This window comes from Exiguobacterium sp. SH0S7 (assembly GCF_004337195.1).
GTDB lineage: Bacteria > Bacillota > Bacilli > Exiguobacteriales > Exiguobacteriaceae > Exiguobacterium > Exiguobacterium aurantiacum_A.
Genome location: NZ_SJVA01000013.1, coordinates 1 through 50,297, shown reverse-complemented (window position 1 = coordinate 50,297; position 50,297 = coordinate 1). Strand labels below are relative to the sequence as shown.

53 protein-coding genes and 3 pseudogenes are annotated in these 50,297 nt (G+C 44.8%); 25 read left to right on the top strand and 31 right to left on the bottom strand.

Annotated elements, in window-relative coordinates; translation table 11 throughout:
* The 3 genes and pseudogenes from EVJ22_RS13545 to EVJ22_RS13535 form a co-directional block, all read left to right on the top strand.
* A pseudogene (locus tag EVJ22_RS13545) lies at nt 1-494 on the top strand (IS3 family transposase); the annotation flags it as partial.
* A gap of 91 nt (nt 495-585) precedes the next feature.
* Entirely contained in the window at nt 586-2,085 is a 1,500-nt protein-coding gene (locus EVJ22_RS13540) for an ISL3 family transposase (RefSeq protein ID WP_131444122.1), read from the top strand.
* A gap of 102 nt (nt 2,086-2,187) precedes the next feature.
* Nucleotides 2,188-2,571 (top strand): annotated as a pseudogene (locus EVJ22_RS13535) (transposase); the annotation flags it as partial.
* 180 nt (nt 2,572-2,751) lie between these two features.
* Here EVJ22_RS13535 and EVJ22_RS13530 read toward each other — a convergent pair.
* A complete protein-coding gene (locus EVJ22_RS13530) occupies nt 2,752-3,327 on the bottom strand; it encodes a hypothetical protein (RefSeq protein WP_131444121.1) in 576 nt (191 codons plus the stop codon).
* 263 nt (nt 3,328-3,590) lie between these two features.
* Here EVJ22_RS13530 and EVJ22_RS15740 point away from each other — a divergent pair, with 263 nt between their 5' ends.
* On the top strand, nt 3,591-3,782 hold the full coding sequence (locus EVJ22_RS15740) for a helix-turn-helix domain-containing protein (RefSeq protein WP_158625536.1): 192 nt from the start codon (nt 3,591-3,593) through the stop codon (nt 3,780-3,782).
* A gap of 72 nt (nt 3,783-3,854) precedes the next feature.
* On the opposite strand, the gene EVJ22_RS13520 is transcribed toward EVJ22_RS15740, so the two are convergent.
* On the bottom strand, nt 3,855-4,745 hold the full coding sequence (locus tag EVJ22_RS13520; RefSeq protein ID WP_131444119.1) for a hypothetical protein: 891 nt from the start codon (nt 4,743-4,745) through the stop codon (nt 3,855-3,857).
* 142 nt (nt 4,746-4,887) lie between these two features.
* Between EVJ22_RS13520 and EVJ22_RS13515 the strand changes: the two genes are divergently transcribed.
* The 5 genes from EVJ22_RS13515 (at nt 4,888) to EVJ22_RS13495 (ending at nt 11,044) form a co-directional block, all read left to right on the top strand.
* On the top strand, nt 4,888-5,736 hold the full coding sequence (locus EVJ22_RS13515; RefSeq protein ID WP_131444118.1) for a ParA family protein: 849 nt from the start codon (nt 4,888-4,890) through the stop codon (nt 5,734-5,736).
* Nucleotides 5,737-5,741: 5 nt separating this feature from the next.
* A complete protein-coding gene (locus EVJ22_RS13510; RefSeq protein ID WP_131444117.1) occupies nt 5,742-6,107 on the top strand; it encodes a DUF5388 domain-containing protein in 366 nt (121 codons plus the stop codon).
* Nucleotides 6,108-6,977: 870 nt separating this feature from the next.
* Nucleotides 6,978-8,324 (top strand): primase C-terminal domain-containing protein, encoded by a 1,347-nt coding sequence (locus EVJ22_RS13505; RefSeq protein ID WP_131444116.1) that lies wholly within the window; start codon nt 6,978-6,980, stop codon nt 8,322-8,324.
* On the top strand, nt 8,308-9,933 hold the full coding sequence (locus EVJ22_RS13500) for an AAA family ATPase (RefSeq protein ID WP_131444115.1): 1,626 nt from the start codon (nt 8,308-8,310) through the stop codon (nt 9,931-9,933). Before EVJ22_RS13505 ends, EVJ22_RS13500 begins: the two co-directional genes overlap by 17 nt.
* Nucleotides 9,917-11,044 carry a hypothetical protein gene (locus tag EVJ22_RS13495; RefSeq protein ID WP_158625535.1) on the top strand — a complete coding sequence of 376 codons (1,128 nt, stop codon included), beginning with the start codon at nt 9,917-9,919 and terminating at the stop codon, nt 11,042-11,044. Before EVJ22_RS13500 ends, EVJ22_RS13495 begins: the two co-directional genes overlap by 17 nt.
* A 25-nt stretch (nt 11,045-11,069) precedes the next feature.
* Here EVJ22_RS13495 and EVJ22_RS13490 read toward each other — a convergent pair whose 3' ends face one another.
* The gene (locus EVJ22_RS13490) at nt 11,070-11,624 is read right to left on the bottom strand and encodes a recombinase family protein (RefSeq protein ID WP_131444113.1); all 555 of its coding nucleotides are present in this window, start codon (nt 11,622-11,624) and stop codon (nt 11,070-11,072) included.
* A gap of 277 nt (nt 11,625-11,901) precedes the next feature.
* Here EVJ22_RS13490 and EVJ22_RS13485 point away from each other — a divergent pair, with 277 nt between their 5' ends.
* Nucleotides 11,902-13,914 (top strand): Z1 domain-containing protein, encoded by a 2,013-nt coding sequence (locus tag EVJ22_RS13485; RefSeq protein ID WP_131444112.1) that lies wholly within the window; start codon nt 11,902-11,904, stop codon nt 13,912-13,914.
* Nucleotides 13,915-13,983: 69 nt separating this feature from the next.
* Here the strand turns inward: EVJ22_RS13485 and EVJ22_RS13480 are convergent, their stop codons facing one another.
* Nucleotides 13,984-15,129 carry a DNA cytosine methyltransferase gene (locus EVJ22_RS13480; RefSeq protein WP_131444124.1) on the bottom strand — a complete coding sequence of 382 codons (1,146 nt, stop codon included), beginning with the start codon at nt 15,127-15,129 and terminating at the stop codon, nt 13,984-13,986.
* A gap of 230 nt (nt 15,130-15,359) precedes the next feature.
* Between EVJ22_RS13480 and EVJ22_RS13475 the strand changes: the two genes are divergently transcribed.
* Nucleotides 15,360-15,923: a hypothetical protein gene (locus EVJ22_RS13475; protein ID WP_131444111.1), complete on the top strand. Its 564-nt coding sequence runs from the start codon at nt 15,360-15,362 to the stop codon at nt 15,921-15,923.
* Entirely contained in the window at nt 15,916-17,514 is a 1,599-nt protein-coding gene (locus EVJ22_RS13470) for an AlwI family type II restriction endonuclease (RefSeq protein WP_131444110.1), read from the top strand. The genes EVJ22_RS13475 and EVJ22_RS13470 overlap by 8 nt, the downstream gene beginning before the upstream one ends.
* 137 nt (nt 17,515-17,651) lie before the next feature.
* On the opposite strand, the gene EVJ22_RS13465 is transcribed toward EVJ22_RS13470, so the two are convergent.
* Nucleotides 17,652-17,993, bottom strand: a complete 342-nt coding sequence (locus EVJ22_RS13465; RefSeq protein WP_233589721.1) for a YolD-like family protein — start codon at nt 17,991-17,993, stop codon at nt 17,652-17,654.
* Nucleotides 17,994-18,364: 371 nt separating this feature from the next.
* Between EVJ22_RS13465 and EVJ22_RS13460 the strand changes: the two genes are divergently transcribed.
* Entirely contained in the window at nt 18,365-18,820 is a 456-nt protein-coding gene (locus EVJ22_RS13460; RefSeq protein WP_131444108.1) for a JAB domain-containing protein, read from the top strand.
* Between the two features lie 247 nt (nt 18,821-19,067).
* Here EVJ22_RS13460 and EVJ22_RS13455 read toward each other — a convergent pair whose 3' ends face one another.
* From EVJ22_RS13455 to EVJ22_RS13445, 3 genes are all read right to left on the bottom strand, one after another.
* Complete coding sequence (locus tag EVJ22_RS13455) at nt 19,068-19,535, bottom strand: DUF5067 domain-containing protein (protein WP_233589720.1); 468 nt, start codon at nt 19,533-19,535, stop codon at nt 19,068-19,070.
* Nucleotides 19,536-20,032: 497 nt separating this feature from the next.
* Nucleotides 20,033-20,734, bottom strand: a complete 702-nt coding sequence (locus EVJ22_RS13450) for a hypothetical protein (protein WP_131444106.1) — start codon at nt 20,732-20,734, stop codon at nt 20,033-20,035.
* Between the two features lie 16 nt (nt 20,735-20,750).
* Nucleotides 20,751-21,578 (bottom strand): hypothetical protein, encoded by an 828-nt coding sequence (locus tag EVJ22_RS13445; RefSeq protein ID WP_131444105.1) that lies wholly within the window; start codon nt 21,576-21,578, stop codon nt 20,751-20,753.
* 597 nt (nt 21,579-22,175) lie between these two features.
* Here EVJ22_RS13445 and EVJ22_RS13440 point away from each other — a divergent pair.
* From EVJ22_RS13440 to EVJ22_RS13425, 4 genes are all read left to right on the top strand, one after another.
* Nucleotides 22,176-22,382 carry a hypothetical protein gene (locus EVJ22_RS13440; RefSeq protein WP_131444104.1) on the top strand — a complete coding sequence of 69 codons (207 nt, stop codon included), beginning with the start codon at nt 22,176-22,178 and terminating at the stop codon, nt 22,380-22,382.
* Nucleotides 22,383-22,548: 166 nt separating this feature from the next.
* The gene (locus EVJ22_RS13435; RefSeq protein ID WP_131444103.1) at nt 22,549-22,932 is read left to right on the top strand and encodes a hypothetical protein; all 384 of its coding nucleotides are present in this window, start codon (nt 22,549-22,551) and stop codon (nt 22,930-22,932) included.
* A 324-nt stretch (nt 22,933-23,256) separates the two neighbouring features.
* Entirely contained in the window at nt 23,257-23,598 is a 342-nt protein-coding gene (locus tag EVJ22_RS13430) for a PadR family transcriptional regulator (protein ID WP_370246373.1), read from the top strand.
* Complete coding sequence (locus tag EVJ22_RS13425; RefSeq protein ID WP_131444101.1) at nt 23,595-24,122, top strand: DUF2812 domain-containing protein; 528 nt, start codon at nt 23,595-23,597, stop codon at nt 24,120-24,122. Before EVJ22_RS13430 ends, EVJ22_RS13425 begins: the two co-directional genes overlap by 4 nt.
* A 262-nt stretch (nt 24,123-24,384) precedes the next feature.
* Here EVJ22_RS13425 and EVJ22_RS13420 read toward each other — a convergent pair whose 3' ends face one another.
* The 3 genes from EVJ22_RS13420 to EVJ22_RS13410 all read right to left on the bottom strand — a co-directional run bounded on the left by EVJ22_RS13420 (nt 24,385) and on the right by EVJ22_RS13410 (nt 26,947).
* Nucleotides 24,385-24,849 carry a GNAT family N-acetyltransferase gene (locus tag EVJ22_RS13420; protein ID WP_131444100.1) on the bottom strand — a complete coding sequence of 155 codons (465 nt, stop codon included), beginning with the start codon at nt 24,847-24,849 and terminating at the stop codon, nt 24,385-24,387.
* Between the two features lie 261 nt (nt 24,850-25,110).
* Nucleotides 25,111-25,491: a hypothetical protein gene (locus tag EVJ22_RS13415; protein WP_131444099.1), complete on the bottom strand. Its 381-nt coding sequence runs from the start codon at nt 25,489-25,491 to the stop codon at nt 25,111-25,113.
* A gap of 571 nt (nt 25,492-26,062) precedes the next feature.
* Nucleotides 26,063-26,947: a hypothetical protein gene (locus tag EVJ22_RS13410; RefSeq protein ID WP_131444098.1), complete on the bottom strand. Its 885-nt coding sequence runs from the start codon at nt 26,945-26,947 to the stop codon at nt 26,063-26,065.
* A gap of 315 nt (nt 26,948-27,262) precedes the next feature.
* On the opposite strand from EVJ22_RS13410, the gene EVJ22_RS15735 reads away from it, so the two are divergent.
* Complete coding sequence (locus tag EVJ22_RS15735) at nt 27,263-27,532, top strand: DUF1643 domain-containing protein (RefSeq protein ID WP_131444097.1); 270 nt, start codon at nt 27,263-27,265, stop codon at nt 27,530-27,532.
* 252 nt (nt 27,533-27,784) lie between these two features.
* Here EVJ22_RS15735 and EVJ22_RS13400 read toward each other — a convergent pair whose 3' ends face one another.
* Complete coding sequence (locus EVJ22_RS13400) at nt 27,785-28,939, bottom strand: HNH endonuclease (protein WP_233589719.1); 1,155 nt, start codon at nt 28,937-28,939, stop codon at nt 27,785-27,787.
* A gap of 149 nt (nt 28,940-29,088) precedes the next feature.
* Between EVJ22_RS13400 and EVJ22_RS13395 the strand changes: the two genes are divergently transcribed.
* From EVJ22_RS13395 to EVJ22_RS13375, 5 genes are all read left to right on the top strand, one after another.
* Entirely contained in the window at nt 29,089-29,934 is an 846-nt protein-coding gene (locus EVJ22_RS13395) for a ComEC/Rec2 family competence protein (RefSeq protein WP_233589718.1), read from the top strand.
* Nucleotides 29,931-30,155, top strand: coding sequence for a DUF3006 domain-containing protein (locus EVJ22_RS13390; RefSeq protein ID WP_131444094.1), 225 nt, complete (start codon nt 29,931-29,933; stop codon nt 30,153-30,155). Before EVJ22_RS13395 ends, EVJ22_RS13390 begins: the two co-directional genes overlap by 4 nt.
* A 65-nt stretch (nt 30,156-30,220) precedes the next feature.
* Complete coding sequence (locus tag EVJ22_RS13385; RefSeq protein ID WP_131444093.1) at nt 30,221-30,730, top strand: GNAT family N-acetyltransferase; 510 nt, start codon at nt 30,221-30,223, stop codon at nt 30,728-30,730.
* 191 nt (nt 30,731-30,921) lie between these two features.
* Complete coding sequence (locus EVJ22_RS13380; RefSeq protein WP_131444092.1) at nt 30,922-31,683, top strand: Nif3-like dinuclear metal center hexameric protein; 762 nt, start codon at nt 30,922-30,924, stop codon at nt 31,681-31,683.
* Nucleotides 31,684-31,888: 205 nt separating this feature from the next.
* Nucleotides 31,889-32,347 (top strand): GNAT family N-acetyltransferase, encoded by a 459-nt coding sequence (locus EVJ22_RS13375; RefSeq protein ID WP_131444091.1) that lies wholly within the window; start codon nt 31,889-31,891, stop codon nt 32,345-32,347.
* A 31-nt stretch (nt 32,348-32,378) separates the two neighbouring features.
* Here EVJ22_RS13375 and EVJ22_RS13370 read toward each other — a convergent pair whose 3' ends face one another.
* The 19 genes from EVJ22_RS13370 to EVJ22_RS13280 all read right to left on the bottom strand — a co-directional run bounded on the left by EVJ22_RS13370 (nt 32,379) and on the right by EVJ22_RS13280 (nt 49,042).
* Nucleotides 32,379-33,821: an ImmA/IrrE family metallo-endopeptidase gene (locus tag EVJ22_RS13370; RefSeq protein ID WP_131444090.1), complete on the bottom strand. Its 1,443-nt coding sequence runs from the start codon at nt 33,819-33,821 to the stop codon at nt 32,379-32,381.
* Nucleotides 33,822-33,825: 4 nt separating this feature from the next.
* Nucleotides 33,826-34,113, bottom strand: a complete 288-nt coding sequence (locus EVJ22_RS13365) for a hypothetical protein (RefSeq protein WP_131444089.1) — start codon at nt 34,111-34,113, stop codon at nt 33,826-33,828.
* A gap of 5 nt (nt 34,114-34,118) precedes the next feature.
* The gene (locus EVJ22_RS13360; protein ID WP_131444088.1) at nt 34,119-34,568 is read right to left on the bottom strand and encodes a hypothetical protein; all 450 of its coding nucleotides are present in this window, start codon (nt 34,566-34,568) and stop codon (nt 34,119-34,121) included.
* A 9-nt stretch (nt 34,569-34,577) separates the two neighbouring features.
* Nucleotides 34,578-35,732, bottom strand: coding sequence for a MobP2 family relaxase (gene mobP2 / locus EVJ22_RS13355; RefSeq protein ID WP_131444087.1), 1,155 nt, complete (start codon nt 35,730-35,732; stop codon nt 34,578-34,580).
* The gene (locus EVJ22_RS13350; RefSeq protein WP_131444086.1) at nt 35,725-35,976 is read right to left on the bottom strand and encodes a hypothetical protein; all 252 of its coding nucleotides are present in this window, start codon (nt 35,974-35,976) and stop codon (nt 35,725-35,727) included. Before EVJ22_RS13350 ends, mobP2 begins: the two co-directional genes overlap by 8 nt.
* Before the next feature lie 192 nt (nt 35,977-36,168).
* Nucleotides 36,169-37,008, bottom strand: a complete 840-nt coding sequence (locus tag EVJ22_RS13345; RefSeq protein ID WP_131444085.1) for a coiled-coil domain-containing protein — start codon at nt 37,006-37,008, stop codon at nt 36,169-36,171.
* Nucleotides 37,009-37,587 (bottom strand): hypothetical protein, encoded by a 579-nt coding sequence (locus tag EVJ22_RS13340; RefSeq protein WP_131444084.1) that lies wholly within the window; start codon nt 37,585-37,587, stop codon nt 37,009-37,011. It abuts the gene before it with no gap.
* Between the two features lie 30 nt (nt 37,588-37,617).
* Nucleotides 37,618-38,724: a lysozyme family protein gene (locus tag EVJ22_RS13335; protein WP_131444083.1), complete on the bottom strand. Its 1,107-nt coding sequence runs from the start codon at nt 38,722-38,724 to the stop codon at nt 37,618-37,620.
* Complete coding sequence (locus EVJ22_RS13330) at nt 38,724-40,676, bottom strand: VirB4 family type IV secretion system protein (protein ID WP_199749341.1); 1,953 nt, start codon at nt 40,674-40,676, stop codon at nt 38,724-38,726. Before EVJ22_RS13330 ends, EVJ22_RS13335 begins: the two co-directional genes overlap by 1 nt.
* Nucleotides 40,677-40,693: 17 nt before the next feature.
* On the bottom strand, nt 40,694-41,314 hold the full coding sequence (locus EVJ22_RS13325) for a hypothetical protein (protein ID WP_131444082.1): 621 nt from the start codon (nt 41,312-41,314) through the stop codon (nt 40,694-40,696).
* A 1-nt stretch (nt 41,315) separates the two neighbouring features.
* Complete coding sequence (locus EVJ22_RS13320; protein WP_131444081.1) at nt 41,316-41,615, bottom strand: DUF5592 family protein; 300 nt, start codon at nt 41,613-41,615, stop codon at nt 41,316-41,318.
* A 6-nt stretch (nt 41,616-41,621) separates the two neighbouring features.
* The gene (locus tag EVJ22_RS13315; RefSeq protein WP_370246372.1) at nt 41,622-43,583 is read right to left on the bottom strand and encodes a pLS20_p028 family conjugation system transmembrane protein; all 1,962 of its coding nucleotides are present in this window, start codon (nt 43,581-43,583) and stop codon (nt 41,622-41,624) included.
* A gap of 15 nt (nt 43,584-43,598) precedes the next feature.
* Entirely contained in the window at nt 43,599-44,015 is a 417-nt protein-coding gene (locus EVJ22_RS13310) for a hypothetical protein (protein ID WP_131444079.1), read from the bottom strand.
* Between the two features lie 16 nt (nt 44,016-44,031).
* Nucleotides 44,032-44,274 carry a hypothetical protein gene (locus EVJ22_RS13305; protein WP_012390470.1) on the bottom strand — a complete coding sequence of 81 codons (243 nt, stop codon included), beginning with the start codon at nt 44,272-44,274 and terminating at the stop codon, nt 44,032-44,034.
* 16 nt (nt 44,275-44,290) lie between these two features.
* The gene (locus EVJ22_RS13300; protein ID WP_158625534.1) at nt 44,291-46,525 is read right to left on the bottom strand and encodes a VirD4-like conjugal transfer protein, CD1115 family; all 2,235 of its coding nucleotides are present in this window, start codon (nt 46,523-46,525) and stop codon (nt 44,291-44,293) included.
* A gap of 143 nt (nt 46,526-46,668) precedes the next feature.
* Complete coding sequence (locus EVJ22_RS13295; RefSeq protein ID WP_131444077.1) at nt 46,669-47,769, bottom strand: hypothetical protein; 1,101 nt, start codon at nt 47,767-47,769, stop codon at nt 46,669-46,671.
* A 66-nt stretch (nt 47,770-47,835) separates the two neighbouring features.
* Nucleotides 47,836-48,060: a hypothetical protein gene (locus tag EVJ22_RS13290; protein ID WP_131444076.1), complete on the bottom strand. Its 225-nt coding sequence runs from the start codon at nt 48,058-48,060 to the stop codon at nt 47,836-47,838.
* Nucleotides 48,061-48,072: 12 nt separating this feature from the next.
* Nucleotides 48,073-48,255 (bottom strand): hypothetical protein, encoded by a 183-nt coding sequence (locus tag EVJ22_RS13285; protein WP_131444075.1) that lies wholly within the window; start codon nt 48,253-48,255, stop codon nt 48,073-48,075.
* Nucleotides 48,256-48,553: 298 nt separating this feature from the next.
* The gene (locus tag EVJ22_RS13280; protein ID WP_131444074.1) at nt 48,554-49,042 is read right to left on the bottom strand and encodes a helix-turn-helix domain-containing protein; all 489 of its coding nucleotides are present in this window, start codon (nt 49,040-49,042) and stop codon (nt 48,554-48,556) included.
* Nucleotides 49,043-49,412: 370 nt separating this feature from the next.
* Here EVJ22_RS13280 and EVJ22_RS13275 point away from each other — a divergent pair, with 370 nt between their 5' ends.
* Entirely contained in the window at nt 49,413-49,625 is a 213-nt protein-coding gene (locus EVJ22_RS13275; protein WP_131444073.1) for a hypothetical protein, read from the top strand.
* Nucleotides 49,626-49,719: 94 nt separating this feature from the next.
* Nucleotides 49,720-50,297, top strand: a pseudogene (locus EVJ22_RS13270) (transposase); the annotation flags it as partial.

The following is a 50,297-nucleotide window of genomic DNA, read 5'->3' as shown; positions in this document are numbered from 1 at the left end:
GTTACACGGCCATCAAGGAAATGTCGATAAGCGACACGTTCCCGGTCGTGCTCTTATGCGAGATCGCGCAGGTCTCACGGGCCGCCTATTATAAATGGTTAAAACGTACCGTCTCGGTACGCGAGGAAGAGAACTTGAGTCTACTGGAGGACATCCGTCTCCTCTACGACCAGGTGAACGGGACCTACGGGTATCGACGGATCACCATGACGGTCAATCGGAGACGACGCCAGCATGGCCTACCGGCATACAACGAGAAGCGGGTCTATCGTCTCATGCGCATCCACGAGATCCGTTCGGTCATCCGCCAGAAGCGAAAACGGTACAAAAAGTCTTCACCGCAGCATGTGGCCGAGAACCTGATGAACCGAGAATTCAGCGCGTCCCGACCGGACGAGAAATGGTGCACCGACGTCACCGAGTTCAAATATGGCGCCGGGAGGAGGGCGTATCTGAGCGCGATCATCGACCTCTATGACGGCTCGATCGTCGCCTGTAATCAACGCTGTTAAAATGGTTCTTCCTCACTTTTGATGAATCTCATCTTAGGGAATTAGTTTACTAAAAGGATTGAAGGGATTCCTCATGTTGAATGAGTTTTTTCCGGAACTGGAAATAGTCGATGTGAACCGCCGTGATGAAACGTATCAGTTCATTTGTCATGGAAAAAAGTCATGTGCACCCTGTCCTCAATGCAATACTGTCTCACATCGTATCCACAGCCGATACATCAGGACGTTGAAGGATGAGCGCGTGTTCGGGATGGATGTGCAACTACGGATTCAGGCAAGACGTTTTTTCTGCGACGAACCAGATTGTCCCTCAAGCATCTTCACGGAGAGGTTTCCTGCCCTGTGTCGACCACACTCCCGCAGAACGTTTCGTTTGGAACGTGGGCTGTTGAGGCTTTTGCGTGGGATGAGTGCAATCGGACTCGAACGTATTTTGAACAACATTAGCGATAGTACGTTGCTCCGAATGTTGAAACGCTCAGAACGACATCGAATCATGCCTGACCCTCGCGTGATCGGTATCGATGACTGGGCTTGGAGAAAACGAAAAAAGTACGGGACGATCATCTGCGACCTTGAGACCAGACGGCCGATTGCCTTGCTTCCCTCTCGGGATGTTAACACCGTCTGTGCCTGGATTCGCTCACATCCTACCATCCAGGTCGTAGCACGGGACGGATCCGTCGAGTTCCGGGAGGCCATCCGTTTGGCCGATGAAACGATTCAACAGGTGAGTGACCGATGGCACTTGTTTCACAACTTAGGAAAGAAAATTGAGGACATATTGAAACAGCGTCTTCCATCTGGCGAAAAGATCCTTCTCGAACCGGATGGTCTAAACATCGAACGCGAACTGACAGACGCCGAGAGAAGGAAGTGGACACTTATTCTGGCCGTACAACAGGATGCAAAACAGGGTGTCCCGATCTCCGAGTTGGTCAGACGGCATCAAATCGACCCGAAGACATGTCGGAGATATCTGAAGATGACAGAGCCACCAAGAATCGGTCGGTCACACCGACGACACAGCGCAGACGTCTACAAACAAGACATCGTCAGATGGATTCGCCAAGGCAGGACGACAGTATGGATGCACCGGACATTGAAACGAAAAGGATATGCCCGTGGAATCAGTACGTTTCGACCGTATGTCGCAAGGTTGAAAAAAGCAGTCCCACACGAAATCAATATCAACCGACGAATCATCCAGAAAGTTCTCTGGGAGGACGAGCCTTCCAACAAACCACTTCTCCTAAAAATACTGGACATCCATCCCTTCTTGAAGGAATTGAACGAGCTGATCCGCTCATTCAAAGAACTTTTCGAGGCGGCGACATCTCAACAAGATATCTTAAGGTGGTGTGGACAGGCAGAGCGGATGAACGAAACGAAGCTATCTTCTTTCGCAACCTATATACGAGGGGATCTCGACGCCATCCGACTCGGCATGACCCTGCACTGGTCAAACGGTATGGTCGAGGGACAGGTCAATCGACTGAAAACGATTAAACGTCAAATGTATGGTCGTGCAGGTTTGGAGCTGTTGCGAATCAAAATATTGAATTTAACTTGAAGCTCTTTGTTCTACTGGAATATGAATCGATGTCTACATAACCATAGGGATGGAGCGTTTCATCAAAAGTGAGGAAGAACCAATTTTAAACCGCTGTTGACAGTCGCCTATCGCATCGGGAAATCCAACAACAATGGGCTCGTCTTCCAGACGATGATCCCAGCGATCGCGGGGCTCCGTACAGGAGCGGGTCCGATGATCCATAGCGACCGAGGGTTTCAATATACATCGAGAGGGTTCAAACGCATGGTGGAAGACGCAAAACTGACCCACAGCATGTCTCGCGTCGGACGTTGTCTCGACAACGCCCCGATCGAGGGTTTTTGGGGTACCCTGAAAGTCGAGATGTACTACCTGCGTGAGTTCCAGGCCTATAGCGAACTCACGTCGGCCATCGAGGCCTACATATCGTTCTACAACCATGATCGTCTCCAGAAACGACTAAACGGCTTGAGCCCTGTCGAATACAGGGCTCAAGCCGCCTAGGCTGGTTTTCATTATTTACCCTGTCTACTTGACGGGGAGCAGTTCACTTTTTGGGTGGTCTCTTTACTTATTTTTTAGTTCTTAAATACCGAACCTGTTTCGTAATTACGATAAACATGGTGTTAACTCCTACAATTGATAGTGTAAGCTGTACCGGATAAATATTTAATCTTTAAGTTTTTATAAGCCGTTCTTTGCAATGTTAATTCTTTTTAGTTTGTATGTTTTTCCAGAAGACAGATCTTTTACATAATGATCAACATAGCCCGCGAGAGTTGACGTAGGTTTTTTTAAATAATAACGATATTCTGTAACTTGAAAACGCAAAGGCATGGCTATAGTTCGATTAGGTGGTAAGGAGGCAGCTGAGAGGAAGGCACTTATCCATCCGGATACTGCTGCAACTGACTCTCCTACTTTTGCTGTTATAAAAGATAAACCTAATACTGAAACTGCCAACGCAGCAATGTATTGGTTCTGCTCTTTCTGAATCTGTTGAGGACTTACAGTAGTAGCAGGATGAGTGAATACCTTAGTAGTATATGCTGAACTACCTCCTGGTGGAGGCTGAACTGCCATTGTACCGAAGTCATTGTTTGTTTGATCTAAAGCATTGAAAATAATTGCTACCTCTTCAATAGATGCTGTATTAGTAACACTTTCGTTTTCCCCAGTGTTACTATCATTTGCAGAAACAATTGATGATGAAAATATTAATGTACTAGCTAATCCTAAAGTAAGCAGTTTGGTTTTCATTATAGGAGTTCCTCCACTCAGTTAAATTGACAGTTATAGATTACCAAAATAATACTTTATTGTAAACATGTAACATTAAAATTAAAAAATATTTTAGTAGTATTTATCTTTGCTATTTATTTTGAAGACAATAGTTACATTTATATTTTTTATAAAAGATGGAGATTAGATAAAGAGAAAAAAATTTTATTTAAGAATGAGAGAAAATATATATTGAAACGTGAGGTGATCAAGTGGAATTAAACGAGGCAATCATCGAACGGATGAAGGAGCTCGCGGCAGAACATAATATGACAATCCATCAAGTCATTCAAAAGGGTGGATTGAATCAGACAACGATTTCCGAATTGATGAGCGGACGCACGAAACATCCGAAGGTGAGTACAATACAAAAATTTTGCCACGGTTTAGACATCGGTTTAAATGATTTTTTTAATAGTGAAAAGTTCATATAGTTTGTTAGATCTATATGTATGAAAACATCGGTATTAATCACAGTTAAAAAGAGTGGAGCGAAGATAACTTGTTTAGGCCGATTTTTTTTCGTTCGAATCCTTAGAAATTTCTGAGTCACTTCTAGCAACAACCCTTTCATGGTTTGCTGTTATTTTTGTAATGATCACTGAAACGAATAACATAATAAATAAGTATTGATTACTTATACTAATTGCTGATGAAAATAAGCTCGAAGTCAATAATAATCCAATTGCAGTAAGAATTAGAACGATAGTATCTAGTAAAACCACAACTTTTTCGAGTTCTTCTTTACTGTTTGGAGAATGTTGAGCAGAATCAAAATAGTCAAAAGTTAGTGGATTGCTAGATCCATCATTTTTGGTGCTAATTTCTTTTTCAGATAAATGATTTTTGGCATTAATCTCGAATGAAGATAAATTCAATAACTTTAAACGTAACAAAACAACTTTAATCGATATTAGTAAAAATTCATGCATGAGCAATAGAGTAATTTTGAAAAATAGGAATATAATTCTTAAAGATTGTAACAAGAATTTCGAACTATATTGAGCAAGTTCTGTTCCTATCAAATAATCTAAAAATTTTGTTAGGTTTTTCCCAAAGGGCGTTCTTTCATAAAGTATATTTATACCCCAAAGTCCTAAAACATTAAATACTATAAAAATAATAATAATGGCTGTTCTATTCTCTTCTAACATAAGAACAGTAAATTTGTTTGAAACAGTAAGTAAAAAAAATACGAGAACTAAATTGACGATTGAATTTAAAAGAAAAGCAATCAAGATTCTACGAAAAACAATTTCGTAAATTCGTAACTTAGAAGAAATTTTTTTCAAATAAGATAATTCATTAACAAAATTTTTAATATTTACAAAAAAAGTCTCTATTGCAAATATCAGAACAAGAATAGTTGCGCCATAAAAATATGTAATATTAACCAAAAAAAATCACTCCTTGTTAATCATATACCATATTTTATATCATATTTGAAATTATTTTTTCGTGTCCTTCATTTGTATACATGTATACAAATTAAGAAAAGATTGATAAATTAAAATTACAAATAAAAAAGGAGGCACTAAAATGACCAATCAGCTTGATCTTTCACAGAAAGACGCGATTGTTGTGACGTTCGGAAACTTCAAAGGCGGCACGGGAAAGACAACAAATAGCACGATGCTCGCTTATGCATTGGCCAAAAAAGGCTATCGCGTGTTGCTCTGTGACCAAGATCCGCAGGCGAACGCTACTACGTTGTTTCTGAAGACGAAGGCTGCCCGAGAAGATGATTACATAACCTTCGAGAAAACGTTGATGGCAGCAATGCAAGAAGGCGATTTAAGTAGCATTGTCACAGAAGTCACAGACAATCTGTTCCTACTACCCTCTTTCAGTGATTTCGCACAGTACCCGAAGTTTCTTGAGAAAAAGTTTGAAAAAGAAGTTGACCGCGTGACGTATCTGTCTACTTTGCTTGAACCTCTGAAGAGCGAGTTCGATTTCATTTTTGTGGACGTTCCTCCCACTATCTCCATCTATACTGACTCCGCCCTCTATGCCTCTGATTTCGTTGTCGTCGTACTTCAGACACAGGAACGAAGCTTGCAGGGCGCCGAGGTATTTACACAGTACCTGCAGACATTGCTGGATGACTATGATGCTGATTTTGACATTCTTGGAATCCTACCGGTTCTTCTCAAAAATGGTGCAGCAGTAGATATGGCAACGCTTGAAAATGCCAAAAATGTATTCGGTTCTCATAACCTTTTTGAAGGTGTGATCAAGAACATGGAACGTTTAAAGCGATATGACATCACTGGGATTGTCGAGGAAGATATGCATGACAAACGTGTCATGGAGACATATGCAAAAGTCGCAGAGGAGTTCTTACAGCGTCTCGAAACAGAAATGAATTACGTGGAACAGGGGTGAACAACATGTCAGATTTGATTCAAAAACCAGCAAAAAAACGGTTGCTGGACCGTAAAGGTGCAGCGGCTCCTCAACAAACATATAAAGCTGAAGTATCTGAAGACAAAACAGTCGAATCGAAAACTACTTCTCAGAAAGAAACTTCAAACAAACGAGCAGCTAAGAACTCGGTCAATATGGGGTCAAGCACTGTTCGTGTATCAAATCTCACAAAAAATAAATTGTCAGCGTTAGTGACAATGGGCAAAGCGGATTCAGCAGATGCTATAATTTCCACGATGATTGACGAGTATCTTGAGCTATTCTCTTCCAATGAAAGAAAAGAATATGAGCTGATTCGAGATGTTTTGATGATGAAGCATAATAAATAAAAAAGGCAGTCCATAATGAACTGAACCTTAGATATTAATGAACGAGCGTTCTCTACTGGAGCACGCTCGTTTTTTATGTGACTACAATTAGTCTAGATGTCATTAAGGTATATTATTTTGCTGGATGTTCAGCCATATTGATCTAACATAAATAAATTTTTAAAAACTGTATACAGATATACATGTATACAAATCTACATGTATACAAATCTACATGTATACAAATCTACATGTATACAAATCTACATGTATACAAATCTACATATATACATGTATACATTGGGAATGGAATCATCTAAAATATGGCTTTAAATCAACGCTTTTAGCGAATTATTAAGTCTGGTTTTTGTATACATGTATACAAATCTACGCGTATACAAATATACATGTATACAAATTTACATGTATACAAATCTACATGTATACACGTATACAAATCTACATGTATACATTGCTTTTTATGAGCATAAACTCGAAAAAAAGCTGTTGTTAAGCGGTTTCTTTTATGAAAACATAGGATTATGAAGTTCTTTCCAGTAGGAAAAAACGGTATAAAAAAATCTGATAACTTGGCCGTTATCAGATCCAAATCATCTGACTTAGTAGTCAGACTTAGTATTTAACAACGCTTCACCCTAAACCAGCCATCATGAATAGATTTGTAGAAACCAAGATTTCTAAAAACATAATACGATGAACCGATCCTTTTTCATGCGTTGTTCAAAAGAAAAACGTGACGAACAAAGGCGTCTTTCTTATGCAATCATTTTAGCATTGTTCTTTCTTCTCGACAATGTTCATCGTATTTCAGAGAAATGGATACTCAACAATTTACGATGAGCCATAGAAAAGAAGAGAGGAGGATATAGCATGGAAGTATTGAGAAATCTTTATCGAGACCAATTAACGGAAGCTCCGAAACGGGCCTCTCAGATCGAGAGAACCGGATACAGCAAAGAGCTAGGATGGATCTTTGTCTGTCAGGAGTTCACACAACCACGTGCCATCCGTACATACCGCTCACTCTTTGGGGCAAAAGAAAAGTATACATATTTCACACCGAACACTTTTTACCGCAATGACCAACGTCATGCGGGCTCTTTGCGTTGGTTAAACGCCATGGTGATCGATATCGATGTCAAGACGCCGCAGAATGCAGGGATGATTTTCCCGGACGTCATGGACCGGGTTACGAGTGCAGGCCTGCCGACACCGTCTCTCGTCGTCAAGACGCCATCAGGTGGTTTTCATGTGTATTGGTACTTGAAGGAACCAAGACGCGCATTCCCAAAAGTGGTGGATCATTATAAACGCGTCCAACGAATGATTGCTGAAGAGATGAACGCGGATGTTCAAGCGATAGGCGCTGAACGTTGGTTCCGGTTGCCGACAGAAGAGAACACCGTCCTACGCTCGGTAGAACGTGTCTCCTTTGACGACCTTTGCGACTGGTTGACCGAACAACAAGAGAATCAGTCGAAGAAAGGTAATGTGGCTTTAGGATCGACGGATTTATTATCCCACCCAGCAATCTTAAAGCTATTAGAAGGCGTGGAAGAAGGCCAACGTGACAATACATGCTATACCCTTGCTCTCGCATACAAGGCTGCAGGATATGAAGAAGATCAAGCCTTATCGTCACTTTATTGCTGGAATGAAAAGAATAGCCCCTCACTTCGCCAAATCGAAGTCAAACGGAAAGTGAAGAGCGCCTTCAAGCCTGGTTCTCCGCTTGGACCTTCATCGTATTGGATCGAGACATTGTCTGGTATCGAATTCAAGTATCAAGTCTGGGAAGGCGCAAAACCGCGCGAAGAACGTACATATAGTCATTTAGACGAATGGAAAGAAGACATCCTTGCAGTTTTACGCAAAAACGGAGGGTGTATTTGTGATCCTCAAAGAGAAATAATCAAGTTGGTGCAATCTTCGGTAAATTCAAAAATTACTTTATCCTATACTACATTCAAGCGTGCCATTGAAGAATTGATCGAAGAAAAACGTATTGTAAAAGATGTAGAAGGGAGAGGTAGAGCAGCTAAAACAACTCTACAAATCATAAAAGAGAACGTCTTACCATTTTTTCACAAAAAGACATTTTTTAATGGGTCCAACTCGTATACATTTATAGATAGGGTGGTTGGTTGGTCCCTTCCTCTTATCATGGTACGTGAAATACTTAATCCTGGGAGGCAGTATTATGCAGATAGCAGTTGATAATTTTCGTAGCTTTGCTTATACGGAGTATCTTTGTTCTTCGGATCTTAATGTTTTTATAGGTCGTAATAGCTCTGGTAAAAGTTCGTTATTACGTTTATTTCCTTTGCTAAAACAAACTTTTGCAAATGACACTAGTGAACCTTTTTTGTGGTATAGCCCTGATTATGTAGATTTCGGAGAATATGCTAATGTAGTGGGTTCAGATTCTTCTAAACCAATTTCTTTTTTGTTTAATTTTAATTTAGCTCCCTCTTATTTTTATAATAGTAATAGAATGTACAACTTAATTTCGCTTTTTTCTACAGATGAATTATCAACTAAGAATTACTTTGATATTGTTCATGATCTTGATGAATGGGATATTTCTCTTCAGGTTGATGCATTAGAAGATTATATATCTAAAGTCACTTTAAATTTTTTAGACATGCGTATTGTACTCAATTTTAATAAACATGTATTAGAATCATTTAAAGTGAACACTCAAACAATTTATAATAATCGTATTCATAAAAACTCTAAAATAGTGCCTCATAAGAGAAATTTCTTTTCTTTAATAAGACCTTCTTATTCTAAAATGCACCAGGCAAGTTTTGTTAGTGATAATAATGATGATACGAGTGTAAAGAACAATGAATCTCTCTCGAGAGCTAGTTTTTCAGAACTTTTTATCAACCCACGTATAATGGAGTTATTTGAAAAAATCTTTCCGAGTTCTGAGATAACGTATGAAGAGATTGAGTATTTTTTTATGGATGATTTTTTGTTTTTAGACAGAGAGTACATAGAAGAATTATTTGAAGAACATGTAAACATAGACTTATATAGAAATGAGATTGATGAATTAATCGATCTTTATGTAGCTTCTTATACTAATGATTTTTTATTAGCTATTGATAAATATTTTGAAGATTATTTCTCTAAAGTGAAATATATTGCACCTCTAAGAGCACCAGTTCAAAGGTATTATAGACTTCAAGGTATATCTTTGTCAGAAGTTGATCCTTCCGGATTGAATATTCCTATGATTATTGCAAACATGAATGATAAGGAAGTCAGAAAATTTACAAAATGGACCAAAGAGAATTTTGGTTTTTTTATCACTCGGGAGATGACACCTGGACATGTTTCGATTTTAATAGGCGTGGGTCAAGAAAAGCCACGTAATATAATTGATTTAGGCTTTGGATACTCTCAAATACTGCCTATAATCGTAGAACTGTGGCATACATCAATTCGAGCAAACTCAAATCGGAAAAATCAGATTAATGTTCCATATACTATTGTAATTGAGCAGCCTGAGCTACATTTACATCCAGCAATGCAGGCTGATTTTATAGATGCTTGTATAAATTTGATTCAAAACATCGAAGATAATGGTGTAAAAATCATTATTGAAACTCATAGTGAAACTATAATAAATAGAATTAGTGAGTCAATAAAAAAAGAAAGATTAAATCATGATTCTGTCACGATTAATATTGTTAATCGTGATGAAGAAAATAATTCATCGGTTAATTTAGTTGAGTTTGACTTAGATGGCGATTTTACTGAATGGCCAATCGGATTTTTTGCAGCGGAGTCACTTAAATATGATTATAAAAATTGATAAATCTCTCATTCGCTATGTAACTGAAAATTCTCTTCAAAATAATCAAGACATAATAGATGGCATTAACTCTTTTTTGAAATTAAGCTATGATGAGCAACATCTGGTAATCATTGATTTATTGGTGATTGATTTTTTAAAAGAGAATTTTGAAAATGAAATTGATAAGAGCTGTTTGCAAGCATTATCGAATATAAGAAATAGGGAAGTGGGTGTTAATAAAGAATATTTAAGATCATTTCCTATTCATATAAACGTAACTGTTGATGAAGAAATAAAAGTTAATGAAGTTAGAGTAGTTGAAAATCCGTATTACCCAGAAGGGAAAATATTTGAAATTAACATCTATTCTTTATGTGACTATCAGTTTTTAGGTGAAAAAGTCTCTATACTTTCAGAATATGATACTGACGTTTCTTTTTATTCATTAATAGGCAAAAAATTTCTACACGAAAATTATACAAACTTAAAATTTAAAGATAATAAAATCAATCCTGGATATGGGGGAAATATAAAAAAAGCAATTGAAGTAGCGGTTAGAAACCAAGAAAAAACTCTCATTATATGTGATACAGACAAAAAAGCTGAAAATGAACCTTTGGGTAATGGATGTACTCTTGAAAATGTTGAAATTGAATATAAAAAATTTAAAGATAGTAGCATTCTTCATTTGTTGTCATTAGATGCTCATGAAAAAGAAAACCTTATACCTGCCTCTTGGTTACAAGAATTAAATATGAATAGAACATATTGTGTTAATGTGCTTAATCTAGAAAATACTGAATTCAGTGATAGGTTGTTATTTTTAGACTTTAAAGAAGGATTGACTAAAGAAAAATACCACAGTAGTCCAATCATAAAAAAATATTATGATCCAGCCATCCAAGTATTAGGTATCGATTTAAATAGCTTACAAGACAAAGAATATATTTTTTCCAAAATTCATTCAAAGCGTTGGGATGATTATGCAAATGAAATCCTCAATAAAAAAGAACTAACTGAATTTCCAGATTATCTGAAAGATAATATTAATAAATTAGGATTGTTTATTAGTTGTTGGATTGTAAGCGGGAGAAAGGATACCAATAAAGCAAAGCAATATATTTTATAAAGAATAATTAATTGTCCAACGATTTTTATTTAATATCGTTGGACTTTATATATTTATAAAAAGTTGAACGTGAGATTTGTAGTGTTGCGGTTATGTCCTTAACCGTCATCTTGGCTTGATACATCATCAATGCCCGATTAATAATGTCCTTATCAATCGGTTTTCTTCCTCCTAATTTACCTCTTGCACGTGCTGCTTGAAGTCCAGCGTTCGTACGTTCGCGGATCAATTCACGCTCCATCTCTGCCAACCCAGCCATCATAGTGAAGAATAGTCGTCCGGCAGCAGTAGAGGTATCGACACCGAGTGTAATGATTTGAAGATTGATTCCGCGATCCTTCAAATCATCAATCAAGTCAAGAAGCTTCTTTGTGGTTCTCCCTAACCGATCTAGCTTCCAGACGACCAGAGTATCACCTTCTCGTAAATAATCTAAGCACTTCTCAAATTCCGGTCTTTTTTTAACACTGGATGCCTTCTCTTGAAAAATTTTAGTACACCCAGCTTTCTTAAGTTCATCTAGTTGCGAGTCCAAGTTCTGATCAAGGGTTGATACTCGTGCATATCCAATTTTAGTCATAAAGCACCTCCGTTTGTAGGTTTACTCATTAATCATAGCAGAAAACGAACATTGATAAAAAGATGAGTTAATGGACAATTGGTGCCAAATAAAAAGAGCTAAGTTAAGCCCTTTTTATTATTACGTGAACTAATAAACAAATATGTCTTTTTAACGTTCGTTTAAAAGACATGTTTGTTTGTCTAATGATAAATATTCTAAAAGTTTTTTTGATAATAGACTCGCATTGCATTTTAATTAGTTATAATTTAGATACAAAATATGAGGGGTGATTCATTTGGGTGAAAATGTTCAATATTTCAAAGAAAAGTTAACGTTAGAAATTGGAGAAGTAGCAAGTAATCAAGTCCTTCAGACGGCTTCAGAGGTTTTTGAGTTTTCTCCTAAAGAAGGTGAACATAAACGAGTTTTAGGGTTACTTTACGGATTAGTGCAAAGTGGTAAAACGAATATAATTAATATGACAACAGCTATAGCAATAGACAATTCTTTTAAGCTGTCTATCGTTTTGACTGACAGAAATAATACGTTGCAAACTCAAACATTTGGAAGATCAGAAGATGCATTAATTACACCTTATATTCAAAAGATTTCAGAAATAGATGATGCTGATAAAGAGCTTCTAGAGACCTATATTGATACAGATGGCTTAGTTATAATATCAAAAAAAGATCCGAGTGATTTAGCTAAATTGGATAAAATTTTATCATTGCTTACTGATGCTTCGAATATTCCTACATTAATTATTGACGACGAAGCGGATGCAATTGGGTTAAATACAAAACAACGAAATGAAGATGTGGAGCACAGTATAAGTGTTGTTAACGAAGCGTTGGTGAAGCTACGAGAGTTTTTCACAAGCCACCTCATGTTACAAGTGACAGCTACACCTCAAGCTATTATCCTTCAAAATGATATTGAAGGTGGTTTTCATCCGGAATTTGTAGTGCTTTCTAAAGCTGGAGAAGGTTACGTAGGTATCGATGAGTTCTTTTCAGAGGTAAATTCCAAAAAATATATTCGGAATGTGGAGTTTGAAGAAGTTCAAGGGTTGAAAGAGGTAGTAGATGAGAACGAGTCAATGCTACCAGATGGATTATTGTCTTCATTGAATACGTTTATCCTAGCTGGAGCAATTAAAATACTTGAAGAACCTGATGCCCCAAACAATCAGTTTACTTATTTAAGTCATATAAGTCATTCTCAAGATGTTCATCAAACATTAAAGAATATGATAAAGATTTATATAAAAAATTTAATCTTAGCATTGAAATCACCTAAGGATCATCATATTAGAGCTAGTATTTTACAAGGGTTGAGCAATGCTTACGAAGATTTAGTTAAAACTTGCCCAGACATTCCAGAGTTTCCAAAAGTTTTAGAGGCTGCAAATAAAAATATTACTTCACACAGTGTTCTGGTGGTAAATTCGAGTCAAAATGGCGCTCGAGATTTGACATTCAATAAAAAATTTAACTTTGTTATCGGTGGAAATCGTTTAAACAGAGGTATCACATTGCCCCGATTATTAGTAACTTATTATGGTAGATTCACTAGAAGACCACAAGTGGATACACTATTTCAACACGCTCGTATGTGTGGGTATAGATCTAAAGATTTAAATGTCACCAGAATTTTTATCCCTGAAGAGTTGGCAGCTATTTTTGAAACAATCAGCGACCATGATAGAAGACAACGGGAACTTATCGAATCGGGTGAGTTTAGAAGTATATTGTATTTAGATCATGACGTAATCAAACCAACTAGACCAAACGTAATTCCTAAAACTGTTGGTATTTATAAGCCTGGGAAATCAACTTTTCCTAAAATACCAGAATTCCATAAGAGTGAAATCGAACATACAACAATTTATATCGATAGCAAATTGCATGTCCTTCCTTGGAGACAAGTAATATCAGTAGATGTGTCTTTAATATCTGACATTTTGTCTAAAATCCAAGTGATTTCTTCGGGAAGTTGGAATGCAAAGGTTATTTGTTCGTATTTGAATACGTATTACAGTGAACATAATCCTAATAAACAAGTAAATTTAATTATTACCGAAGGGAATTTTGGGTTAGCGACAAGTAGAGGAAGTCAGTCTCTAGGTTCGGTACTAAGTCCAATCACTCAGGCTTTAGTTGATTCATCTGATAAATCAATTCCATTGGTTGTTTTAACTAAAAACCCCGGTACTAAATCAGAGTGGGATGATACGCCTTTTTGGATTCCCTGGTTCCGTTTTCCAGAGAACGAATCTCATGTTCTATTTAATTTCGAAAACTTTTGATTGTAATTTTTTAAAAAAAGTAAAAGGAGCCATCGTCATCTGAGACCATGGCTCCTTTTACTTCTATTCTTATTTTATTAATAAAGCGTCTGGAATAGTAACAGCTTTTTTACCTTTTAAATTATTTAGTTGTAGTTTAGGTGTTGCCTCAATTGAATCGTATTCTATGCCAGCAAAAGTCTTCAAAATCGCCTCGAAAACAATTTGAGCTCCTGCAGGAGGAACGGCCATACCGATTTGTTTTCTTACCTGCTCCTTGCTACCAATAAATACGAAATCATCCGGGAATGTTTGGAGGCGGGCCCGCTCACGGTTTGTCAAAGCACGTTCTTCTTCCCAGTGATACATATGCGTACCGCCGCCACCGCTACCTGTCACAGTATATGCTGGACGCTTCGGATCTAATCGTTTATAAATCGAGCTTAGGCGTGCACCTTTAACGTTTAACCGTAAATGTTCTGGAATTCCTAAGTACCAAGCGTTTTCGCCTGGTGGAATATGTCCAAGCATCTCTACCACTTTACTAGAATGTTTAGTGAATTCGTTATTCATCGCATCTTCTGGAATCGGAGGATGCAAGATCGCTTCACTTGCTGTCTTCACGTTGTCGAGCGTATTAAGCGGTGCTGGAACTTTAAATTCGAGTCCTTGGTTTGCTAAATCCTGACGAATCCCGACGATGATGATGCGGTGACGAGCCTGAGGGACGCCATAAAGTTCAAATTTGTAGAGGTGAGGTGTCAATACATAGCCGCACTCTTCAAGCTCAGTCAAGATCTGAATGAACGCTTTGCCTTCGTTGGCACTTTGAAGACCACCGACGTTCTCAGCGACGAAAAATTTTGGTTGATACTCTTTCAAGACTTTAACGCCATAAGAATAGAGAGGTCCGAACGTACCATTCAGTCCATGCTTTTCACCTACTTGGCTGTAGTCATTACATGGGAATCCGAATGCGAAGCAATCGATGTCACCCAGGACCGACTTGTCTCCGATTGGAAGTTGCTCGACGGGCCCGTGGTGGACGGAATTATCCTCAATGTCATCACAAATGTTGAAACGAAATGTTTTACAAGCTTGCTCATCGTAGTCATTTGACCACTCATGTACGATTCGGTACTCCTCATTTGTCTCTGGATGAATCACGCGTGCATTTTTCGCACCAAGAGAAAGGCCACCTGGACCATTAAATAGTTCACCTTTTTTAAATATCATAATAAAACTCCTCACTTTCAACGCTTTCAAAAAAACGAAAGTATGTTCTTGCTTACTCATAAGCCTATTCTACATCTCTTTTTAACAAATAGCAGCCCTAAAGCTCAAATTGTAAAAAACTAAAATACAGACAGCCATCAAAGTAAAATCATTCAATGTCGAATGATTTTACTTTGATGGCCTGTTGTAATCTGAATTTGGCAACGGATACCTAAGAGGGGGAGGAACAATTGAAAGATAAGCGCCTTAGAAACTTAAGAGAGTTATGTGAAATGTACCTTTGTTCGAGTTTCATCACAGAAGAAATCATAAGTGCTTTCAAAGAACATCTGGCACAAAAAGACATCAGAAGGATCTTATCAGAGAAGACAGGACGAGAACTCAATTCGATTTATCGAGACGAACGTGCCGGGAACGTCTTCAATGCGATCATGTTGATTCGATACTGGAAGGCCGCACTAGAAATGAAAAAAGAGTTGATCAATGGAACGATGTCTTCTTTTACAAAAAACAGTAATCCATCAAATATCTCGATTCTCGAAATCGAGGAAATCATTAGAAAGTATGCAGAGACTATCGAATCGGTATCTGAACTGGATGGTGAAATTGAATTTGATGAGGCAGTCGAAAATCATTTTGATGTCATCTATCGAGTCGTCGAATATTATGAAAAAAATCCATTGCCGGGAAACCGAATGGTCAAAAAACAACTATTGATTGAATTGAATGAACGACCAGACATACGAGAACGGAAAAATAAAATGAGAACCGAAAGGATGAAACGATATGGCTGAACGTAAAGTATGGTTTATCACACGACCGGAGAGAGATCCTCAATTCCACGCGGAGGCCGTCACTGCATTGAAAGAGGCGACAGACAATTTTACGAAGAAATGGGAAGGGAACCGAGAACTGCACAAGCACTATGAATCGGTCCTCGCTGCACATGGCTTAAAGCGTAACAACGTAAGTAACGACGGGTCAGGTGGACGTACGTGGTGCGCGATGTTAAAGACGTTCTCGTATTGTTACATCGACAAAGAAGGATTCGTAAAACCGACTAAGGTAGGGAAAGCTTTAGTAGATGGAGTCCAACCGTATGAAAATGTGAAGAAACAAATTCTTACGCTTCAAATCCCGAATGCCTATTTCATGGAAAAAGGATTCCGCCCGAAATTCGAAGAGGGATTTCGTATTCGCCCGGCGCGCTTTCTAATCAAACTCGTACAACGTGCAGATCTTGAGTATCGTCTTTCTAAAGAAGAAATCACGTATTTTGTTTTGACCGCTCAAAAAGATTCACAGGAACAAGAGGTTGCCTCAAAAATTCTATCGTTCCGAAGTGCGTCTCCAGAACAAAAAGAATCAATGAAGCAAGAGGTCGCAGTTCACTACGATCATCGTGCCCGGAACGACAAGGCCGCTCGCGATTACTATCAGGCTCATTCAGACGTTGCCCACACATTCATGTTGCTGTGTGAGTATACAGATCTAGTGGAGTATCAAAGAGGAACGTCGATTCTGACAACAGAAGCGTCTTTGGTCAAGACAGCGATGGAGAGTATCGCTTATTACGATTCGCGTTACCCGTTCAATACGCGTTACCTCATCTCAGTGGAACGGATGGCCCAGAACAGTGGTCTAGACGTCGATAGCTACAAATCAAATGAGTTTGGAGACATCAAGCCCGCCAATAACTCGGCTAAAATGGCCAAAAAAATTGAAGTCGCTTTAAGTAAAATCCCTAATCCCACAGAATTGACAGATGAAGAGTTGCTCTCTCATTTCGAACCTATCTTCGGGAAACGCGATGCACTGAAAGCCGTGAGTACGGTTCGAGCCGGAAAAGGATCAATGAACCATCTTTCTGAAGAATTTGTAGAGAGATATCTAGGGGACATGACGCATAATGAATTTGAACGAACGACCACTGAAATTTTGAAGGCAATCGGCTTCGAGACAATCTATCAACCTAAAATTCAGGGTAAACAGACAGAAATCGAAATCCTAATTCGTTCAGGTTCCATTCATGGCATCATAGACACCAAACACTATCCGAATGGGTTTGGATTAACGCAACAACTCGCAAATTACATGGCATCTGAGTACATCCAAAACTATATGATTTATGACGAAAGTACGCTTGATTTCTATGGGTATGTCACCTCTGGAGGTTTCACGGGTGAGAAAAAATTAGAGTCGATCACGTCGCTGGCGGAAAAATTAACAGGTAAAACGATTGAAGGATTAATGATCACGCGTGAAGTGTTGATTGGTTTCCTTGACTATTGTTTGGAGAACCAAATCCCTCGAGAAGAACGGGTCCGTCTATTTATTGAGAATGCTAAAAACAAAGGATTCAATGATTTGAAGCAATTTGTATAAATCAAGATACACATCTGGTTATACAAGTGAAGCTAGTCAAGAAGGGAAGAGCACAATCGCTCTTTCCTTTTATTTTTTGGAAAGTCGAGGAGCGACACTTCGTTTCGCGACGCAGACTTCGAACAACCGCTAGGGCGTTAGTCCATCGATTGTTCCACGTGAATGATTGTCTCGAACGGCATATGGATGATACCGTCCCGCTGATTCGCCAGCTCGACGGTCCGCTCCATGTAGTTCGTCCGGTGCACGAACCCCTTGAATCGTCTCATTTCCCTCTCCCCCACATATCTTACCTCCACCATGTACCCACTGAAAATCGCGTCATTCAGCACGTTCTCATAGACCGATAGGACCTGTTCATCGATGTCGGGCATCTCGATCTTCTGAATCTTCTTGTAGTATTTCGTCAGCAGCGCCTTGTGCTCGGGCATGAGGAAGGGAATCCATTTCAACTCACCTCGGTCACGATACATCGTCATCACAATTCCTCCTTTCCATAAAACGAACGTTTGTTCTTATTTTATACCCGATTTATCTCGTTTGAACAGTCTTTTTCGTGATCGGTGATCCGTGCGTCCTGTTTCCGTACTCTAGCTCGCTGGTCGTCGATGCAAGGGACGTCAAAAAAATGACGCGCCCTGCGGCCCGTCTTCCTTCGCTTTTGGCTCAAAGCAAAGCTTTTCGCTCGTTGGCTAAGGAAGCCAGGACCTCCGTGCGCTCTACGCATTTTTTTGAGGCTCTCCCTGCGGTCGCCCTTGCACCGTCTCCCGACGCTCGCTTCGTTTCCGTCAACAGGACGCACAACGGTGTTCGTTCTGAGGTCGGCTTATCCGAAAGGGGACAAACTATCATGGAACTCACATCCATCATCGAGGTCATTCGTATCAAACAAGAGATTCGCGAGGAGATGGTCGCTCTCGAGCACGCGACGCTCCGCTCACCGGCGTGTGCCCGGTCCATCGCGGCACCGTTCATCGCCGACGACGACCGTGAGGTCTTCCTCGTCATCATGCTCAACACGAAAAACAACGTTATCGGCGTCCACCGGGCGCATGTCGGGAGCGTCAACTCGAGCATCGTCCATCCACGGGAAGTGTTCAAATGTGCCATCTTGAACAACGCTTCTTGCCTCGTCGTCTGTCATCAACACCCGAGCGGGGACCCGACCCCGAGCCGGGAAGACATCGAAGTGACGGAACGCTTGTACGAGGCCGGACAGCTCGTCGGTATCCCCGTGCTCGACCATGTGATTCTCGGGTCGGACGAGTCGTATGTCAGTCTGAAACAACGGGGCTACATGGGTTAAAGAGAAAAGGGATGGAATGGGGCCGGGGAACGGTCCCGGTCCGTCTGAGAAGGGCAAGGACGAAAAACGTACGTTTTTCTTTGACGAGACGGGCGACTCGCGTTGCTCTCGCCTGGATCCGTAGAGCGGGATCCGGGAGAAGGTTCGTTTTCGCATGACGAAAACGGTGATACGGGATGCAAGCATCAAAAAAGAACCTGTCGTCTTCTATACGCAGGTCCTCTGTGTCGTTCTGAGTTGTATCGTCTTATTTGATTTCAATCGTCTGTTCGCCCAATTCGTCACCGCCGATGCCTTGCGTGGCTACCAAGGTGACCGGTGTCTCCAAGTCGTCGAGCTCATAGGCGACGGCGTTCGAGACCGTGCCGTCCTGTTTGATGGTCTCGAGCTGACTGTCGAGGAACTGCTCGTCCGGCAGCATGCCGACCTCGAGGGTGTTGACCGCGTTCGGGTCATTGTCCTGAATCGCTTCGAAAACGACTATCCAGGCGCTCATCGGGGTGATGTCTTTCCCGGTCAGGTTCGTCGTGTCATACCAGATGGCGAGGACCGCTTTGTCGCTATACTCGTTACCAGGCTCTCCGGGTGGGATCACTTTCGTCTCGGTGATCTGAATCTTAAGGTCGTTCAGTATGGCCTCCCCGTCCTTGAAATAGACGTCGCGTTCCGCCGGTGCGTCCTCTGTTGCATCCTCCGTCGTCTCAGAGCTATCCAAGGGTGTATTCGAATATGAAGTGATGCATGTCCATTGGCTCATCAAGTACCGGTTCGAGGATTGGGGCGTGTCTGAGGACGGGGCATGGGAGAAGGAATGGTGATCCGGGCTCATGCGTGAGCGTCTACCGCCGACTGGCAAAGTCGCTCATCGCACCGATACCCCCCTGACGGCCCGATAACAAGAACTGCTTTAAAACGCATCTCTACGTTCCTGGACCTTTCTGACGGGAGGCACGGAGCGTAAGGACAACGTCAAAAGCAAGGGTGTGGGCGTGACTAACGCCACACGAGGAGCGCCAGGAGAGCTGGCATTTTTATGACTATTTTGACGCCTTTTAGATCAAGGCAACGTCTTCGCTTGGTCATCGTGTAACAGGAACTTATAAGTTAACAGAATTCAATTAGAAAGAGGGTGTTTGCTCCTCGTTTGATGGGAGCAAACACCCTCTTGGCTTTTGTAGTTTGAATTTTTATAATCTTATACCCTTTACGACGTTATCTTTTTGTTATTTTAATTTGTTCAAACTTATGCACATAATCATCCGGTAAAGGTAATCGCCCGTTCTCATCCATTCGGTATTCTTTCCCTTGAATGGTAAAAAGCGTATTTTCGTCGTGGCCATATTTTCGCCAGTCTTTCTCCTTCATTGCCTTGCTTTCGGGATCAACATCGTGGACGACCCCATAAGGACTAAGACGATAGCGAGTTGGCTGATTATTGACGGTAAATGGTTCTTCTGTGTTAATACCGAAACTGATCAATTCCGTGTAAACATCTTCTGCCTCTCGAGCCGTATAGAGGTGTGAAGGATTACCTGTACGGACAAACTTTTGAAAGTCACCTAAGAACTGTCTCTTTTTCTCAAGAAAGACACGTTTTTCATCTGACATCTGGTTATCAAAAATCAGTGCTTGAACGTGGTTAGAGCTTTTCTCTTCATTGAAACGAAAATTGATGACCCCATACTTAGTTGGTACGCTATACACCGAACTTGGGTGGATAGTGAGGTTCGAGTTTTTATCTACTGCTAAGAATTGTTCATCACCCTCATGTTCGAGATTGACTTGAGAAGGCTTATAAGAGGTGATAGATTGTTGGGTTGACAGACTTGCTTTAGCGTTACTCTCATCATTTAGACGAGAAGCTATATTCTGAAAGATGGATTGATTATAATTCGAGATTTTAAAGTTAGTCATTGTTCAACCCCTCATATTATTTTAGTTCTTTTTTATAGTACATCCAAATCGTTGGGCTCAACGTATACGTTCCTGAAGAATTAAGTCGAGCAGAGTGTTGGAATGAATAGAACTGCTTCATTCGAATTTGTGAGCTCTTAGCGACGTAATCAAGATTACTGGCATCATATAGTGGGAATCCGGTATGAATCCACGAAACTGTAGAGCTCGGACGAATGCTTCTCTTGATTGAGTAAAGATCAAGAAGGTAACGGTTTGATTCGCTTCCACCGATCGTCACACTAGTCAAAATCGCGTCATCTGGAATAGATGCTTCATTAGAAAGGTCGAAGTATTGAATACGACTTGCGTTTGATGTTGAAGTGATCGAAGAGCTGCCGAGATTAACTGTATATGGATTAATATTGTTGACGTAAAGTGGTTCTCCAACAATTACTCTCAAACTGTAAGGATAATCGGTCTTAAAATCTGTGTCAGAAGGATTGATTTCAACATAGTACCAGCCTGTTGAAGCAGTCTCAAAAGTGAGTTGTCTGTTTCCTTCTTCACCAACTTTTTCTCTCTTAGCTAGTGTAATTCCTTGAGCGTCGTAAATTTCAACTGCATACGTCTTTTGAGAAATCAATGTTAATTTTTCTGTTTGATTCATTCCAAGAAAGACTTTGTAGGTCCTTACGTCATCGTTGTTATTAATTGTAGTCAGATCGTTTTTTTCAGGAATAACAAAACTTGTACTGTCATTTCGCGGTAACTCTACCGCCTCTTCGAAAGTTGAAGCGTTCGCTGATAGAACAGGATTGAGCATAAACAAAAATAAAGTTGCAACAAATAAAATCTTTTTCATACATAATTCCCCTTATATCTTTTTTTATCTTCCATTTTTTATATCGGTTTCGAATTGGAATGTTTTAGGTTTTTGTAATGGTATTTCTTGAAAATCGGGTTATTTATGAATTTTTGTTTCTAGATTTACTGAAGAGCAGAAGAGGTTCATGATTTACGCGACAGGTGAGGAGTTCGTAATCTTATATCAGAACCAAATTAAATCCAATAACTAGACCGTTCAAAAATTGGGTTTGAAAAGGAATAATTCGGGCGGAACCGAAGGACGAAAAACACATGTTTTTCTTTTAAATGATGGGTGACTTGCGTTGCTCTCGCCTGGATCCATAGAGCGGGATCCGGGAAAAGGGGCGTTTTCGCAAGACGAAAACGGCATGGTTCGTGTGTGGATATAGCATGGTGTTTTATTCTGTCTCGTCATTTTTTTGATGAAATGGCAAAAGTGAAAAGAACGCTTGTTTATTGAAAATGACCATGTTTTCGAAACAAGCCCTAGGGCTTGTTTGAAACAACACCAGGGCTTACGTGAAATAAGCCAAGATGTTGCTTGAGTGGGTGCGAGGTATCATTGAGCTATCAAATGGAGAGGATGATTCAGATGGATAATTTTCAACTAGACCAACAGACGATGGACGAGATGACGGAGGTGTTGCTTCGACGCCTTCCTGACCGACTTCAAGAAGATTTTGACGACTTAAAACTCGTGAGCATGGATCTTCTTTGTGATGTGAAGGAAGGGGAACGCTTGACCCACCTCACCGTCTTTTTCAACACGAATATGATCCGACGGAATCGTCGTACATAAAAAAATGAAGGTTGTATACATGTATATATGTATACATGTAGATTTGTATACGTGTATACATGTATATAATTTCCTGGAGGCTTCATTTCTGTAAGTTCATGAACAAGGACTGAACTGGCTCTGGACGGGGAATCGGTCTTTAGAGAACCGGAAGGGAGGAGACGTGATGGAAGAGGGGCTGCTTGATGACTATGCATTCGAAGAATTGGATCCGTTCGTCCGGACAGTGTTCTCAGAACTGATGGAACACCCCGAGTGGATGCGTGTCGTCGACAAGGAACATTGCGTCGAGAAGGTCGTCCGGTTCGATGACGGACGGAACTCTCCTTACTTCCGGGTGCTGATCTATCTGGATGCAGAAGAGCGTCCGATCAAGAAAGTGTATCTCTACGGGACATGGGTGGTGGCGAATGGAGACGTCAGCTTCGTCGTCTCGGAATTATCTAAGGGTGTATTCGAATATGAGGTGATGCATGTCCATTGGCTCATCAAGTATCGGTTCGAGGATTGGGGAGTTTCTGAGGACGGGGCATGGGAGAAGGAATGGTGATCCGGGCTCATGCGTGAGCGTCTAACGCCTTAGGGCGAAGTCGCTCATCGCACCGCTGCCCCCCTGACGGCCCGATAACAAGAGCTGCTGGCTCACCGCCGCATCTCTATGTTCCTGGCCCTTTCTGACGGGAGGCACGGAGCGTAAGAGCAACGTCAAAAGCAATAGCATGGGCGCGTCTAACGCCACGCAAGGAACACCATTCGATCGAATGGTGTTTTTGTTTGGAAGCTATTCAATATTTATTTTATATCATTCATTGATATATATCATTAAACGATATAATATGAATTTAAGAGGTATATTAATTAATGATACAAAGGGGTGGTCATATTGCCGAGAAATGACACTATTGAACTTGGAGAATTAACTGATAGCGCATTCTACATTTTACTTGCGCTTACAGAAGCGAGACATGGGTACTTGGTTATGCAGTTTGTGGAAGAACTGACGAACGGTCGGATGCACATCGGTCCTGCTTCGATGTATACCGTGATTAAAAAGTTAGGTAACGCATCTTTGATCGAGCCGTTGGCAGGTGACGGAAAGAAAAAAAGTTATTTGATTACAGACGCAGGACGCAAGTTGTTAAAAGAGGATGTATTGCGCAGGCAGGCGATGGTTGAGGACGCACGCTTTATACTAGAAGGGGAGAAAAACTTATGAAACGAAAATACATAGCAAGCTGGGGGCTCGCATTGGCTGAAGACAAGGAAATGGATAAGCTGTCACGCATGGCTGCCAAAGGTTGGCATTTAGAAAAGTTTGATACTCTTGGTTATACGCTTTTCAAAGGCGAACCGAAAGAAGTGAAGTATAGTCTAGACTATCGAAAACAGCCCGATGAAGATTATTTCGAACTCTTTTCAGCTAGCGGATGGGAGCATGTAGCATCTAATGGGGGAGAAATTCATATTTTCAAAGGAGATTTAAAGGCGCGGCCCATATACTCGGACATAGAAACTTCCTATGAAAAGTACTCCTTCAAAGAAAATGAAATGAAGCGGGTAGTACAGCCCACATTCGTTATTTGGTTAGGGGTCACAATATTATTATTTTTGAGTTGGTCAAACACTATTACGGATTTAATTTCAGTCTTACAATTCATAGTTGCGATATGTTTAATTAGCACCGGTCTTCCATATCTCGGATTTCTTTTTAAACGAAAACAATTTGAGCGAAAATTATAATGTATCCTGCTTGATTACTTTATGTTTGAAGGGGCACGGATGCCCTTCAACAAAGATTTCGGTGGAAGAGATGAACAAATCATTCACGCTTTGATCGAGAAAATCAGGCTCGATAAAGTGAATCGAAAGCGTAGATGAACATAAAAAGACATCCTCTTAAAAAATGGAGGATGTCTTTTTATACAAGGCTTATTGTTTTAATTTCCGATTGTAATCATTGCTCGACCATCTTTTGTCGAATGACTATATATAAATTTAAAAATTAGATACAAGTGATTTTGAATACATCAATTTCTTCCCCTGAATCAATTCTTAGGGTTTCGACATGAATCCAATTTCTTTTTTTGTAATAGACAGATGCATGTTCCGTTCTTAAATAAAGTTCAGGGAATCCCAACTCTTTGACCACATCTATAGTTCGCGCAATTAATTTCTGACCTATCCCCCGGTTACGACACTCTGGCTTAGTGTATAGGGACGCAAGCCAAGGTCCATACATTTCTCTACTCTTTAGATCGTTTTCAAATATTGAAACCGTTCCTAAGCAATGCTCATTATCCAAGGCGATAAGTGTGATAGGGAATGTGTGGGTACCCGTATTTGAAAAGTGATCGAGTACATCATCATATCGCATAGTGCTTCCGGTATTTATTACGAATTCTTCATAGATTATCTCAGAAACTTCTTTTATTTTGTCAGGATGGCTTGATAGGAAATCAATTTTCATTAAAACGCTCCTTATTTATACGTTCTCTAGACTTAAATCATCTCTCTTTGATTCGTCAATGCTCGCTTCAGTCGTCTCGACGATCGTTTCGGTTTGTGGAGCAGTTTCTTCCACTTTTCTCATTCGTGGAAGACTGGTACATCCGGCTATCAGTAGTACGGCCAGAGGTAGGACTAAATAAGTGAATTTCATTTTCTACTCTTTCGTACATGGTATGTATAGGCGTATATACGTAGACAGATCTACATACACATTGACCAATTATATTCTCTGCATCCTCACGATGCGCCAATCCTTCAAGTTTTGGGCTTCCATGTGATTGGTGACCCGTTCAATCATTCTCATTTTTTCGGTCCGAGAAAAATTGAACGCATCTTCCGGGAGTTCCAACTCGACCTCGAGCGTGACTTTGACTTTCTTTTCCCGTTTGTTGAATCGACGAAGCAGGTAATGCTCAAGTTCATCGATGACTTCCGCGTCATCGATTCCATCAGAGGACTTCAAAGCGATGTTCAACCAAGGGTTGAGTCGATCGATGTACGCTTCAAGTTCTTGAGGTGTCGTATTTAAGTATGTCCAAAGGTGATCAAATCGCAGTGTTTCCGTCTTGTAAAACAGTCTGATCCACTCTTGAAGATTCATGAGATCACTCCTTTTTGATTTAAGTGTATCTCGTGTTATGTATGGCAAACAGTGACGAGTTTATGTACAAATCGAACATGGTTCTTGAGAACCTTAGGATGTGATGCATGTGCGCATTGACTCATCAAGGGTCGGTTCGAAGGTTAGGGTGTGTCCGAGGACGACCCGATTACAAGAGCTACTGGCCATTTCGAACAGCAGACACGGAGCGTCGGAACAAATACCGTGCAATTGTAAATTATTTTTTGGGATAATAGCCTTGCGAATAATATATGCTGGGAAAGGAGAATATGATATCCAATATTTTAATCTAGTAATCAAAAATCACCCTGTTAAAATTGGATTATAAGTCCATTACAGAGTGATTTCTTTTAATTAGTTATGTCACAAATTTAAACATCGCAATATTTAGAGACTGGCATGTAGCTATTAGCGTTATAGCAATCAACAATTGTTAGGGTTACTTTAAAACTTTTTTTAGTAGCATCGTAATTAGATAGATGATTGCTAATAGCGCAGTCAACATTACTCCTGCAGTGAGAAGAAATGACATTTTAAGCGCCCTCCTTTATTACCTTAAAATCGAGCTTTTAGAAATGTTACCTTTCGCATCCGATTCCACGTTAACTCTCAAGTATTTCTCTTGTAGTTTAAGACCATTACCCTTAATCGTGATTCCAAGAACCGCGCTACCTTCTTGATAAGCTATGCGTCTTGAACTACTTGGTTTTTGAATTTCACTTTTCTTTTCAACAATGTTAATCAGGATTCCGGCGATATGCTCTGTTTTCATGTAGTTACCAGTCCGTCTAGCAGTTACGGTTTTTCCATCATAAGTGAACTCTGCGCCAATATAAGCAGTCACGAGCTTTAAGTTTTCTGCGGTAACGTCGTAAATTGTTCTTGAATGTGAAGCATTTTTAATTTTTTGGGAAGTAGCTGCGTGTGCTGTTTTAAAGAATAGATTATCGACAAACGCGAAAAAACTTAAATCTGTATTCTCTTGCACGTCGATCTCTTCAGAAACAGAAAATTCATCGACTACAACATAATTATCTTCAAATGTAATACGAACTTGGTCATTAATATCGACAATTTTGTTTTCTATGTTTGTAGTCAATGATACAGGTTTTTCTTCTTTGACTAGTGTGGCGTCCACTTTTTCTTCAATGCCATTAATCAGAGTTTCTTGTGAATTGTCTATCAATGCATCCAGAATTAAATCTTCAACTGGCTGAGTAGTAGAGTAAATTTTTGTTTCGATTTCGGAAATGATTTGGTTTCTTTCATTCTGAATTTCTTTTATTTCTTGATTGTTAAACTCTACAATTACATTGTTGGTTGGCAAACTTGTAGTCGAGTATGTTTCTTCCGAATTTGCGCTAGTTGAATCAGGTAAAATTATACCAGAAAATAATACAAGCGCTACGATAGACATCTGTAGTTTTTTAAACATTAAGCACACCTCTTTCTAGTTATAAAAACCATAGTACCTTATATATCCTTATTTTTCTATACCGAAATAAAAAATGGATATATATTCATTATCGTGATTTTTTTGGTTGGTGTAATTTAACCTTCACCTCATTTACTCTAAAACTTATGATAGAAATAATTAATTTAAAATAATGATTATAGTGTTATTTAATGAAATAATCATTGTGTTAAAAGAAGGTTCATAATTTCTACGATTGACGAAATATGTGAAATCTTATTCAAGAACAAGCTCACGACTCACAAGGAGACAGTCCGAACCTGGATACATAAAGGCGTGAGCCGAACAGCCCCGCTCGAACGGTTCGTCATGTTGAATCCAAGTCAAGGGAACCAGGGCCAAGACGACCGAACATTACAGCGCTGCATCTCTTTCGCTAAAACTTGGGGCTACGACGGCATTAAGGTCGTCAATCTGTTCGCTTTTATCTTGACAGATCCGTGCAAACTCAAGGAACAGGCCGATATATCCGTGACGCAATTCAAAGCTCTGACCGCGTTGTCGTCGCATGGAGTAAGACCTTTCAAACCCCATTTGTTCCACTGAACCATCAGAACGATATTAAAGTACCCAAACGGACCGTGCCTTAGGCGACAGGTTTGAAGGAAGGTATGTTCACGAACAAGTCGGATGTCGGCTTGTTTGACGCTCCGGACTGGAAAATGTGAGCATATAGAATTGTCTGGCATAAAGTGAGCACGCGCGAAACAGGGTTGCCCCGCTGTGCATGACAGTGAGGGTAGCCCTGTTTTGATACACCCCTTATAATTTCCGTTGATGTATCCTCTAGATGTCGGTTTACGAGTGGAGACTCTTCTGTGCCTGTTTTGCGATCAGCTCTTTTAACTCTTGAACCGAATAGGCCGGTTTCCGACGATGGAGCATGGCGTGACAGTTCGGGCAGACCGGCACCAGGTCATCGATTGGATGGACCTCGTATTCTTCTTTGATCGTATGTAGCTCTTTCAAATGTTGGACATGAATATACTCTTTCCCGATTGATCCATAAACGTCGACAAAACTGAACTCACATACGACGCATCGATAGCCCTTTTCGTTCAGACATTCTTGGCGTGCTTCAATATTTCGTTCATAGGCGTTCACCGTGACCTGTTTCACAGCCCCTTCTCGGTAAGAAGAGAATTCCAGTTTCTTAGCGTCCTTAAAATCTTCTGGTTGGCCCGGAATTTGCTCGATCGGTGATTGGCGGATCGTCTGTTTGACCGCATTGAAGGTAGCGGGATTCAATGGCATGGACGATGCCTGGAACCCTTCAAACAGATATGCGTCATATTCGTTTTCCTCGACCTCCCACTCCTCTAAAAGAATGGGATCAGCATAGAGGGAATGGACGTATCGAATCGGCACATGGTATCGCTCTGTCCGGTCATCCGTATAATAGAACTCGTCGTGAAGCATGTCTTTGAAAGGTGCACCCGTGATTTGGACGATGGCATATATGCCGCGCCCCATTCTAGGGCGGCCTTGTAGTTGTGACTTCGTCCGTTGGTCGTGTCCGACACGAATCACGCCGATCTGCCCCTCCTCGAACCAGTCCTTCTGCCAGCTCGTGATCGAAAAGCTATCGATCGTTTGACCTGAATGCAAGAATTCGTCAATCGCCCATTTGTTCGGATTGCAAAAAAACGTCCAGTATCCGGTCGGTAACACTTTCTCTGACGAGATGATCCCCTTCTCTTTCCATGTCTTCACCTTCTCACGTCTGAATGCCTCATCGGTCGTGAAACGATATTCATGCCCTTCATGGAGCCAGCTCTCGCCAAGATAAGCGCCATATTCGATGGTCGTAAATTTTAGATGATCAAGATTCAAATGCTCTTTCAACCATTTAGCGGCGCACTGGATGGTCGGTAACTCGGCCAGCTCTTGCCGGTCCCTGTAAATGATGATTGGTTTGTCTCGTTTATTAATGGCGAGCGGTTGCCGTAACATGATAATTTTCATCCTTTCGTTTACCCGATATCTGTAACCTACAGCAAAAAAACACTAGGGGTAAAAATAAAAAATGAATATTACATATATAGGATTATAATAAAGGTGCATTGGATAATTTTACAATAAAATATTGAACGGAGAGATAGATGATGAAACACATGTTGAAATTGGGAACTGCATTCGTATTCAGTGGTGCATTGTTGTTGTCACCCTACGGGGAAGCATCGGCCGCTGCGAGCATCAAAGTCCATTACATCGATGTCGGGCAAGGGGACGCCATCTACATCAAGATGCCAAGCGGTGAGGACGTCATCATTGACGGTGGGAACAAAGGAAAAGGGGATGCCATCGTCGCCTACCTCAAGAAGCAAAAAGTCGACGATATCGAGGTGTTGATCTCAACACATCCGGATGCGGATCATATCGGCGGATTGGACGAGATTCTGGACGCCTATCGCGTCGAGAACATCTACGCACCGAAAGTGAAGCACACGACCCAGGCCTACAAAGACTTCCTTCAAGCCGTCAAACGGGAAGGGAAGACCATCAAAACGGCACAGGCCGGCGTGAAACTGCCGATCAAAGGTGTTAGTGCGAAGTTTGTCGGTCCGGTCAAATCCTACTCGAACAGTGACTTGAACAACTGGAGTGCGGTCCTTCATGTCACATACAAGAAGAACACGTTCTTGTTCACAGGGGACGCGGAACACGTTTCTGAGAAGGACATGATGGCCAAGAAGCAGACGCTCCGGGCGGATGTATTGAAAGTGGGCCATCACGGTGCCAAGACGTCGACAAGCAGCACGTTCCTGAACACGGTCAAACCGAAGCATGCCATCATCAGCGTCGGGAAAAACAGCTATGGGCACCCGACGTCCGAAGTGGTGACGAACTTGAAGCGACAAAAAGCGAACACGCTTCGCACAGACAAGAACGGCACGATTATCATCACGGGGAACGGCTCGAGTTATGCCGTGAAAAAATCCAAATGAAGAGACGACGGGGAATCATCGATCGATTCGAAGGGGACTTGGCTGTCGTCGAATTCGGAGAAATGATGGAGGATATTCCAAAGTCACGGCTCCCTGAATCGACGCAGTCGGGCGATGTGCTTTGGTTTTACGAAGATGGACGAGTTGAGATGGATACAGGGGAAAAAGAACGGTTATCAAAAGAAATCGATGAGTTGATGGATGAGCTTTGGGAGGATTAATCTTCTTAAAAATCAGCGCAAATTTGTTAGGCAAAGTACGAAAAATATGACGAGGGAGAAGTCTTATGAAAATCAGAATCGCAAAACCATCTGACGCCTATCATATTGCAAAAGTACAAATAGATAGTTGGCAATCGACATATAAAGGCATTTTATCAGAAGATTACTTGAAGGACTTAAACTATAAAACCAAAGAATTGAAATGGTACAACATTCTCCAAAATCAAACGGTCTATGTGGTCGAGAATTTAGATGAAGAGATCGTTGGGTTTGCACATGGAGGGCCGTCCGAAAAAGCAGTTTGTCCGACATTTACAGGAGAGTTGTATTCTATTTATCTACTTCAACACTATCAATATCAAGGACTAGGTAAGTTGTTATTTGATGCAGTTGCATCAGAATTGGTGAATGAAGGATTTTCCTCTCTGAAGGTTTTTGTTTTAGATCAGAACCCCAGCAGACTTTTTTATGAAGCATTGGGAGGTAAGGAAATAGAAGTTACTTCAGTTGAAATTCACGGAATTGATTATCGAGAGATTGTCTATGGATGGGAAAACATAGGGACAAAATTATAACCTAAAAAATCATATAATTATACGATGAAATTAAACGGTGAGCATGACTCCCTGACGCGGTTCGACCAAGTGATGTACTTTGGTTCTACAAAGATAAACGAATAGAAGTAGATATAGAGGAAAAGCAAGAGTTATCAAAAGAAATCGATGATTTGATGGATGCGTTTTGGGAAAATAAAGGGGAATGTAATATGAATTTACATGAGTTTGAGAAAACGATTAAAAAACTTTTCAGCTCGAAATTATTAGAAGAGCATGACGACTACGGTTTTACCAACACTTCAAATGACAACATTAACAAAATTGGCTATGCTACTAACCTTTCACTTGAAACTATTGAACAAGCGAGTCAACTTGGGATTGATTTAATTGTTACCCATCATGATGCTTGGGATTTTCTTTACGGTCTAAGAGAAGAATGTGTAAAGAAGATGCAAGAACATAACATCAGTCACTTTTGGATTCATTCTCCTTTAGATTATGTTGAATTCGGAACCTGCACATCTTTAATGAGAGTATTAGAAGTTGATAAAATCACGAAATATTCTTCATACAATAGAGAAGATGGAGATTTTCCTGGTATTGGAGAGTATAGCAATCTGCTTGATTTTAATCATTTTAGAGAACAAATGTGCATTAAATTAAATGAACCAGTACGGGCATGGAAAAACAATAATAAAGAAGTCCAACGGATTGGGATATTAACAGGAGCTGGCCATTCTTCGTCTATTATCCAAAAAGCAGTTAATGAAGGTTGCGATACATATATAACAGGAGAAGCTACTTTATACACGATTCAATATGCAGAATTCGTAGGAATCAATCTATTAGTGGGAAGTCACACCTTCACAGAAATCTATGGAGTAGAAACATTGGTGCAGAAAATAGTGGAATTAAATTCGGACATCATTGCAACAGAACTGAAGGAAACTCACTTCGAATTAAATCATTAATTGATTACAGAAAATCCATTTTCGAAACAAATTTTCCTTTTCATTAATTAGAATATAGTATCAATGACCTTCAATGGATTTCAAAATCGACTTTTTAAATCTGTTGTTTTTTAAAATCATGATTCATCAGATCGTTTTTGACGTTTTTAGGGTTGAAATTAAAATAGCTTAAGGATTGCATAATTTGTAGAATTGGAGAACCGATATGTTACTTATCCAAAGATCGAATAAAAATGAAGCATCTGTATTATTGGACATACAAAAGGAAGCCTTTCAAAAGGATTTAATAAAGTATGAAGATTATGATACCAATCCTGTCAACGAGCCGATAGAACGACTGATTAAGAAGATTGAACTGTTTATTCATTACACCATTTGGATTGATGGGAAAATTGCTGGCGGAGCTGACATTCGAGATATGAGTGAAGGGAGATATCGTTTAAATCGAATATTTTTATCTGAACGGTATCAAAACAAAGGCTTTGGGACTGAAATAATAAATTTAATTGAAGCAGAATTCCCACTCGCTAAGGAATGGAGATTAGATACACCTCATTTGAATACTAGAAATCATCATTTCTATGAAAAGCTTGGATACAAACGAGAGGCCCAACATCAAATAAACAGTAAACTGATATTGATTGATTATGTAAAAAAGATATGAGCTCTATTTAAAAGCCCATATCTCTTAATACTTATATTAGTCTTTCGACGTTAAACATTGCTGTTCTAGAGAGGGACTTCTTCTCTTTCTCAAGTATTATGTCATGCCAACGGTCTTCGAGAGACTTTAGAAAGGGTTTTTCTAACCGTTTGTTTTTTTCAAGGTCGTGTAATGGATGCACAGTTCTATCCGGATCGAAGTGACCGCTGATCAATGATCTACCCGGTAAGGCGACCGTGTAGGCGACGAGTGCATCTTCACTAAAGTCGTGATTGTTTGCGACACCGAATGACTGGAACCCGAATCCTTTATCGTGAATATACATGAGCGGCTCATCGACGCGATCCACCTTCAGGTTCGTCTCGAGGGCCGCTTTTGCGTTCAGGTAGGTCTCGGTCTCCTCGGGAAACACACTCTGTATGGCATGGACGCGCTCATAAAGGTTGAGGTTTGCTTGTTTCCATCCCATGCCCATGCGTCGATCCAGTTGTTCCAAATATTCGAGTGGGCTCTGTTCTTTCTCCTGTTGCAAGGTGTGCACCTTCTCTAAATGTGACTCGATATGGTCGATAAAAGCCGCAGACGTTTGATGGACCTCCTGCAACAGTTGTTCCTTGTCGAGGAGCTCTTTGTCTTTCGTCCAACCGGCCAGATAGGAGAGCGAGAAGTCGTCCGTCGGGAAACCGAGTTGATGCGAGACGACGTAGGCGACCATCTCGGCCTGAAACTCCTTCTCGGGTGCCGTTCGAGGTTTCTCCCATTCGAGGTTTCGCTCCTGGTTGTGCAACTCCGCATGGGCGAGCTCGTGGATCAGGACGCTGATGTCCTCGATCGATGTGTTTCGTGGGTTCAAGGCGATCGCATGCAGCTCCGGATAGTAACAACCCTTCGCCGTACCGATCTCGTCGAGCGGTTCCTCTAATAGCGTCACATTCCGGGCATCCGTGAGCGTCGTCAAGGCGTCACGGATGTCTTGTTCGTTCTCCAGCCCGCCGTCCCGATGATACCGTTTGAAAATGTCGGAGACATCGATCCCTTTCTCGCGCGCGTCGGTCTGCGTGTACTCGAACACGTGACCGATTTTGAAGTACATCATCTTGCGTGACGGGATTCGTCCTTGTTTCACGCCGTCTTTGACTGGCTTCGGTGCCTTGCTGAGCGGCACCCATTCATCTTTGTGAAGGGCGTACGTCACCGGGTTCGGGACGAATACCTTGATGCCACGCTCACCTTTTTGTACCTGTGCGCCCTGCTTCTCCCAGAACGGATAAGAGCCGACCGCAACTGCGCCAGGGAATTGGGACTCGATCAAGACCGCGTTCCGCATCGAGTATTGATGAAACTTGCCGAGAAACTGCAGATGTTCCCGAATCTTCTCCGGACTCTCGAAATAGCTGTCGATTTGTTGTCCCATCTGTTCGGTCAATGCCTCGAGCTCTGCTTTCCGTTCTTCGTTCGTCTTCATCTTAGCCATCGTGTCAGACTCCTTCCTTCAACAAGTCGGTGACAGGTTCATCACTATCCGTGAATTCATTCAGTTCACGTTCAAGTTGAGGCGACGTTTCCGAGATGTCGAGTAACAACCGTGTCCGCTCGAAATTGACTGGAAGCAAGATAATCTCGTCTTGCGCGATGGCGGTCAAAAGTTGTCGCTCAGAAACGGACACCGGGATGTCGTACCGTTTTCCATAGATGAGGACCGTGACGGTATCGGGTTGAAGCGTCAACAGTTGTCCCATCGTGAAGGGACGGTCAAGTGGTCGCATAGGATTCATCCTCTCTCAAAAGTTAGTGTGTCCTTCTTCTGTTTTTGGTGTTCGATACGTTCCTGGACGACACGTTCCGCCGTCTCGAGGAACGTTGGCTTGAACTGGTCTGTCGTCATGATGTCCTCGATGCCCTCTGTCTGCATCAGCGCCTGCAGGAGCTCTGTCAGGATTTGTCCGTGGCGGTCGGAGCGGTTCGCGGCGAGCCGGATCCGCTCGAGTTCCGCCGATACCTGCTCGTTCATCAACGTCTCGATATGCTGAGAGACCTGCGTGCTGATCGAGCGGGTGAGGAACTGCATGTCCCACTTCTCGTCGGCCAGTTGGTTATGTTCCTCTGCGATATGGTCGATGACCTGCCCGAGGTGACCAAAGCGTTTGTCATCGGCGAACTCCTCCAAATATGTGACCGTCTCCGGCTTTAATCGAAGACGGATCTGTCTCAACTCTTTCATCGTCCTCCCTCACTTTCCATATTCGATGTCCCGTTCCAGCTGTTCGAAAGCACGTTGGTTCTTCAAATTTTCGAACTCGTCGTTCATATGCCGCTCGATCCGGTAGAGTGATTCGTTGAATATCTTTTGTTGTTTGAATGCACGTCGCACCGGATGTTTAGGGGCTTCACTTTTCACAAGCGTCGCCTGTTCTTTTGACAAGTCTCGCATCTCGGAGAGGATGGCATTCCCCATCCGGGTGTAGAGGTCCTGTCGCTTCGTCGCCCGGTACCGCTCGGCCTTCTCCGTGTCGCCATAGCTACGACGATGGAACGACACCTCCTGCTCGAGCCGCTCGTTGAAGGCTTGAAACTCTGATTTGAAGTGGATGTCGATATAATTGTCGGTCAGACGATTGAGCGATTTACGGAGCGGCTGCATCCCGTTCATGTTGTATTGCCACTGTCGTTTGTCTTCCGGCAACCGCTCATAGATGTTCTTGAACTGACGGACGAGGTCTGGTTGCAGGACACGGTTCGGAAGCGTTTGGATCTTCCGGTTCCGTTTATGGGCGACCAGTTCGTCTCTTATGAATGCATTCAGTTTCTCCTGTTCTTTCGTCCGGTCGGCGAGGGAATGGATGACATTCGACTTCATCAGCTCGAGCGATTTTGGTTTTCGTTTGCCGCGCTCGCGCATGTGGCTCGTCTCGACGATGGCGACATGGATATGGATGTTATCGGTGTTGTAATGCACGGCACCGGTCCAGTATGCGTGGACCATCTTCTCTTTTTGAAGCATCGAATCGACCGCGTTCCGTGTCGCCTGGATCAACCGTCTCTCGTCGATGAGGTCGTCGTGGAGCACACCGGTCTCGCGTAGCCAGGCGTTGTCGAACGAGATGATGTCCTGCCAGAGGATGCTCCCGTTCTCTTGCGCGTGCTTGAAAATGTCGCGGACAACGCGGCGCTTTTCGTCGTTCAACCGGTCGTCCTCGCGTGTGAACAGACCGCTCGACTTTGTCTCATCTTCCATGTAGTCATGATACGTTTCGAACTGTTCGCGGCTGTCTTTCGCGTCTGGACGGTTGATGTAATCGAGGTACGTCGTGTAGCGACACGACTTCTTTATCAAACCCGGTACCTTGAACTTCGACTTGATGACGACCCCCGGCGTCTCACGCATCTTGCATCACCTCGTTCAACAACCGGGTCACTTCGGCGAGCTCGTCCGCGCTCCGTTTCAAGTGGAGCGTGTTCGCCTCGAGTTGTTGTTCGAGCCGCTCGACCTGCGTCGATTGGATGCCGTTCGCGCACCAGGAGGCGAGCAGTTCTTTCAAATATTGTTGCCGGGAGCGGTTGTGTTCCTTCGCCCATTCATCGATCTGCTTCACGATGACGGGGTCGATGTCGCGGAGCAATAGATCCATCTGTCTAACCACCTTTCTAGAAGCTACATATTGCCGACGTTCGAAAAGTTCGTTCAAAGAGCATAAGGGGAAAATGCTATCACTTGTCGTGCTAGCCTAGGCAGAGCCTAGGGTTTCCGTGATATCATCAAAAGTCCGAAAATGGCACGAAATGTGCCAGTAAAACCATCGATTTGGCACGAAATGTGCCACTTAAATCGACAGTTCCCGGAGCCGGACGCGCAGTTTGTCTTGCTTTTCTTCGAGTGCTTTGACCGACTGTTCGAGTTTCTCGAGTTCCATTTTGAGCTCTTCACGCTTCCGACCGAGGTCGAATATCTCGTTCTCCTGTTCGACCTGTTCGTCGAGCGAGAGGTAGGGGAGTTCGCTTTCAAGTTCCTCTTTGTCACTATCGAGTCGCTTGATTTGTTGACGTTTCGCCTCGACTGACTGCTGCGATTTTTCCAACTGTCGGTCGGTCCCAACAAGCTCGTCCTCGACGAACAATCTCGTGAAAGATGTCTCGTCAGATGAGGTGTGACTCGCCTGTTCGATGGTCCGATGGTCAGCATAGAGCGACGTCAAAAGAACGTTCTCTCGTTCCTCAGGTGTGAGTTCATCCAGTGGTTGGGATTCATCCAATCCATAGATCCGGACGGCGAGTTGGTCGAAGTCGTTCGGCACGTCCTCCAGTTCGAGCACATATTGGTCGTTCCGTTCATAGAGCAACACAACCTCCTTCTCAGAATCTGGACGTGCCTTATAGACGGAACGAAAGACATGATCGTTCGTGTTACCTGGTGCGTCATCAAGTGAGAGGCGGATGCGCATCGTCCGCTTTTCCGTGTCATAACTCCAGGCATGGAGTGTCACGGTCTCCCCGTTCGAGAACCGGATTGCCTCGTTGACCGGCGTCTCATTGACCGGTTCTTCTTCGGCGAAGAAGAACGACGAGGTGCCGAAGAAGAGGAAGCCGATGACAAAGAATACGCCGAGTCCGAGGTAAAGTCGGGAGACGTTCTGGGTGAGACACCGTCGCGTTTTCGGTCGCATCTAGATTCCTCCTTCCGGTGTCAGGTCTTCCATCTCGGTGACGACTAAACGTCCATTGATGGACTCGAACGTCAGAGCCAACAGTTCTTGCATCGTCTCTTCATAACCCGTCTCGGTGATCAACAGGTCTTGTTTAAACCGCACGAGGCAATCTTCTCCGGAAGCGGAAGGAAACACCTCGATGTCACGGACAGTCGTCTCGAACGTGCCGACGTCACTGCCGTCAGCGACGAAGAGCGTGGCCGCGAGTTCCTCCGACATGACATCTTTCGCCTGTCGTTTTTGTGTCGTGTAACTGTCTTTCGTGATGGTGAAGGCGTACTCGACGAAACGCGTCACGCGTGTCGTTAGCTCTTTCATCCGTTCCGTCTCCGTCGATGCGACAACTGGTTCAGTGTCCGACGACGTCTCTTCGGAGGTTGCCGATTCATAGGGAGTGACGCTCTCGTTTTGTGTCTCACTCGCGTTCGAGGTATTTGCCGCTGGTGCCACGCGTTGATAAAAAAAGATGTTCGCCGCGAGTGAAATAAGAAGCAGTACCCCGAACAGATACGCGAGGTGACGTGCGGTGAAGTTCATTTTTCCTCCTCCTTTCCATACATCCATGACTCAAAATCCGAAGACCGGGGCGGGGTCGATATGACCGGACCATTCGCTCGTCTTGATCTCAAAATGCAGATGGTTCCCGCTCGAGCGGCCGGTGGTGCCGCAGTACCCGAGCGCCTGTCCGGCGTCGATTTGTTGCCCGGTCTGAACGCCGAGACGACTCAGGTGCGCATACGCCGTGATGTAGTTGTTATGTCGGACCTGGACGAGATTGCCATACGGTCCGCGGTTCCCGCTATAGATGACGGTGCCGCTCTTGACCGCGTGGATCGTATCGGACGGGGTGCAACTGAAGTCGATCCCGGTGTGGTTGTCCCGTTGTCCGAAGACGACGCGCCAGCCGAAACGCGACGTCACGTTGAGCGGGATGGCGAGCGGGGAACGTAACCCCGACAACAGTTCTTTCGTGATGACCCCGTCGGCAACGGCAACCGGCGCGAGGTATTTCAGCACCGCGTCGACATACTCGATGTCCCCGTAACAGGCGCCGTGCTGGACCGCACTTGGTCGATGACAACGATAGATGCCGGTGTGTTTCACGCGCTGGTACATCATCTGGGAGAACGAGATGGCGAGCTCTTTCGAGTATCGTCCTCCGTTCTGTTGCACATAATCGATAAAGCCGCCGCCGAAGTTGTAACTCTGTAACGTGAGCTGCACGTCCCGGTTCGCCCGTTCGAAGACGGACGCGAAGTGCTCGACGCCGTAGACGATACTCTTCTCGGGGGAGGTGATGCACCCGATCCGCCCACACTTCGATTCGCTCGCCTGCATCGGGTCGTTCCCGCGTCCGCCACTCTCTTGCATCATGAGTGCGAGCACAAGGTTCGTCTGTTCGGCCAGCCCGTGCTTCGTCAGTTCCGATTCGACCAAACCCCGATATTGGAGCACTTGGTCGCTTACCTGGAGACCACCGGCCGTATCGAACGGGACGTCGGTCGGTTGTTCGTTCTGGACACCGGTGAGCGTATCGAGGATCCCGACGATGAGGATGACCAAGAACAAGGCGATTGCCGCGATCCCGAGTAGGATGAGTCGCCACTTGAGCGTCGCGAGCTGCCATTTCGCCGTGACGGCGAAGCGGGCCGTCCGTTTCGCGGCCGCCCACATCAGGCACCCCCACCGAACAGGGCGAGCTCTTCGGGCGCGACGTCGACGTCAAAGATGAGGTTCTGCACCCCGGAGATACTGAGGACGACGCGTCCCGTCTCAAGTGAGGGAATGATCCGCATCTCGGAGTTCGAGAGCTGGCCGTCGAACACCGTCTGGATAATCGGGATGCTCTCCGCGTCCTGTTCGCCGATAATCTTGTATTGCGTCAATTGGAAGAGCGACTTGACGTTCTCTGCGTTCTCGGACTTCGATCCGGCCGGCACGAAGTCGGTGATCAGATGCGACACGAAGAAGATGCCGCCGAAATACTTACGCGCCTCGCGCATACAGCGTTGCAGATAGAGGATGGCCGGCTGGGCGATGTCGCGCGTGTTGATCAAGTGGTGCGCCTCGTCGATGACAATGAGATACTTGCACGCCTCCTCGGTCCGGAGCACGCCCTGGTTATAGGCCTTGAGTTGACTCGAGCCGTTGGCGATCATCCCGTCCCACAGCATGTTCATCAAGGAGAACACCTGCGCCTGAAACACCTCGTCGCGTAGGCTCGTCAGGTTCCGGAGCGGGAACGAGACGATGAGCTCTTCGTCGAACCGGTCAATCGAGGAGTGCCCGTCGAAGATGTTGCCGTAGTTATGGACGAGGTTCGTGACGGCGAGTTCGATGTTCTCGAGGCGCCGGACCCGGTTCGGACTGATCGCGTCCTTGATCGAGGTGCGCGTGTCGTCCGTGTAGAGCTCACGCCGCACGAGCGTCAAAAAGTCGGAGAACGTCGGGTACCGGTTCGCCGGGTGCGTCGTGATCGGTAGCTCACCCTGTTCGTCCCAAAGTCCGTGCCGGACATACAGGTCACGGAGCAGAATCTCGAACTCGTTCGTCTCTTCTTGTGTCGCCGCCGGATTGATGTAGTGATAGAACACGGCCATTTTCGACAAATGCTGCATGAACGAGAGTGCTTCGTTGGCGTTGCCGTCGTTGTTCGTCACCGTCTTATAGACATGGAGCGGGTTGATGAGCCCGGCCGACCCGTCGAGTGCTATCTCTTTCCCGCCGAGCTGACGCACGAGGTCGGAGAACTCGCCTGTGACGTCGAGGATCCGGATCTTGTTGCCCTTGATTGCCTGGTCGAGCACGGTCTTCTTCAATAGTGTCGACTTTCCTGATCCCATCTTTCCGATCATGAGCGCGTTGTAGAACTTGCGCTGTTTGTCCTTGTGGAACAGGTCGAAGATGACGCTCCCGTTCGTGTCGGTCGTCCCGTAATACGTGCCGGTCGCGTCCTGGAGCGACGTGAAGTGGAACGGATAGCCGCCGGCGATGGAGAGAGACGGGATCTCTTTCCCACGGCGCCGGTTCGGGAGTTTTTGTTGCTGGTCATAGCTCGTGAACAGGCTCTGCCACTCCCATTCCTGTTCGTTCAGGAAGATCGTTGAGCGGAAGTTCCGGGCCTCGAGTTCTTCCATCACTTCTTGCACTTTCACCTCGAGCGCGTCGAGCGCCTTCGCCTTCACGTAGAGGCGCAGATGTAGATATTTCATCGTCTCGCCCTGGGTTATCTGTTCGTACAGCTCGTTCAGTTCCTTATACGTCTCCCTGGCATCGATGCGGTCGATATTGTCCTTCGCGTTCTCGAAGCGTGTGTTCTGTTCGGCCATCGACTTGTTGATGGTCTGGATGATCTCGCGCTTGTCGGCCGTTCCGATGTCGAGCGTCGTCAAAACGCCCGGCATGTTCAGGATCGGTTCGAGCCAGTAGTCATAGACGAGCGACTGATATTTATAGACGTGAAGGCACGACAGGTAGCCGTCGCCGAGTCGGACGAAGTTGGCGTCGAACTTAATGCCGCCCTGCGGCTGGATCTTGGCGATGACGTCGGGGTTGTAGCCTTTCTCGATCTTGACGGTCTCCGGGTCCTGTTGTTTGGATAACTTGTCACGCAGGCGCTGCCACATGCGCGTCACTCCTTTCTTCAGGCGTCGAGTTGCGGTTTCGTGTTCGGGTTGTTCAGCTGATAGAGCACATGCACCTTCTGGTCGAGCGTCAGCTCGCGCATCGGGTTCGAGCGGCGGAGCAGTTTATAGAGGTGTGTCTTCCGCTCGCGTAGCGTCCGCTCGTCGTTGGCATAAAAAAAGAGGAGATAATCGCGATTGGTGCGATGCTCCTCGAGATATTCGAGCTCCTGCTTCTTCTTCAACAAGAAGGGTAGGTAAGCCGGTGTCTGATTTTGTCGAATCTGTCGTTCGATGCTGATCTTCTGCCGTTCGAGACTGAGCGGTGTGTTTAGCGGCACGACCTTGAGCGGGTGCGTGTACGCCTGCAGAAGATAGGCGAGCGAGAACACGTCATGGTCTTTTTCCTCCTCGTTCAAGGAATAGATGTCCTTCGAAGTGAGCTGGACCATGTCGAGATAGGTCCCGTCGCGCATCTCGAACGCCTCGGTCCCGGTGATGTCGACTATCGGCATCAGTTCGGCGACCGTCGGTTTGATGACGACCTTATCTTTGACTTTCCGTTTTTCGAAAACGTCCTGTTCGTCGAGCCAGGTGCCTGTGCGTCTCGGTTCTTGTAGCGACTCCTCGATAAAAGCCATCTCAATCACGTCCTTTCGTGTGCGCGTCGAGTGCGAGATAGGTGTCTTTCCGCTTGATGAGCGCGTAGTAGAGGGCGTGGACCATCCGTTTCTGTGGGTTCGTCGCCGGTCGCAGCACCAGGAACAGACCGAAGACGGCGAGGAAGACCGTGAACGGGATGTGTAGCACCGACGGGATGAACGGGAGCGTCACGAGCCGGAGCACGATGAGCCCGACGAGGAACAGGAAGTCATGCAGATAGAGCATCTTATTGATCTTCAGTTCGGTCGTGACCTCGTTCGGGATCCGGTATTTGCGCATGGGTCATCACTCCTTTTTCTTCATGTGGTCAGGTCGCGGTGGCGAGGTCGGATAGATCCGTCGTGAATCTTCCTGTTGCTGGCTATGACGGTATGTCTGGTTCTCGCGCACCTGTTCGATGACCTCGGTCTCGACGTCGAGCACGGTCTCTTGATGGATGGTCCGGCGGGCGCGCCCTTGGCGTTTCTCTGTTGCCGTATCACTCGAATCTGTCGCAGATGACGAAGACGAGGATGAATCGTTTGAATGTGGTGCCTCATGAGGTGTCGCTGACGTCGCGTCGTTTCTTGCTATCGATTCATTGTGACGATTGTCTGATCCGGATGTGGTATCGATGGACCCGGTGACCGGTTCGAGAGTCGATGAAGCAGGGCTTGAAGAATGACCAGATCTTGAATGATCGTGAAGTGATTCCGGTCTTTGCGTCTCCGGTGACGTTGTTTGATGATCGGGTCTACTTTCTGTATTCGATTCAGGATTCGTCGCATGGACCGATTCGGGAGATGTGCGGCCCGATGCTTCGTTCACGTGTGGAGAACCGTGCGCTTCCAACTCGGATTCTTGACCGTTGCTTGGTTGCGCAACGTCCTTCGAACTTGTCGGTTTGTCTTGGTCAAGTTGAGTGCGACTTGCGGTCTGATTCGTCTGAGCAACACCATCTGGATTGGTTTGTCTCTCGGTATCCGCTCGCTGTGGAGCATGGGTCGCCACACTAAGCGGTGAATCACTTTGCGGCATGGCATTCGAATCCATCCGAGCCGTCGCAGCCTCATGGAGCGATGGCATCTTCGGTGCGCCTTGTGTGGCACGCGCGACCTTCGAGACCGCGTGGGCACCGGCCGAGGTCACGCCTTTCCCGGCGGCATAGGCGCCGAGGGCGACACCCCAGCCCCGCTTGAGTCCGGCATCAATCCCGAACAGCCGCTCGACCATGTTAGGACCGTCGATCAAAGCGACCGAGAAGGCGATGAGGGCAATCAGATAGGCGAACCCGTCCAGTGTTTCCGCGAGATAGGCGGTCCCGATCGTATACAGTTTGATGGAGACGAAGATCAAGATGATCACGAGGAACGTGTTCAGAATGCTCTGGATGACCTTCTTCGTCTTTTGGCCACTGTGCAGGTCGGCCGGTGCGACGAGAATCGCCAAGACATAGTTGAAGGCGAGCTCGAACGAGAGGCGCGCCAGTTTGTAGGCGATCGAGAAAAGCGTGAATCCCATGATTCCGAGCGTCACGAAGATGGTTAACCAGTTCGGCTGATAGCGGTAGTAATATTGGTTGTTCCATTCGACGCCACCTTGGTCGAATTCTCCGAGACTTGTCTCTTTTCCGTTCCATAGAATATAGGACTCGGCCAATTTGTTTCCGGTTGCCGATAAGTCATAGTTGTTCTTGTCGAAAATCTCATTGATTCGGATATTATCAATCAACTCAGTTGGAATGGCATTTAATGATTCGCCTGTAGCAGCATCAAAATTTTTCGAATCGTGCTCAATCAAATCATGTACATTCCGCTTTAAGATACTCTCAGATAATGAGGCTTCTCCGTCGTAAAGCGAATCTGCTCCGATTTCTGCGATTGCTTCATCAGAGAACTCCTGAATTCGGCTCATAGTTGGTGAAAGTAAACCTAAGATCAATAGTGTGATGAACAGGTTGATCAAAAAACTCTCACGTTCAAATTTCTTTTGGAAAATCAACAAGTACCCAGTGAACAAGAAGCTTCCTGCTAAAAGAACATACAAAAAAGGTTGAATCGTAAGAACGAATTCAACCACTTGATCATTATTGAAGAATGTATTGGTTAATAGGATTTGATCCGTGATTGATTCAAGGCCGTCAATCAAGACTGATAGTCCTCTGACAAGAATCCATCCCATTGAGCGTAGTGCGTCATTTACCATACTACTTATTTGGAGTACGTCTTCGTATTCCTGTAGTTTGGTGATTAAATCGAAATCAGCCATTGAAAGACCCCCAATCTACTGAGTCCTAGCAAAGAAGTCCGCTAACTGTTGTTTGTAAGTGTCCGCTGTCAACATTCCAACATTGATTTCATCAATGACGTTCCCATCTTGAATGGAGTATAGAACGGCACCTTTTAGTTCGTCAGTGTATTCAAAGTTACCACGATCGACAAGTGCATCGCCATCTGGCTGAAACGTATTATAGAGCGTGACTTGTCGGCTCTCTTCGTTCGCTACCTCTTTTACGAATTCAACGAACTCTTCGAATTCACCATCTTCTTCTTTTACAATCAGCAAATAATCATCCTCTTCGGCTGTCATGACCTTCTCAACGTGTTCAATATCACGTTGAACCAAAGACTCATCGGAATTTGAGCAAGCTCCAAGTAAAAACAAGCTGATTCCTAAAGTACCCGCAAGTAGTTTCCTCATAACGTTTACCCCTCCGTCAGACGATTTTCCCCTTCAGTAGATCCGCGACTTTTAAATTGACGCGGAAGTCGAACTTATCTATTAGTGTAACAGTTTTCGGGGTGTCTGAGGTGTCGTCCTGATAGACGGTCAGAAAGCCGTCGGTCGTCTGGATATTGAGCACGTCGCCCCGTTCGAGGCGGACGCGTTGCGTCTCGATGATCCTTGCGACGACGCGCAGTTCGTTCTGAATTCGCTTCTCTCTCGCACTTTCGGCCATAGGTTTGGTCTCCTCTCTACAGTGTGCCCTGCTTCAGTTTCTCGATTCGTTTCGCGATCATCGTGTTCAAAAAACTCTTTTGGCTGTCCGTGACGTCGTAGACTCCTAGGTTCAGATTCGTCTCGAACTCGGGGAGGGCGAGTTCCCCGATGTCATGCCCCGCGAACATCGAGCGCAGGATGCTGTCCTGCAGCACGTCACGCACCGTCAAGGACTTACCTTCTTGATTCGATGGCGTGTTCGCTTCCGTCTCGTCTCCTTGCTTCGCGAAACGGACACGAATCTGCTCGAAGTGGAGACCGGCGTGACGACAGGGGATGTCGATGTCATGCAGGGAGCGGTCCGTGTCGAAGTCGTCGGTCAGGTATTCGTAGCGGTACTTCATCGCCGTTTTACCACTTAAAAAGATTGGATACGACTGGATGCGCCGTTTCTTCGTGTCCTGGCGCTTGATGACACGGATGATGAGCATCTCGCCTTCTTTGAGTCCCATGACCTCGGTCGACGTCATGAGCCGGCGGCCGTCCACGTTCTCCGTCTTCGACTTCTTGAGTGAAAACGTCTGACCGGACCGGGATTTCGTGACGATAGTCGCCTCACCAAGTTTCTTCGAGATCAGTTCGGCGGTTGCCTCGTCCGCGGTCAACAGATAGTGGGTGTTCCCACAGTTGCCGTCGATTGTCTTCCAGTCCTCACCGTACAGGTTCTCGAGTTGGGAATAGGCCTGGATGACGAGGTTGAAGCGCATGTTCCGACCGAGACAGACGGTGATGATGTTAGCCATGCCTTCGATCGGTGGCATGTTGCCGAACTCATCGAGGAGGAAGACGACCTGGCGCTCGCATTTGCCTTGTTTCGTCTGCGAGGCGACCCGGGCGAGCGCCGTGTACACCTGTTTGATATAGAGCGACGCGATGACATTGAACGTCGGGTCATAGTCCGGGACGATCAAGAAGACCGCCACGGGACGTAGCTGATGCATCACTTCCCGGATTTGGATCGTACCATCAATAAAGTAGTGGAAGCGTCCGTTTTCCTCATCCTGTGCGTCTAACTTTATCATTGAAGTGTCTAAGTCCGTCGAGACCTGGATGACGCTTCCGGATTGGAGCGACGACGTGTGATACACGATGAAGCTGCCATCGTCGTCTGTCGTGAGTGCATGGGTCGTGCCATCGGGGAACTTGAACGTGAGCCGGGTCAGCGGTTCAGTCCGTCCACTGATCCAACGGTTGAATCCGATGCGCCGCATGTCGAGCGAGTTCATCGATGTCAGCTTTCCGGTTCCGTTTAAGGTGAAGATCCCGAGCTTCGCGTTCGTATTGGCCAGGATACTGGCTCTCGTCTGTCCACCCGAGAAGTGGAGCGTCGCGAACTGGAGCCGGGCCGGGTGATTCTCCGGAAACCGCTGAAAGAACTCGTCAAGCGCGGAGATTTCCTGCCCTTGCCGCGTCACGACCGTCCGTGACCCTAAGTCCGAGAGCATGAGGGCGACATTGTACATGTTAATCTTCTCCGGCGTATCCTTCGCCTCCTCGCAGAGCCCGAGGATGAGCGCCGTACACAGGTCGATCGACGAGTTGGCCCAAAACGGGTCCCGTGCCTTTGGGTCATGGTACAACATGAACGCGACAGAACGCGCATACTGTTGGGCGAGCGAGTAGTTTTCTTCTAAAAATGCGTCGATTGTCAGTTGCAGCAGGTTGTATGACATCGATTGGAGCGGGTTCATCAGGTTCAACACCTCGACCTGATAGCCGCGCTGCTCGAGTGTCTCCTTCGAGGCGGCGAAGAGCTCACCTTTCGGGTCGTTGATGATGAGGCTCGCCTGGTTACTCGCCCGGCTGTACAGGTCGATCGTCGAGAAGACGAACGTCTCGCCCTTCCCGGACCGGGTCGTCCCGATGACGAGGTTGTTGACGGGCGAGTCATCGATGAACAGCTCGTTCTTGACCCGTCCGACGGGGACACCGCCCAATCCGTCGTATTGCTTCTTCCGGTCCGGGACACGGCGATACTGTTGTTTCAACTCGTCGAACGAGGTGAAGCGGGCACTTCCTTTCTGATTTTTCCGCAGATCCCGGAAGTTTAGCCAAACCTTGCCGAACACGACCAGCCCGATGAACAGACTGAACGCCATCAGTCCAAGCATGACGGCCGAAGAAGGAAGACTCACCTCCACGAACAAGGAGGGTGAGAGCGCCGGAATCGTCGCCCCGGCCAACAGCCCGTCTGTTAATATCGGGGTCATGATCTGTCGAATGATGTTGTAGGCCCCGTTCAATATATAAAAAATCCCGACCGGCAACACCAACAGGCAGAACAGCGCGGGGAGTAGCAGACGTATCGGAAATCGAGATGACAGAGGTTCAGTTCTCAATTATTTCACCTACCTTAATCTGAATAAAGAATTGTTTGCAGTTCAACTTCTTCAGTCGTAATAGCAGCTTGGATCTTCTCACGGGCCGATGTATCTTTACTAGCGGTTTTCTTCAATTTCGCTTTCAAATCGTCGATGGTGGCGGTGATGTCCTGATAATTGTCGACTCTTTTTTGTACGGCAGGGTCGTTCGTTTTGGACGTCCATTCGTTCGCGGAATCGATGTCCCCGATATTCAGGAAGGCAATCACTTTCGACGCGATACGGTCAGCGGTCCATTCCACGTTTTCTGTCTTGGCCGCCGTCTCGTGGTCCTGTTCCAAGACGGCGATATCGAACGCCCCCTCATCGGTCGGATGTGATGCTTGGAAGCCTTTGAGCCGTTCCAATTTTTCATGACCTTGTAGGTCGAGCCCGACCAACTTCGTCTCGATCAGGATGGGGTCATCCGTGAGCTCAAGTGCTTTTTGGTCTTCTCCTTCCGCCAAATAGAGGTCGATCAATAGGGCATCCTCTTCCTCGGACCGGTCCTTTCGTTCCAACAGCTGGATGAGTGAGGATTCCTTGCCTTGGAGCGCCTGTTCGTACGCCTCCAGCCACGTCTGTTCGACACCGGTCACCTGTTCGGCGTGTGCCTCCTTGTCGATGACCCATTGCGCGGCAGTGAACAGTGAGGTGAATAGAATCCCGACCGTGGCCGCCCCGTAGATGAGGCGGCGTTGCAGGCGGTTTAGGCGTGACTGATAGGTCGACGACACAATCGGGTTCGATTTGACGGACTGGCGCTTATAGTCGTCCGGTGTCTCGGACTCGATCTCGTCGAGGAGCCACATCTTCTTCGCGTCGTCCTCTTTTTTCGTCCGAATCCGTAATACCCGTTCCTTGACCTGATGGTACAGGTTCGGATAGGTGCCTTCAGTTCCGAACGTGAACGTTCCCCGATAGAGCAGTTCGTCTTTCTGGTCGAAGAGCCGGAAGTCACCGGAACAGCTCGTCCCTTCTTGGCTACGTGCATGGTGCAGGTCATGTGTCGCGACGACCGCCTCAGCGAAGGGGAGCCGTTCATAGTTCTGGATCCGTGTGTCCGGTACGTCGGTGAATCGTACAAACAGCATCTCGTTCCTCCTCTCGTTTCAAGCAACAAAAAAAGCCTTCCGATTGGAATGCTGCGTGCGTGTGCATTAGAATTTGATGTTCTGGTCGACCATCTCGGCGAGCGTGAACGCGCCCATGACGATGATCAGGCCGATGGCGCCACCGACGAGCCAACCGACCGCTTTCGAGCGGCCACGATCCCCGCCGAAGATGAAATAGAAGCCCCCGATCGCGAAGGCGATGGCCGCGGCGATGACGGCGAGCCCTTGGAAGAACTGAAGCAAGCTGAGCCCTGTCTCATTGAGTCCCATGTCGTTCCCTCCTTAGTCCTGGTGCGCCGGCGACTTGAAGCTGAGCTTCGCCTCGAGCGCCTCCATGATGAGTTCCTGGTTGTCCTGGATGACCTGGTGATGCTGCTCGTCGAGCCACTCCTCGTAGTCCTTCCCACGGATGCGTAAGAGTTTCTCGGCGAAGCTACGGTTCTGTTTCTGTTCTTTTGATGCCACAATGCACACTTCCTTCCCTTGATCTCTTGATGTGCAGCAGCACATCATTAAGGACAGTCGGATTCGGTGCGGTGGGTTTCTAGCCGTTCCCCCACGAACTCCGCTCCTCATGAATCTAAGGAGCTGTACAGGGTTTTTCGATGACCCGGAACGATTCTGTGACCTTATGGCGAGTTTTAGGCGACTCTCGCCGAACCATCTGTGCGTAAATCCCGCTCACCCGGTCACTGATGAGGGACACGCCGGTATGTGATTGGAGGAGACCATCCTTAAGGATGTGCTGTTGCGTCGATGTCGGTTACTGTCGAACGTTTTTTCGATTCTTGACGTGGACGAGCTCGTCATCCGGATTCTTTCGCTTGGCCAACACATGGGAATCACTGACGACGGTGCGGATCCGGTAATAGAGTTGCGTCAACTCGACAGCCTCACCGCTCTCTTCTTCGATTCCGAGGAAACCGTGCAGTTCATACGTCTTCCCGTCGAACGTCCGGACCGAGTCGGCCTGCGGTAGCTCTTTCAGGTCAAAGCGGCGCCGTTCAAGTTTCGTGATACACCGCTTTGCCTCGTATCCGAAGTCGATGGCGTCCCACGGGACCGTCGCGAGCGTGTGCCCGAACGCGCGGGCCAGGTGATCGATGTCTGCGATCGACGGCACCGAACGGTTCTGTTCATATTGGCTGATGGCGGGCTGCGAAATCTCTCCGAGCGTCTTCTCTGACAGTTCGACCTGTGACCAGCCCGAGAGCCGGCGGTTCTCCTTCAACCACTCCCCGAATCGATACATAAGCCTTCCCCTTCCTGTAAACCAGAGCGGCGACCAAACAGATGTTTCCTTTTGTTGGTTCCAATATAACAGGGTTAGATCTAAAATTCATCAGTTTTCTGATATGTCAGAAGTTTTACAATTGACGATTCTTGTCGAATCCGCTCTCCATAAGGGTTTTTGAGCAACAGTAACTCAATATTCTTCGTTTTGTAGCATAAATGTAAAAAATAAATATTTATGGCGATTATAGGATGTTGATTCAAAAAAAAAAAAACGTTATAATTTTAAAACATTGGTATAAAAATATTAATAGATGATTCTTAAGAAGATTTTTAAATTTCTAAAACTCTAGAAAAGTAACTTAAAATTATAAGAGAAGGTGTATAAAATGAGTTCAAAATTCACTGAGTATGATGAAATAGGTCCGAAAGTAAAGATTAAAAGATTATTTACTTTACTCTTCCTGATTATTGGTATGATAGCAATTTTAGCGTTTATTAATAATGGGATTTCAACTATTTCTTTAATTTTTTTAGGCATATCTGTTTTAAGTTTTGGCTATGCGATACTAGTTGAGTTTAAGAAGTTGAAAGGAAATTAATAAGTAAAGAGACCACCCGTTCACTTTGATATGCTCCCCAATAGGTAGACAGATGAAATAACAAATCTGTTTATCAATTGGGGAGTGTTTTTTTATGGCGAGAAGTCGGCATTCGATTGAACAAAAACTGAGTGCACTACGTATGCTGGAAGAAGGAACATGCACCTGGAAGGAAATCGAGGAGGCTCATGACGTCTCTATGGATACCCTTCAGTTGTGGAAAGTGAAATTCGATACCGGTGAGATCGATGCGTTGAAGGAGTCGAAGACATGGAAACATTACACCAAGGAACAGAAGATCGCGGCCGTACGTGACTATCTCGATGGGTTCACCGAAATGGAGGTTCTCTCCAAATATCATATTAGTAGTTGGTCGGTTCTATATCGGTGGATCAAGAAGTATACTGGTCATAGCGAGTTAACAGATTCGAGAAAAGGGATGGATCGAGCTATGGCCAAAGGGAGAAAGACAACATTCGAGGAACGCATGGAGATCGTCAGGTATTGCCTGGACAACGGACGGAACTATCAACGGACGGAACTATCAACGGACGGAACTATCAACGGACGGCCGAGATATTCGCCGTGTCGTACCAGCAGGTCTATGGCTGGACGAAAAAATATGACGCCGACGGCGTGCACGGGCTCGAGGACCGGCGCGGACGGACAAAG

Coding starts and splice junctions, on each gene's coding strand:
- EVJ22_RS13540 (WP_131444122.1), top strand. CDS start 586: ATGTTGAATGAGTTTTTTCCGGAACTGGAAATAGTCGATGTGAACCGC.
- EVJ22_RS13530 (WP_131444121.1), bottom strand. CDS start 3,327: ATGAAAACCAAACTGCTTACTTTAGGATTAGCTAGTACATTAATATTT.
- EVJ22_RS15740 (WP_158625536.1), top strand. CDS start 3,591: ATGAAGGAGCTCGCGGCAGAACATAATATGACAATCCATCAAGTCATT.
- EVJ22_RS13515 (WP_131444118.1), top strand. CDS start 4,888: ATGACCAATCAGCTTGATCTTTCACAGAAAGACGCGATTGTTGTGACG.
- EVJ22_RS13510 (WP_131444117.1), top strand. CDS start 5,742: ATGTCAGATTTGATTCAAAAACCAGCAAAAAAACGGTTGCTGGACCGT.
- EVJ22_RS13505 (WP_131444116.1), top strand. CDS start 6,978: ATGGAAGTATTGAGAAATCTTTATCGAGACCAATTAACGGAAGCTCCG.
- EVJ22_RS13500 (WP_131444115.1), top strand. CDS start 8,308: ATGCAGATAGCAGTTGATAATTTTCGTAGCTTTGCTTATACGGAGTAT.
- EVJ22_RS13495 (WP_158625535.1), top strand. CDS start 9,917: ATGATTATAAAAATTGATAAATCTCTCATTCGCTATGTAACTGAAAAT.
- EVJ22_RS13490 (WP_131444113.1), bottom strand. CDS start 11,624: ATGACTAAAATTGGATATGCACGAGTATCAACCCTTGATCAGAACTTG.
- EVJ22_RS13480 (WP_131444124.1), bottom strand. CDS start 15,129: ATGATATTTAAAAAAGGTGAACTATTTAATGGTCCAGGTGGCCTTTCT.
- EVJ22_RS13470 (WP_131444110.1), top strand. CDS start 15,916: ATGGCTGAACGTAAAGTATGGTTTATCACACGACCGGAGAGAGATCCT.
- EVJ22_RS13465 (WP_233589721.1), bottom strand. CDS start 17,993: ATGACGATGTATCGTGACCGAGGTGAGTTGAAATGGATTCCCTTCCTC.
- EVJ22_RS13460 (WP_131444108.1), top strand. CDS start 18,365: ATGGAACTCACATCCATCATCGAGGTCATTCGTATCAAACAAGAGATT.
- EVJ22_RS13450 (WP_131444106.1), bottom strand. CDS start 20,734: ATGACTAACTTTAAAATCTCGAATTATAATCAATCCATCTTTCAGAAT.
- EVJ22_RS13445 (WP_131444105.1), bottom strand. CDS start 21,578: ATGAAAAAGATTTTATTTGTTGCAACTTTATTTTTGTTTATGCTCAAT.
- EVJ22_RS13440 (WP_131444104.1), top strand. CDS start 22,176: ATGGATAATTTTCAACTAGACCAACAGACGATGGACGAGATGACGGAG.
- EVJ22_RS13435 (WP_131444103.1), top strand. CDS start 22,549: ATGGAAGAGGGGCTGCTTGATGACTATGCATTCGAAGAATTGGATCCG.
- EVJ22_RS13425 (WP_131444101.1), top strand. CDS start 23,595: ATGAAACGAAAATACATAGCAAGCTGGGGGCTCGCATTGGCTGAAGAC.
- EVJ22_RS13420 (WP_131444100.1), bottom strand. CDS start 24,849: ATGAAAATTGATTTCCTATCAAGCCATCCTGACAAAATAAAAGAAGTT.
- EVJ22_RS13415 (WP_131444099.1), bottom strand. CDS start 25,491: ATGAATCTTCAAGAGTGGATCAGACTGTTTTACAAGACGGAAACACTG.
- EVJ22_RS13410 (WP_131444098.1), bottom strand. CDS start 26,947: ATGTTTAAAAAACTACAGATGTCTATCGTAGCGCTTGTATTATTTTCT.
- EVJ22_RS13400 (WP_233589719.1), bottom strand. CDS start 28,939: ATGTTACGGCAACCGCTCGCCATTAATAAACGAGACAAACCAATCATC.
- EVJ22_RS13395 (WP_233589718.1), top strand. CDS start 29,089: ATGATGAAACACATGTTGAAATTGGGAACTGCATTCGTATTCAGTGGT.
- EVJ22_RS13390 (WP_131444094.1), top strand. CDS start 29,931: ATGAAGAGACGACGGGGAATCATCGATCGATTCGAAGGGGACTTGGCT.
- EVJ22_RS13385 (WP_131444093.1), top strand. CDS start 30,221: ATGAAAATCAGAATCGCAAAACCATCTGACGCCTATCATATTGCAAAA.
- EVJ22_RS13380 (WP_131444092.1), top strand. CDS start 30,922: ATGAATTTACATGAGTTTGAGAAAACGATTAAAAAACTTTTCAGCTCG.
- EVJ22_RS13375 (WP_131444091.1), top strand. CDS start 31,889: ATGTTACTTATCCAAAGATCGAATAAAAATGAAGCATCTGTATTATTG.
- EVJ22_RS13370 (WP_131444090.1), bottom strand. CDS start 33,821: ATGGCTAAGATGAAGACGAACGAAGAACGGAAAGCAGAGCTCGAGGCA.
- EVJ22_RS13365 (WP_131444089.1), bottom strand. CDS start 34,113: ATGCGACCACTTGACCGTCCCTTCACGATGGGACAACTGTTGACGCTT.
- EVJ22_RS13360 (WP_131444088.1), bottom strand. CDS start 34,568: ATGAAAGAGTTGAGACAGATCCGTCTTCGATTAAAGCCGGAGACGGTC.
- mobP2 (WP_131444087.1), bottom strand. CDS start 35,732: ATGCGTGAGACGCCGGGGGTCGTCATCAAGTCGAAGTTCAAGGTACCG.
- EVJ22_RS13350 (WP_131444086.1), bottom strand. CDS start 35,976: ATGGATCTATTGCTCCGCGACATCGACCCCGTCATCGTGAAGCAGATC.
- EVJ22_RS13345 (WP_131444085.1), bottom strand. CDS start 37,008: ATGCGACCGAAAACGCGACGGTGTCTCACCCAGAACGTCTCCCGACTT.
- EVJ22_RS13340 (WP_131444084.1), bottom strand. CDS start 37,587: ATGAACTTCACCGCACGTCACCTCGCGTATCTGTTCGGGGTACTGCTT.
- EVJ22_RS13335 (WP_131444083.1), bottom strand. CDS start 38,724: ATGTGGGCGGCCGCGAAACGGACGGCCCGCTTCGCCGTCACGGCGAAA.
- EVJ22_RS13330 (WP_199749341.1), bottom strand. CDS start 40,676: ATGTGGCAGCGCCTGCGTGACAAGTTATCCAAACAACAGGACCCGGAG.
- EVJ22_RS13325 (WP_131444082.1), bottom strand. CDS start 41,314: ATGGCTTTTATCGAGGAGTCGCTACAAGAACCGAGACGCACAGGCACC.
- EVJ22_RS13320 (WP_131444081.1), bottom strand. CDS start 41,615: ATGCGCAAATACCGGATCCCGAACGAGGTCACGACCGAACTGAAGATC.
- EVJ22_RS13315 (WP_370246372.1), bottom strand. CDS start 43,583: ATGGCTGATTTCGATTTAATCACCAAACTACAGGAATACGAAGACGTA.
- EVJ22_RS13310 (WP_131444079.1), bottom strand. CDS start 44,015: ATGAGGAAACTACTTGCGGGTACTTTAGGAATCAGCTTGTTTTTACTT.
- EVJ22_RS13305 (WP_012390470.1), bottom strand. CDS start 44,274: ATGGCCGAAAGTGCGAGAGAGAAGCGAATTCAGAACGAACTGCGCGTC.
- EVJ22_RS13300 (WP_158625534.1), bottom strand. CDS start 46,525: ATGACCCCGATATTAACAGACGGGCTGTTGGCCGGGGCGACGATTCCG.
- EVJ22_RS13295 (WP_131444077.1), bottom strand. CDS start 47,769: ATGCTGTTTGTACGATTCACCGACGTACCGGACACACGGATCCAGAAC.
- EVJ22_RS13290 (WP_131444076.1), bottom strand. CDS start 48,060: ATGGGACTCAATGAGACAGGGCTCAGCTTGCTTCAGTTCTTCCAAGGG.
- EVJ22_RS13280 (WP_131444074.1), bottom strand. CDS start 49,042: ATGTATCGATTCGGGGAGTGGTTGAAGGAGAACCGCCGGCTCTCGGGC.
- EVJ22_RS13275 (WP_131444073.1), top strand. CDS start 49,413: ATGAGTTCAAAATTCACTGAGTATGATGAAATAGGTCCGAAAGTAAAG.